This window comes from Rhodococcus artemisiae (genome assembly GCF_036327795.1).
Taxonomy (GTDB): domain Bacteria; phylum Actinomycetota; class Actinomycetes; order Mycobacteriales; family Mycobacteriaceae; genus Rhodococcus; species Rhodococcus artemisiae.
In genome coordinates, this window is record NZ_JAUTXY010000002.1 from 630,524 (window position 1) to 681,333 (window position 50,810).

The 50,810-nt window shown below is 64.5% G+C and carries 51 protein-coding genes and 1 pseudogene (1 of these 52 cut by a window edge); 29 read left to right on the top strand and 23 right to left on the bottom strand.

From position 1 onward, the window contains the following. The 9 genes from Q7514_RS07305 to Q7514_RS07345 form a co-directional block, all read right to left on the bottom strand. A protein-coding gene (locus Q7514_RS07305; RefSeq protein ID WP_330132578.1) for an intradiol ring-cleavage dioxygenase crosses the window boundary here: on the bottom strand, nt 1-113 show its start. It extends 853 nt beyond the left edge of the window; only the first 113 of its 966 coding nucleotides appear in the window; its start codon is at nt 111-113; its stop codon lies off the left edge, out of view. A 144-nt stretch (nt 114-257) separates the two neighbouring features. Further along, entirely contained in the window at nt 258-692 is a 435-nt protein-coding gene (locus Q7514_RS07310) for a RidA family protein (protein WP_330132579.1), read from the bottom strand. After that, nucleotides 682-2,271: a gamma-glutamyltransferase family protein gene (locus Q7514_RS07315; protein WP_330132580.1), complete on the bottom strand. Its 1,590-nt coding sequence runs from the start codon at nt 2,269-2,271 to the stop codon at nt 682-684. The genes Q7514_RS07310 and Q7514_RS07315 overlap by 11 nt, the downstream gene beginning before the upstream one ends. Then, nucleotides 2,268-2,624, bottom strand: a complete 357-nt coding sequence (locus tag Q7514_RS07320; RefSeq protein WP_330132581.1) for a Rieske (2Fe-2S) protein — start codon at nt 2,622-2,624, stop codon at nt 2,268-2,270. Before Q7514_RS07320 ends, Q7514_RS07315 begins: the two co-directional genes overlap by 4 nt. Before the next feature lie 26 nt (nt 2,625-2,650). After that, nucleotides 2,651-4,087 (bottom strand): aldehyde dehydrogenase family protein, encoded by a 1,437-nt coding sequence (locus Q7514_RS07325; protein WP_330132582.1) that lies wholly within the window; start codon nt 4,085-4,087, stop codon nt 2,651-2,653. After that, complete coding sequence (locus Q7514_RS07330; RefSeq protein ID WP_330132583.1) at nt 4,084-5,310, bottom strand: NAD(P)/FAD-dependent oxidoreductase; 1,227 nt, start codon at nt 5,308-5,310, stop codon at nt 4,084-4,086. Before Q7514_RS07330 ends, Q7514_RS07325 begins: the two co-directional genes overlap by 4 nt. Continuing rightward, a complete protein-coding gene (locus tag Q7514_RS07335) occupies nt 5,307-5,654 on the bottom strand; it encodes a Rieske (2Fe-2S) protein (RefSeq protein ID WP_330132584.1) in 348 nt (115 codons plus the stop codon). Before Q7514_RS07335 ends, Q7514_RS07330 begins: the two co-directional genes overlap by 4 nt. A 69-nt stretch (nt 5,655-5,723) precedes the next feature. Then, nucleotides 5,724-6,443: a TenA family transcriptional regulator gene (locus Q7514_RS07340; protein WP_054720235.1), complete on the bottom strand. Its 720-nt coding sequence runs from the start codon at nt 6,441-6,443 to the stop codon at nt 5,724-5,726. Between the two features lie 253 nt (nt 6,444-6,696). Beyond that, nucleotides 6,697-7,146 carry a GlcG/HbpS family heme-binding protein gene (locus tag Q7514_RS07345; protein WP_330132585.1) on the bottom strand — a complete coding sequence of 150 codons (450 nt, stop codon included), beginning with the start codon at nt 7,144-7,146 and terminating at the stop codon, nt 6,697-6,699. 205 nt (nt 7,147-7,351) lie between these two features. Between Q7514_RS07345 and Q7514_RS07350 the strand changes: the two genes are divergently transcribed. Further along, nucleotides 7,352-9,007: a PucR family transcriptional regulator gene (locus Q7514_RS07350; protein ID WP_330132586.1), complete on the top strand. Its 1,656-nt coding sequence runs from the start codon at nt 7,352-7,354 to the stop codon at nt 9,005-9,007. Here Q7514_RS07350 and Q7514_RS07355 read toward each other — a convergent pair. Further along, nucleotides 8,994-10,415 (bottom strand): MFS transporter, encoded by a 1,422-nt coding sequence (locus tag Q7514_RS07355; protein ID WP_330132587.1) that lies wholly within the window; start codon nt 10,413-10,415, stop codon nt 8,994-8,996. The two genes, Q7514_RS07350 and Q7514_RS07355, sit on opposite strands and share 14 nt — an antisense overlap. Nucleotides 10,416-10,769: 354 nt before the next feature. Between Q7514_RS07355 and Q7514_RS07360 the strand changes: the two genes are divergently transcribed. Beyond that, a complete protein-coding gene (locus Q7514_RS07360; protein ID WP_330132588.1) occupies nt 10,770-12,350 on the top strand; it encodes a TRAP transporter large permease in 1,581 nt (526 codons plus the stop codon). Nucleotides 12,351-12,544: 194 nt separating this feature from the next. Here Q7514_RS07360 and Q7514_RS07365 read toward each other — a convergent pair whose 3' ends face one another. Beyond that, nucleotides 12,545-13,447 carry a LysR family transcriptional regulator gene (locus Q7514_RS07365; protein WP_330132589.1) on the bottom strand — a complete coding sequence of 301 codons (903 nt, stop codon included), beginning with the start codon at nt 13,445-13,447 and terminating at the stop codon, nt 12,545-12,547. Between the two features lie 84 nt (nt 13,448-13,531). On the opposite strand from Q7514_RS07365, the gene Q7514_RS07370 reads away from it, so the two are divergent. Beyond that, nucleotides 13,532-14,521 carry a bile acid:sodium symporter family protein gene (locus tag Q7514_RS07370; RefSeq protein ID WP_330132590.1) on the top strand — a complete coding sequence of 330 codons (990 nt, stop codon included), beginning with the start codon at nt 13,532-13,534 and terminating at the stop codon, nt 14,519-14,521. Here Q7514_RS07370 and Q7514_RS07375 read toward each other — a convergent pair. Then, on the bottom strand, nt 14,430-15,539 hold the full coding sequence (locus Q7514_RS07375) for an LLM class flavin-dependent oxidoreductase (RefSeq protein ID WP_330132591.1): 1,110 nt from the start codon (nt 15,537-15,539) through the stop codon (nt 14,430-14,432). The genes Q7514_RS07370 and Q7514_RS07375 overlap by 92 nt on opposite strands. Before the next feature lie 83 nt (nt 15,540-15,622). Then, nucleotides 15,623-16,744 (bottom strand): NDMA-dependent alcohol dehydrogenase, encoded by a 1,122-nt coding sequence (locus Q7514_RS07380; protein WP_330132592.1) that lies wholly within the window; start codon nt 16,742-16,744, stop codon nt 15,623-15,625. Between the two features lie 173 nt (nt 16,745-16,917). Between Q7514_RS07380 and Q7514_RS07385 the strand changes: the two genes are divergently transcribed. The 4 genes from Q7514_RS07385 to Q7514_RS07400 all read left to right on the top strand — a co-directional run bounded on the left by Q7514_RS07385 (nt 16,918) and on the right by Q7514_RS07400 (nt 20,359). Continuing rightward, nucleotides 16,918-17,718: a HugZ family pyridoxamine 5'-phosphate oxidase gene (locus tag Q7514_RS07385; RefSeq protein WP_330132593.1), complete on the top strand. Its 801-nt coding sequence runs from the start codon at nt 16,918-16,920 to the stop codon at nt 17,716-17,718. Between the two features lie 5 nt (nt 17,719-17,723). Then, on the top strand, nt 17,724-18,125 hold the full coding sequence (locus tag Q7514_RS07390; RefSeq protein ID WP_330132594.1) for a TIGR03668 family PPOX class F420-dependent oxidoreductase: 402 nt from the start codon (nt 17,724-17,726) through the stop codon (nt 18,123-18,125). Between the two features lie 80 nt (nt 18,126-18,205). After that, entirely contained in the window at nt 18,206-19,282 is a 1,077-nt protein-coding gene (locus Q7514_RS07395) for a Gfo/Idh/MocA family protein (protein WP_330132595.1), read from the top strand. 63 nt (nt 19,283-19,345) lie between these two features. Further along, nucleotides 19,346-20,359 carry a hypothetical protein gene (locus Q7514_RS07400; protein WP_330132596.1) on the top strand — a complete coding sequence of 338 codons (1,014 nt, stop codon included), beginning with the start codon at nt 19,346-19,348 and terminating at the stop codon, nt 20,357-20,359. An 83-nt stretch (nt 20,360-20,442) separates the two neighbouring features. On the opposite strand, the gene Q7514_RS07405 is transcribed toward Q7514_RS07400, so the two are convergent. Next, a complete protein-coding gene (locus Q7514_RS07405; RefSeq protein WP_330132597.1) occupies nt 20,443-21,009 on the bottom strand; it encodes a dihydrofolate reductase family protein in 567 nt (188 codons plus the stop codon). A gap of 136 nt (nt 21,010-21,145) precedes the next feature. Here Q7514_RS07405 and Q7514_RS07410 point away from each other — a divergent pair, with 136 nt between their 5' ends. The 4 genes from Q7514_RS07410 (at nt 21,146) to Q7514_RS07425 (ending at nt 25,500) form a co-directional block, all read left to right on the top strand. Then, on the top strand, nt 21,146-22,033 hold the full coding sequence (locus Q7514_RS07410; RefSeq protein WP_330132598.1) for an alpha/beta fold hydrolase: 888 nt from the start codon (nt 21,146-21,148) through the stop codon (nt 22,031-22,033). A 143-nt stretch (nt 22,034-22,176) separates the two neighbouring features. Continuing rightward, on the top strand, nt 22,177-22,875 hold the full coding sequence (locus tag Q7514_RS07415; protein ID WP_330132599.1) for a hypothetical protein: 699 nt from the start codon (nt 22,177-22,179) through the stop codon (nt 22,873-22,875). 40 nt (nt 22,876-22,915) lie between these two features. After that, nucleotides 22,916-24,844, top strand: a complete 1,929-nt coding sequence (locus Q7514_RS07420) for a sensor histidine kinase (protein ID WP_330132600.1) — start codon at nt 22,916-22,918, stop codon at nt 24,842-24,844. Beyond that, nucleotides 24,841-25,500, top strand: coding sequence for a response regulator transcription factor (locus Q7514_RS07425; RefSeq protein WP_330132601.1), 660 nt, complete (start codon nt 24,841-24,843; stop codon nt 25,498-25,500). The genes Q7514_RS07420 and Q7514_RS07425 overlap by 4 nt, the downstream gene beginning before the upstream one ends. A 47-nt stretch (nt 25,501-25,547) precedes the next feature. On the opposite strand, the gene Q7514_RS07430 is transcribed toward Q7514_RS07425, so the two are convergent. Both Q7514_RS07430 and Q7514_RS07435 read right to left on the bottom strand, forming a co-directional pair. Then, complete coding sequence (locus tag Q7514_RS07430; RefSeq protein WP_330132602.1) at nt 25,548-26,330, bottom strand: carboxymuconolactone decarboxylase family protein; 783 nt, start codon at nt 26,328-26,330, stop codon at nt 25,548-25,550. A 41-nt stretch (nt 26,331-26,371) separates the two neighbouring features. After that, nucleotides 26,372-27,406: a zinc-dependent alcohol dehydrogenase gene (locus Q7514_RS07435; protein WP_330132603.1), complete on the bottom strand. Its 1,035-nt coding sequence runs from the start codon at nt 27,404-27,406 to the stop codon at nt 26,372-26,374. 148 nt (nt 27,407-27,554) lie between these two features. Between Q7514_RS07435 and Q7514_RS07440 the strand changes: the two genes are divergently transcribed. Both Q7514_RS07440 and Q7514_RS07445 read left to right on the top strand, forming a co-directional pair. Then, a complete protein-coding gene (locus Q7514_RS07440; RefSeq protein WP_330132604.1) occupies nt 27,555-28,235 on the top strand; it encodes a TetR/AcrR family transcriptional regulator in 681 nt (226 codons plus the stop codon). Nucleotides 28,236-28,311: 76 nt separating this feature from the next. Next, nucleotides 28,312-28,455, top strand: coding sequence for a hypothetical protein (locus Q7514_RS07445; RefSeq protein ID WP_330132605.1), 144 nt, complete (start codon nt 28,312-28,314; stop codon nt 28,453-28,455). 210 nt (nt 28,456-28,665) lie between these two features. Here Q7514_RS07445 and Q7514_RS07450 read toward each other — a convergent pair whose 3' ends face one another. Further along, a complete protein-coding gene (locus tag Q7514_RS07450; RefSeq protein ID WP_330132606.1) occupies nt 28,666-29,634 on the bottom strand; it encodes a zinc-dependent alcohol dehydrogenase family protein in 969 nt (322 codons plus the stop codon). 105 nt (nt 29,635-29,739) lie between these two features. Here Q7514_RS07450 and Q7514_RS07455 point away from each other — a divergent pair, with 105 nt between their 5' ends. Together Q7514_RS07455 and Q7514_RS07460 are read left to right on the top strand one after the other, a co-directional pair. Next, nucleotides 29,740-30,096, top strand: coding sequence for a winged helix-turn-helix transcriptional regulator (locus Q7514_RS07455; RefSeq protein ID WP_330132607.1), 357 nt, complete (start codon nt 29,740-29,742; stop codon nt 30,094-30,096). Between the two features lie 349 nt (nt 30,097-30,445). Next, on the top strand, nt 30,446-31,402 hold the full coding sequence (locus tag Q7514_RS07460; RefSeq protein WP_330132608.1) for a ScbA/BarX family gamma-butyrolactone biosynthesis protein: 957 nt from the start codon (nt 30,446-30,448) through the stop codon (nt 31,400-31,402). Between the two features lie 7 nt (nt 31,403-31,409). Here the strand turns inward: Q7514_RS07460 and Q7514_RS07465 are convergent, their stop codons facing one another. Further along, nucleotides 31,410-32,066, bottom strand: a complete 657-nt coding sequence (locus Q7514_RS07465) for a ScbR family autoregulator-binding transcription factor (RefSeq protein ID WP_330132609.1) — start codon at nt 32,064-32,066, stop codon at nt 31,410-31,412. Between the two features lie 134 nt (nt 32,067-32,200). On the opposite strand from Q7514_RS07465, the gene Q7514_RS07470 reads away from it, so the two are divergent. Continuing rightward, nucleotides 32,201-33,067: an NAD-dependent epimerase/dehydratase family protein gene (locus Q7514_RS07470; protein ID WP_330132610.1), complete on the top strand. Its 867-nt coding sequence runs from the start codon at nt 32,201-32,203 to the stop codon at nt 33,065-33,067. A 555-nt stretch (nt 33,068-33,622) separates the two neighbouring features. Here the strand turns inward: Q7514_RS07470 and Q7514_RS07475 are convergent. Further along, on the bottom strand, nt 33,623-34,813 hold the full coding sequence (locus Q7514_RS07475; protein WP_330132611.1) for a TerC family protein: 1,191 nt from the start codon (nt 34,811-34,813) through the stop codon (nt 33,623-33,625). 436 nt (nt 34,814-35,249) lie between these two features. Next, complete coding sequence (locus Q7514_RS07480; RefSeq protein ID WP_330132612.1) at nt 35,250-35,849, bottom strand: CGNR zinc finger domain-containing protein; 600 nt, start codon at nt 35,847-35,849, stop codon at nt 35,250-35,252. 102 nt (nt 35,850-35,951) lie between these two features. On the opposite strand from Q7514_RS07480, the gene Q7514_RS07485 reads away from it, so the two are divergent. Continuing rightward, nucleotides 35,952-37,124, top strand: a complete 1,173-nt coding sequence (locus Q7514_RS07485) for an epoxide hydrolase family protein (protein ID WP_330132613.1) — start codon at nt 35,952-35,954, stop codon at nt 37,122-37,124. A 264-nt stretch (nt 37,125-37,388) separates the two neighbouring features. Here Q7514_RS07485 and Q7514_RS07490 read toward each other — a convergent pair whose 3' ends face one another. Further along, the gene (locus Q7514_RS07490) at nt 37,389-38,390 is read right to left on the bottom strand and encodes an AraC family transcriptional regulator (protein ID WP_330132614.1); all 1,002 of its coding nucleotides are present in this window, start codon (nt 38,388-38,390) and stop codon (nt 37,389-37,391) included. Between the two features lie 121 nt (nt 38,391-38,511). On the opposite strand from Q7514_RS07490, the gene Q7514_RS07495 reads away from it, so the two are divergent. From Q7514_RS07495 to Q7514_RS07505, 3 genes are all read left to right on the top strand, one after another. Further along, a complete protein-coding gene (locus Q7514_RS07495) occupies nt 38,512-39,972 on the top strand; it encodes an aldehyde dehydrogenase (RefSeq protein ID WP_330132615.1) in 1,461 nt (486 codons plus the stop codon). A 77-nt stretch (nt 39,973-40,049) separates the two neighbouring features. After that, nucleotides 40,050-40,862 (top strand): maleylpyruvate isomerase N-terminal domain-containing protein, encoded by an 813-nt coding sequence (locus tag Q7514_RS07500; RefSeq protein WP_330132616.1) that lies wholly within the window; start codon nt 40,050-40,052, stop codon nt 40,860-40,862. A 52-nt stretch (nt 40,863-40,914) separates the two neighbouring features. Continuing rightward, nucleotides 40,915-41,751 carry an SDR family oxidoreductase gene (locus Q7514_RS07505; RefSeq protein WP_330132617.1) on the top strand — a complete coding sequence of 279 codons (837 nt, stop codon included), beginning with the start codon at nt 40,915-40,917 and terminating at the stop codon, nt 41,749-41,751. Nucleotides 41,752-41,782: 31 nt separating this feature from the next. On the opposite strand, the gene Q7514_RS07510 is transcribed toward Q7514_RS07505, so the two are convergent. Then, nucleotides 41,783-42,241: a VOC family protein gene (locus tag Q7514_RS07510; RefSeq protein ID WP_330132618.1), complete on the bottom strand. Its 459-nt coding sequence runs from the start codon at nt 42,239-42,241 to the stop codon at nt 41,783-41,785. 107 nt (nt 42,242-42,348) lie between these two features. Here Q7514_RS07510 and Q7514_RS07515 point away from each other — a divergent pair, with 107 nt between their 5' ends. Further along, a complete protein-coding gene (locus Q7514_RS07515; protein ID WP_330132619.1) occupies nt 42,349-43,302 on the top strand; it encodes a helix-turn-helix transcriptional regulator in 954 nt (317 codons plus the stop codon). A 49-nt stretch (nt 43,303-43,351) separates the two neighbouring features. Next, nucleotides 43,352-43,924, top strand: coding sequence for a YdeI/OmpD-associated family protein (locus Q7514_RS07520; RefSeq protein ID WP_330132620.1), 573 nt, complete (start codon nt 43,352-43,354; stop codon nt 43,922-43,924). Between the two features lie 35 nt (nt 43,925-43,959). Here the strand turns inward: Q7514_RS07520 and Q7514_RS07525 are convergent, their stop codons facing one another. Further along, nucleotides 43,960-44,727: a TetR/AcrR family transcriptional regulator gene (locus Q7514_RS07525; protein ID WP_330132621.1), complete on the bottom strand. Its 768-nt coding sequence runs from the start codon at nt 44,725-44,727 to the stop codon at nt 43,960-43,962. A 200-nt stretch (nt 44,728-44,927) separates the two neighbouring features. Between Q7514_RS07525 and Q7514_RS07530 the strand changes: the two genes are divergently transcribed. The 7 genes and pseudogenes from Q7514_RS07530 to Q7514_RS07560 all read left to right on the top strand — a co-directional run. Next, nucleotides 44,928-46,142 carry a CaiB/BaiF CoA transferase family protein gene (locus Q7514_RS07530; RefSeq protein ID WP_330132622.1) on the top strand — a complete coding sequence of 405 codons (1,215 nt, stop codon included), beginning with the start codon at nt 44,928-44,930 and terminating at the stop codon, nt 46,140-46,142. Between the two features lie 64 nt (nt 46,143-46,206). Beyond that, a complete protein-coding gene (locus tag Q7514_RS07535) occupies nt 46,207-47,031 on the top strand; it encodes an SDR family oxidoreductase (protein WP_330132623.1) in 825 nt (274 codons plus the stop codon). Nucleotides 47,032-47,113: 82 nt separating this feature from the next. Beyond that, nucleotides 47,114-47,566, top strand: coding sequence for a pyridoxamine 5'-phosphate oxidase family protein (locus Q7514_RS07540; protein WP_330132624.1), 453 nt, complete (start codon nt 47,114-47,116; stop codon nt 47,564-47,566). 44 nt (nt 47,567-47,610) lie between these two features. Then, nucleotides 47,611-48,903: an amidohydrolase family protein gene (locus tag Q7514_RS07545; protein ID WP_330132625.1), complete on the top strand. Its 1,293-nt coding sequence runs from the start codon at nt 47,611-47,613 to the stop codon at nt 48,901-48,903. A gap of 66 nt (nt 48,904-48,969) precedes the next feature. Next, entirely contained in the window at nt 48,970-49,371 is a 402-nt protein-coding gene (locus Q7514_RS07550; RefSeq protein ID WP_330132626.1) for an ArsR/SmtB family transcription factor, read from the top strand. A 35-nt stretch (nt 49,372-49,406) separates the two neighbouring features. Further along, complete coding sequence (gene arsB / locus Q7514_RS07555) at nt 49,407-50,447, top strand: ACR3 family arsenite efflux transporter (protein ID WP_408016052.1); 1,041 nt, start codon at nt 49,407-49,409, stop codon at nt 50,445-50,447. 9 nt (nt 50,448-50,456) lie between these two features. Continuing rightward, a pseudogene (locus tag Q7514_RS07560) lies at nt 50,457-50,687 on the top strand (hypothetical protein); the annotation flags it as partial. Between the last annotated feature and the right edge of the window lie 123 nt (nt 50,688-50,810).

Below are 50,810 nucleotides of genomic sequence, written 5' to 3' on the forward strand. Positions count from 1 at the left end.
GCGATATCGAAGCCTGCACCCTGATCGACGACGTCCTCTGTGGGGCGGTCGAGTAGGCGGCCTTGGTATGCGGGTCCGACCGGTGTATCGGTGGGTTCGGGAGCGCGGCTCATGTTGTCTCCTCCGTGCGTCGCTCAGTGGTTCAGTGATAACCACAGTCCCAGCCGACGCAGGGGGAACCCTGTGCCGTCGCTGGGTGTTTGCTGTGAACGATGCGGAGCGGAGAAGTGGGGGCGGGTGGCTGTCGGGGGCAGGAGTTACGGGCCGGGCACCAGTACCGCGGTCAACGCAACTTCCACCGGTGCCCCACCTGGGAGTGTGTACACCCCGATTGCACTGCGCGCGGGTAGGTCGTCCGGGCCGAGTTCCGAGGCAATCATCTCGGACGCTCCATCCGCCACTGCCGACAACGCAGTGAAATCAGCGCTTGCTGCCACGTACACGACCATCTCGACCGGGCGAAAGCGGTGACCGGCAGGCACCACCGACCGAACCGCTGCCAGTGCATTGCGTGCACCCAGAGCCGCGGCTGCTCGAGCCTGGGCCACAGTCACCTCAGCGCCGACACTCCCGGTGACGGTGAGTACGCCGTCGACGCGGGGCGTCATCCCCGCTGTGCGGACGGTATCGCCGGCGAGTACCGCAGTGACGTAACGTCCTTGCGGTACAGGGGTTTCGAGCTCACTCGACACCGAGCACCACCCCTTCCTGTCGAGGATCGCTCCCACCGCTCATCACGCCCTGCGTCGTAGACACGACTTGCGCACTGCCCTCGGCGCCGAAGGCGTCGAGCACGTTGACCTGGTGGCCCATGTCCGACAGCGATCGCAGTACCTCACGGTCGACGCGTCCTTCGATACGCAGCTCGGGGGTATCGCCGAGTGTGTTTGCATCGGATCCGGGATACACCGTGAACCGAGGCGCCTCCACCGCCTCCTGCGGATCGAGTCCGTGGTCCAGGAGATGGGACAGGAGTTGCATGTTCCACTGCACCTGGCCGTCACCACCGGGGGTGTTGCCGACATGCATGAGTTCGCCGTCGCTGCCGGTGACGATCCAGGCGTTGAGTGTGTGCAGGGGTTTGCGTCGCGGCGACACCTCGTTGGGGTGGCCGTCGATCAGGTATGCCCCCCGACCGAGACGGTTGTTGAGCACCACACCGGTTCCGGGCACCGTGAACTTCGCGCCGAACGTGAACGCGAGGGAATGGATGAAGGAGACGGCTCGGCCCTCGGCGTCGACGGCGACGAAGGACGTTGTGTCTCCGCCGGACACGGCGAATGCACCCGCAGGCTCCCGGGCCTCGAGCCGAGTCCGTCCGTCGGCGATGTTCATTGCGGACAGCGCTTGTTCGAAACCGTCATTGCCCGAACCACACCACCGCAATCGATCTTCGAACGACAGAGCCGCGGCACGTGCCATGCGGTCGATCGCCGGAGCGCTCAGCCACGGTATCGCGCCGAGCTCTCCGTCACACAACGCGGCCTGCTGCAACACCATCCATCCCGGTGTCGGCAGCGGAGTCTGGTGTACGGTCGCTCCCGCGTAACTCCCGGTCAGTGCGGACTCGACGGGAACCGAAGCACCCGCGACCCATTCGTCGCCTGTGAACGGCGCGCCGGAATCCTGCAACGCCGCGACACAGTGCTCGGCAATTGCCCCGCCATAGAACGAAGAAGGATCCGATGCGAGAGCACGAATGGTGCGCGCCAGGTCGACTTGCGGAAGCCGATCACCCACGCTCGGAACGGCACCCGTCGGTGTGTACACCGAGGCGAGCCCGGCGTCGGAGCGGATGGCGTGGAGTGCCGCCTGCACGTCGGCGCGTGTCTTCGCGGAACACGGCAGTCCGCGTTCGGCGATACGCGCGGCAGGCTCCCACAGATCCGCCAGCGGCATGCTCGCCCCGCGCTCGTGTAGTGCCGCGAGTGCGGCGGGCGCGCCCGGCACGGCGACGGCGAGAGCGCCGTCCAGCGGGATCGCAGAGAGTCCCCGGTCCCGGTAGAAGTCCGGAGTACCACCGTCGGGTCCGTAGCCGCTGCCGTTGACTGTCCAGACCGAATCGTCCGGGTCGCGCACCACGGCGAATGCGTCGCCGCCGATCCCGCATTGTCCGGGCAGTGTCAGCCAGGTGACCGCCGCCATGGCGAGCGCCGCGTCGACCGCGTTACCACCGTCGGCCAGTACTCGCGCTCCTGCCTGGCTCGAGAGTGGGTGACTCGACGCCACCATTCCGCCGGTCGCAAGAGTGGCGGGACGTCGCGCGCTCATGCCGTCCTCATCCTGCGCCGGCGCGGGCCTTCCGGGGGCTCGCTCGGGTCGATGCCGACGAAGATCTCGCCGTCGTGCTCCTCACACGGGTAGGTCTTGATCGGCTCGGTCGCAGGCGGACAGATCGGCTCGCCGGTTTCGAGGTCGAAAGCGCTGCCATGGCAGGAACATCCGATACCATCCTGTACGAGCTTGCCGGACGACAACAGGCAGTCGAGGTGGGAACAGTAGTTGGACGTCGCATACGCTTTGCCGTCCAGCCGTGAGATCGCGAATTCGTAGTCGTCGGCGTAGAACCGGCGAACGATGCCTTCGGTCACCTGCCCGGAACGGGCCACTCGCTTGAACTCCATGGTCTTCCTCCAGGTAGGTGAAGCTGTCATGCCTCGGGCGACAGGTACACGGTCTTCTCGGATTGGTAGAACTGCATGAGGGTCGGTCCGGCCTGTTCCTTGAACGTCTGGGTGCTCGACTGCTTGTAGCCGCCGAACGGCGCGTTCATGGCCATCCCGGTGGTGGGCTGGTTGACCTTGACGAGACCGGTCCGGGAACCAGCGATGAACCGATGGGCGTCCGACAGGTTCTTCGTCACGATCGAGGCACTGAGCCCGAATGCGGTGTCGTTCGCGAGGACAAGGGCGTCGTCGAACGACGTGGCGCGCTGGAATGCGAGTACGGGACCGAAGATCTCGTCCGTCAGCAGTCGCGTACCGGGGGTGGTGTGGGCGAAGACCGTGGGCCGCACGAACAGTCCACCGATGCGCTCCCCACCGCACACGAGTCGCGCACCGTCGTCGACACCGATTGCGACGTACTCGAGATACTTGTCGAGTTGAGCCTCGGAGGCGAGTGGGCCCATGGATACGCCCTGGTCCGAGCCCGGCCCGACTGTGAGTGCTTCGGTCCGCGCGACCACTCTGTCGAGCAGCGCATCGTGGATCTCGTCGACCGCGATGACGCGGCTGGTGCCCGTGCAGGCTTGTCCGGACAAGCCGAACGCGCCCTTGACGATGAGCGCCGCGGCGGCGTCGATGTCGGCATCGGCGAGTACGACGACGGGATTCTTTCCGCCCATCTCCAACTGCACGCGGCGTTCGGGGCCGATGCCGCGGTGGATTGCCCTGCCGACCTCGGTGGAGCCGGTGAATGTCACTGCCGCAACGCGTTCGTCGCCGACCACGGCGGCACCGGCCTTGCCGTCGCCCTGGACGAGCGCGATCGCACCTGGAGGCAATCCTCCGGCGAGCAATGCTTCGACGAGGCGTTGGCCCATGAGCGGGGTGATTTCGGACGGCTTGAACAGCACCGTATTTCCGGCCGCAAGCGCGGGCCCGAGCTTGCGGGACGGAATGTTCAGCGGGAAGTTCCACGGAGTGATCGCACCGACGATCCCGATGGGCTCGCGCACCGTGTACACCGTGGTGGGACCACCGCCGGGGTAGACCGTGCCCGTCGCACGGTGGGCCTCGCCGGCGTAGAAGCGGAGGTTCATCGGCGTGCGGCTCACCTCCATCGACGCTTCGGCGTGGGTCTTGCCCTCTTCGCGGATCAGCTCCTCGACGAGTGTGTCCGCGTGCGCCGCGAGGTGATCGGCGGCGGCCTCGAGGATGGCGGCGCGCCGTTCCGGTGGTGTGGCCGCCCACGCGGGGGCAGCCTTGTCGAGGGCATCGACGGCGTTCTGCACGTCGATGGCATCCGAATCGGGGAATGTTCCGATCAGATCGGTATCATCTGCGGGATTACGTCGTGCGAAGACCCTTCCTGAGTTGGCCGGTACCCAGTTGCTGTCGATGAAGTTCGACCCGGTGATCGTCATGCCTGCTCCAACTCCTCGTACATTTCCCACAGATCGGCGTCTTCGTCGGCGAGTAGTGCAGCATCGACACGCTTCCCGACCAGTTCGCGGGCGGCCATGATGTCTTCGCCTCGATCCATCGCGAATGCGGCGGTGAGTGTCTCGCCCGCAAGATAGAAGACGGAGAACTCGCCGGTGTCGATGTCGCCGCGCACAACGAAGTCTGTTGCACCGGAGGCTGTACCCGCGAATTGGATGTTCGTGTCGTATTGATCGGACCAGAACCAGTGCGGGTCGTCGGAGAGGGTGTCGCGTCCGACGAGCGCGTTCGCCACCACACCCGCCTGCCGGTTGGCATTGTCGAAATGCTCGACGCGGATGTGCCTGCCCACGCGCGGTGAGTATCGACTGGCGACGTCGCCCGCGGCATACACGTGGGGCACCGAGGTACGACCGACTGCGTCGACCACGATCCCGCCGTCGACGGCCAATCCGCTTGCCGCGGCGACCTCGACGTTCGGGACGATGCCGATCCCGACCACCACGGCGTCCGCTTCGACGACGTCTCCGGTCGTTGTCGTGATCCGGACTCCGCGATCGGAGGTGTCGACCGCGGTGACGCCCGTGCCGGTGCGTAGATCGACGCCGCCGCGGCGATGCAGATCCGCGCAGTAGCCGCCGACCTGCCGGCCGAGGACGTTGCCGAGCAGGTGCTCGGCTTGCTCGATCACCGTGACGTTCACCCCGAGGGAACGGGCGGTCGCGGCAATCTCGAGCCCGATGAATCCGCCGCCGACGATGGCGAGTGAAGAGTCGGGGGTGAGCCGCGCGGCGAGCGCCTGCGCGTCGTCGAGGGTGCGAAGGTAATGGACCAGGTCGGTGCGAGTGCCCTTTGCAGGGACAGCGCGTGGGCGGCCGCCGGTCGCGAGGACGACGGCATCGGCGGCGACGCTTCCACCATCGAATTCGACGGTGCCTGTGGCGGTGTCGACTCGTCGGACCGCGACACCCGTACGGATGTCGACGTCGTTGGTCTCGAGCCACTTCGGAGTCAGGAGCGATAGGGAGTCCACCCCTTCACGTCCTGCGAGAAACTCCTTCGAGAGCGGCGGGCGCTGGTACGGTGCGTGTAGTTCGTCGCCGAGCAGGACGATCCTGCCGTCGAACCCGCGGCGGCGGAGGGTACGGGCGGCGACTGCGGCGACCTGGCCGGCGCCGACCGTGACAACGGTGCGGATTGTCATGAAGCACACTCTCTTCCGGACACCTCGCGCGGTGTGGGATCGATGTGGACGGTGTCGCCGTCGACGTGGACGGCGTACGTCGGCTGGCAGAGGTCCTGGTCTTCCTCGTACCCGGTGTCGAGGTCGAACCGCCATTGATGGCCCGGGCAGATGACACGGCCGTGCAGCAGCGTGCCCTTTGCGAGGGAACGGTCCTGGTGGACGCACAGATCGGCGAAGGCGTAGATTCGGTCGTTCGCGTGGAACAGCGCGATCGCCACGCCGTCTACTTCCACGCGTAGCTTGCGGCGCCGAGTCACCTCTTTGACGGTGGCGACAGCGACCCACGTCTGTGGGGTGGACATGATTACTCCTTCGCTCGTGTGCTGCGGGGGCGGGAGCCCGGTCGTGCTCCCGCCCCACGCTCGTCGGGGTCAGGCCGACGCCAGCTCCAGGTCGGGCGCGACGTAGCTGTCGTACAGACCCTTGGTGTACGAGAAGCGCATCTCTGCACCCCACCGCACGAGCTGCAGGCAACGTTGCTGCAGCGCAGGAGTATCGGCGCAGTCGAGCACGATCTGATAGCCGCGCTCGCCGTGGACGACGTCGGAGGTGATGTGCAGATCGAAGAACTCGATCTCGTCCTCGGTGAACCCGTACACCTCGCGAAGCGGGATGATCTGCTTCTTGTAGATGCTCGGCACCTGGGATTCGAGACCGACGACGAGTGCGGCAGTGGCGACCACGAAATGTTCGCGCTGGGAGACCGCGTAGCACCAGGCCTGAAGGCCGCGGGTGACGGCATTCATGTTGTTCGGGTCTTCGATGCGTTCCTTGGTGGTGCCGCAGGCCTCGGCGAACTTGATGAGGAGATCGGTGTGCCGGATGTCGGCGAGTTCCTCCTCGTACATGTTCTGGAGGGTGAAGTCCTTGGCGTCGGTGTAGTGGTCGGGGGTGTTGGAGTAGATGTTGGCGAGGTAGTCGGCGAACGGGCCGACGTAGTGGTAGTGGTTTTCGGCCCACCGGGCGAAGTGGTGCTTCTCGAGCTTGCCTTCGGCCCACGCCTTGCTGAACGATGCGTCCTTGGCCTCGCGGCCCTTGATTGCGTTTTCGAGTGCGGCGCGGAACTCGTCGCGTCCGAGCAGTTCGGTCATGAGATGTACCTTTCACGTTGATCGTGCGGGCGATGCCGGGCTTGGGTACGTCCGCGGGCGTTGCGGTCCGAAAAGTGCCTGATGGCAGGTTGTTTCGGTGTCATCGAGCCTAGGGTTCGGGTGTGGCCTGCTGCCACGGTCACAATGACCGGAGAATGCGGCCCGCCAGGGTCGATGTGCACGAGTCAGTGGTGTGCACGAGTCAGTGGTGTGCAGGAGTCAGGGGTGTGCAGGAATCAGTGGTGTGCAGGAGTCAGGGGGCGGGTGCCGAGACGAGCGCCTCGAACTCGGCGAGCATTGCGGCGCCGACCGCCTTGTCCTGTTCACCGTTCCCGCCGCTGATGCCCACGGCGCCGACGATCTGGCCGTCGTGGACGAGGGGGAATCCGCCGACGAAAACAGCGAACTTGCCGGGCAGCATGTGGCTGATTCCGAAGGCCTCGTTGCCTGGGAGTGCGGGCCCGTTGGGTGGTTCGTTGAACAGGTGGGTGGCGCGCTCGTGGCCCGCAGCGGTGTAGGCCTTGGCGATGGCGATATCGACGCCGGTCAGTCGTGCTCCGGGAATCCGGTGCAGTGCAATGACATTTGCGCTCTCATCGCAGACGCACAGTGTCTGCTTGACGCCGAGTTCCTCGGCCTTGGCGCGCCCGGCGGCGAGCAGGGGGAGTGCGTCGTCGAGGTCGATCCGATGAATTCGATGCATTGGTTCCCACTTTCGAAGTCGGGGGCTGTGGGCTCATTTCTAACAGTGCGACGACTCGACAGGGATGGACAAAGTAACTCTGCTTATCGATCTACTATGGACATAGTGCACATTCGTGAGGGGCTTATGGCTCTGGTATCTGATGTAGGAAGTACATGACGTTCCGCTTTCGTGTGGCGTCGCCGTCCGAGGGAAGCAGGTTGCTGTGGAACCGAGTCCGCGCCTGACCGTCCGTGGTCTTCTCGACGAACACCTCATGGAAGGTGCTCGGGTCGCGCCCGACAACGCTGATCTCGACCGTGCCCTCACGTGGGTGCTGCCACTCGGCGAGGTCGTGGGCCGCTACGACGATCTGTCCGGCGTCGCCGTATACACCCGACCGGAGGCGCTCGCTGCCAACGCGCAGGCCGTATCGGCGATCGCTGCCCGTGGCGCCGCAGCGCTCATCGTCGACGGCGCAGCGCCGACGTCCGACGCCGCATGGCCCCCGGGCCTACCCGTGATCGAACTCGACCTCCCGGTCGGATTCGCTGCGCTCAACAGGCTTCTCGCAGAACGGTCACTGACACAGGAAGTGCACGTGATGCGCTATTCCGCACTTGTGCACTCCACTCTCGCCGGCCTCCTGCATCGAGGTGCCGGCCTTGCGCTGTTGATCAAGGAGGTGTCGTCGCTCGCGCAGCATCCCGCGCTCGTGCTCGACGCCCGCGGCCAGGTCGTAGCACATCACGGCATAGATCGGGCGGTCGTCGACGAGATTACGGAGCACCTCCAGGGTCCCCTCGCCGCCGCGCCGACGGCGAGCCGGCAGCAGCATCACGACACCCGCGTCGTGGAGCAGACCGCCGGAGGGGTGCGCTGGACGTGCACTGCCGGCGCGATCCGCCTCGGCAAGAGGTTCGAAGGGTGGGTGGTGATTCTCGCCCCAGGCCCCGCACCTGGCCCGCACGATCTCGCTCAGCACGCGGTGGTGACCGAGCAGGCATCCGCGATCATCGGTTCCGAGATGCTGCGCCAGAGCAGCGTGGACGAGGCCGAGGAACGCGCGCGCGGTGATTTCGTCCAGGCGCTCGTCCACGGCAGCTTCTCCAGTCGCCACGATATGCAGGCCCGCGCCGAGTATCACGACATCGACCTCACCTCGACATTCGCCGTGTTCGTCGCGCCCGGGTACAGCGGGAATCCCTCCGCGCCGGGCGGTGAGGGTCCGGGTGGATTGCTGCGACTCGCCCGGTACGCGGCCAGCGTTCTGCCGCACCCCTCCGTCCGGTCGTATGTCACCGTGATCGGTGACGCACTTGTGGTGGTGCGGTCACTCCGATATCGCGATGCCCCCGACATCGAAGCGGAGATCGACGAATTCGCGGAGGCCGTGTCGGCGGACCTGTCGCGGCGTCGAGGCCGGCCGGTACCTGTCGCACACGGAGTGCCCGCCGTCGGCGCCGATCAGATCCGCGAGAGTTACCGCCAGGCCCGGGTGGCGCTCGGGATCGGGCAGCGGATGGACATGTCGGGCTCGGTGTCGTACCACGACCTGCGCGGATACGGTGTCCTCGAGCTCGTCGCCGACACCGACCGCAGCCGACGTTTCGTCGACGACGTGCTCGGCACCCTCCGGCCGGGAACCGACCTCCACGACACGCTCGTCGCGTATCTCGGCGCCGGCGGCAACGTCAACGCTGCCGCACGCGAACTCAACGTGCACCGCAACACGATGCTCTCGAAGCTCGACCGGATCTCGCGGGCGATGTCGATGGACGTACGGGTGCCGGAGAATCAATTCACTGCCTGGCTCGCCATCCGGCTCGAATTGCTCGATCGACTGCATACCTCGGTGGATCGCGAGATCAACTACCGCTGAGCGTGTCTGCGTCGGTGCCGCCCGCCGGTGGCGATACTGCAGCGTCTTCGGGATCGCGTCCGAGGAATGAAGCTCCGAGCCCGATGCACACGACGGCCACGCATGCGACGAAGACGACTCCCACCGACCACGCGGAGAGCGCGATCGTCACCCATGCCGCGCCCACCGCGGAGCCTCCGAAGCGGATGAGATTGAAGACGCCGAGGCCGGTGCCCTGTGCACCGGCGGGGGAGCGCGTCGATCCGGCCGCGGCCGGTGTCTGCACTGCGGCGATGCCCGCTCCGGTCGCCGCGAGAACACACGCGACAAGCCACAGGTTCGGTTCGTCGTTCGACAGAACGACCGCGAGCGCACCCTGAGTCACCACCAGGACGGCCAGACCGAACCGCAGCACACGTCGCCCGCCGATCCGATCCGTTGTCCGGCCCACCAGCGGTGCGAGAGCCGCCATGACCGCCGGGAGTGCGAACAGGACCATGCCCGCAGTCGCGGTGGATTCACCCGTCGCCGTCAATCTGAGAGGTACGGCAAGCAGGGCAGTGCCGAGACAGAACATCTGCGCGAACGCGGCGACCGCGCTCCGAGCGAATCGAGTCTCGACGAGCAGTCGCACATCGACGAACGGCACAGGGGTGCGCAGACAGTGCGCGACGAACCATCCGAGGACGCAGGCGGATGCCGCCAGCACCACCGGAGGAACAGCCGGCGCGACACCGGACTGACCGAACATGCTCAAGCCCAACACGATTCCCGCAGAACCAACCGTGAGTGTCGTAGCTCCGAGCACGTCGAGTCGAATGGGCCGACCAGGGAACGCCGGTATCCATCGCAGTGTTCCGGCGAATCCGATCAGCGCAATCGGGATCAGAGGGACGAATACCCACCGCCAACCCCAACTACCGGCCACGAACCCACCGAGCGACGGTCCGATCGCCTGCCCGATCCCGTTGACGGTCGCCCACGCGCCCACGGCACGCGCACGGCGTTGCGAGTCGAACAGCCACGCGATCAGTCCCATCACCGCGGGAGCGAACGCTGCGGCCGAGAGTCCACCGAGTGCGCGCCAGGCGATGAGCACTTCGAGGGTGGGGGCCGTGGCTGCACCTGCCGCACACACCGCGGTACCGAGGAGTGCACCGCAGTACACCCGCCTGCGCCCGAAGCGATCGCCGATGTACCCCGCGAGCGGCATCGCCGCCGCGAAAGTGAGGAGGAATGCGACGGCGAGCAGCGCGCCGTCTTCCAGCGACGCGTCGAAATCCGAGAGGATCCGGACAAGCGGAACGTTGATGATGTTGTTGCTCAGCGTTCCGACGAGCGTGCCGGCGAGAAGCGCGGACAGCGCCAGGGGGGTGCCGGTGCCGGACGCGTCCGGAGACGCGGCAGGCACGTGTGTGGAGGTGGTCATCGAGCTCCTGAGCCAGTCGAACTGCACGGCGCTGTGCGAGCCGTCGGTCCACTTTCTCACCGCACATCGAGCGCGTGCATCAGTGTCGCGGGGGCAAAGAGCACATCCTCAGGCGGCCGGATGTGGGCACTGTGCACAGTGCGCGGTGGAAAACCCTGGCCGCGCGTGTGTCGACACATGTTCGTAGCAATTTGTCACATACACGCGACCCGATGACACGAAATCGCAAAAGTGGAACACACTGCACACGTAACGTCCTGGCCACTGTGCATGGTTCTCGTTGACCAAGCACGGAGGAACGCGGAAAGTTCCACCAACAGCCCTCCGCTCCGCTCTCCTGTTGAAGGACATGCCTTGGACGTACAACTCACCGCCGCCCACTGGGTCTACCTGGTCGGCATACTCGTCATCCTGGCCACCATGGCGCTACGGAAGAACATCGTCGTTCCCGCCGTCATCGCAACGTTCCTGACCGCATTGGTCTTCTCCGGAAGCATCGTCACCGGACTGTCCGCCATCTTCAACGCCAGTCTGGTGGCGGCGAAGGAACTGTTCAACATCTTCCTCATCATCGCGATGGTCACCGCGATGCTCGGCGCGCTACGCCAGCTCGGCGCCGACCGGATGATGGTCGCGCCGTTCCGCCGCGTCATGCGAGCCGGAACCAGCAGTTTCCTGGTTCTCGCTGCCGTCACCTACGTGATCTCGCTGTTCTTCTGGCCGACTCCCGCTGTCCCGTTGGTCGGCGCGGTACTCATCCCCGTCGCGATCCGGGCAGGGCTGTCGCCGCTGTCGGTGGGCATGGTCATCGCGATCTGCGGCCAGGGAATGGCGTTGTCGTCGGACTACATCATCAAGGTTGCACCGGGCATCTCCGCGTCCGCGGCGGGTGTCGACCCCGATGCGGTGGCGGACAAAGCACTCGTGTTGTCGCTCATCGTCGGTGGCACCGCCCTTGTGCTCACGTACCTCATGCAGAAGAAGACCTGGCGTACGCCGTCTCCCGAGCTGCTCATCGAATGGGAAGCCGAGGCCGATCGGGGAATCGGCGAATCACGTTCCGGGGGTGATGATTCTTCGGGTGGGGGTGGAGGATCGAAGCCGGTGCCGACGGGTCCGGCCGGCGGGCCCACCGGTGGCGGTACGTCGGCAACCGCGGCGACCGCTGTGCTTGCCCCTGCGGCGAGCCCGTTCCCGGGTGAGGTTGCCGAGGCGGAGAAGGAACGTCGGGGCACCGCAAAGGCTTTCGCGATGCTTGTCCCTCTCGCGTACCTCGCGTTCATCGTCTATCTGATGCTGGGAAAGTTCACCGAGGTCGTGCCGCCACTGCAGGGTGGCGACGCCGCGGCGATCGTGGGTGGCATTGCGGCACTGGTCTTGTTCGCTGCTGCGGCATCGACCGATGGGGGCGGCTTCCTCGAGACGACTTCGGACCACCTCGTCGACGGACTGGTGTTCGCGTTCAAGGCCATGGGTGTTGTGCTGCCCATCGCCGGGTTCTTCTTCATCGGCAATGCCGACTTCGCCGGTGCGATTCTCGGTGTTCCCGACAGTGGCGCTGCACCTGCGATCCTGTTCGACCTGGTCACCGCAGTGCAGACACACCTGCCACAGAACGCGTTCATCACATCGTTCGGGATCCTGCTCATCGGCCTCGTCGCAGGGTTGGACGGCTCCGGATTCAGTGGCCTGCCGCTCACGGGTGCGTTGTCGGGTGCGCTCGGTCCCGCGGTAGACGTCGACCCGGCGACGCTCGCCGCGATCGGACAGATGGGCAACATCTGGTCGGGCGGCGGTGTGATCATCGCGTGGTCGTCGCTCGTCGCGGTCGCGGGGTTCGCTCGCGTGCCTGTCCTCGATCTCGCCCGGAAGTGTTTCATCCCGGTGATTTCCGGACTCGTCCTGTCGACGATCTTCGCGGTGCTCGTGTTCTAGGGGCTACCACCGACCTCCGGGGAGGAACGGAAGAAGCAGCACCGTGTTTTCGGCACGGTGCTGCTTCGCTTCTGCTGGTCCGTGAGGAGTCGCCACATTCGACATTTGCGGTCGCATTCATGAACCATCCTTCGGCGCAGTCCGTGCCGGCGATCCTAGAATCGCCGACAATTCCTACACATCCGGGAATTCCCTCAGGTCAACCCTGAAACACGATTGTCGCCGGCAGTTGCTCGAGGGAACTGGCCGAGCCGATCCACGTTCGCCAAGATCACCGCGCGCAGTTCGCGCTCCGGCTCGCTCAGTACGCTTCGCCGCGAGACGAGGACGAATTCGAGCTCGCCGGCATCCGGCAGGCGACGACCACCCGTCAGTACCTGTTCGAGTCCGGACGGCGGAAGCCGGCGGGCATGGAGAACCACGCCGAGTCCGGCCAGGGCGGCGGCACGTAGACCGTTCAAACTGTCCGCAACGCAAGTGATACGAGCGCCGAGCCCTTCGCGTTGTAGTACGTCGAGTGCGATTTCACGGGTCAGGGACGGCGGGGGATAGGTCACCAGCGGCACCGGACCGGTCGGTTCGAGTACGAAGTCCGGGGCGGCGAGAAACACCAGTCGATCACGGAAGATCAACTCGCCGTGTCGTTCCCCGGGCCGGCGTTTGCCGAACATCAGATCGAGTTCGCCGTCGTCGAGTTTCCGATGGAGATCTTCGCTCAGGGCGACGGTGAGTTCGAAATCGATTCGGGGGTGACTGCGCCGGAACTCGGCGAGTATCAAAGGCAGGTCGTGCAGAACCAGGTCTTCCGAGGCTCCGAATCGGAGCCGGCCACTGACTCCCGATTCCTCGAAGTACCGCTGTGCGGTCTCGTGCCGGTCGAGGATCTCGCGAGCGAACCCGACCATGACGCTGCCATCTGCCGTCAGCTCGACCGAGTGGGTGTCCCGGAGGAACAGCCGGCGACCGACTGCCTGTTCGAGCTTGGCGACGTGCTGACTGACCGTCGATTGACGGAGGTCGAGTCGCCGAGCGGCGGCACTGAAATTCCGATCGCGTTCGACAGCGAGGAAAGTTCGCAGGTGGATGGGATCGAACATCCTCGCATTCAATCACGTTTCGTGATGACTGTAACCATGGTGATCGACTTCCGCGGATGCAGGCCGGTGGATTAACGTCGAACCATGCTCACGAAGGTCCCCCTGCTGAACCGGCTCGACCCCTTCCTGGTCGGCATCCTCGTCACGGTCGGCGTAGCCGCGCTGCTACCCGCCGACGGCGTGGTCCTGAGCGGATTCAGCTGGGCGTCCAAGATCGCGATCGGACTGCTCTTCTTCCTCTACGGCGCGAAACTGTCGACGAGGGAGGCCGTCGACGGGCTCAAGCATTGGCGTTTGCACGTGACCATCCTCGTCACGACGTTCGTCGTCTTCCCCGTTCTGGGTATCGCTGCGAAACTGCTCGTACCGTGGTTCCTCAACGACCCGCTCTACCTCGGAGTGTTGTATCTCTGCGTGCTCCCGTCGACAGTGCAGTCGGCGATCGCACTCGTGTCGGTTGCGCGCGGAAACATCCCGGGGGCGATCGTGAGTGCCTCCGCGTCGAGCCTGCTCGGGATCGTGCTCACGCCGTTGTTGGTCGCGGCCCTGATGACCTCTCAGGGCGTGACCATGAGCGCGGGGGCGGTGATCGATATCGTGGTCATGCTGCTCGTTCCGTTCGTGGCGGGGCAGGTGGCTCGCCGCTGGATCGGTGCGTGGATCAAGGAGCACAGCAGTCCTCTCAAGATCGTCGACCGAGGCTCGATCATGCTCGTCGTGTACGTCGCGTTCAGTCGCGGTATGAACGAGGGAATCTGGTCGAGCATCTCGATCCCTCGATTGCTCGCCCTCGTGGTGACGTGCTGCGTGCTCCTCGCGATCGTTCTTGCCTTGACCTGGTACATGGCGCCTCGACTCGGATTCGACGCCGAAGACCGCGCGACGATCCTGTTCTGCGGGTCGACAAAGTCGCTCGCGACCGGTCTGCCGATGGCGACGGTGCTGTTCGCGGGCCAGCCGATCGGACTGATCGTGTTGCCACTCATGCTGTTCCACCAGCTCCAGTTGCTTGTCTGCGCTGCGATTGCCGGTCGGCTGGCCAAGCCTGCTCCCGAGGTCCCGGCCGCGGTGTGACGGAGGGTGCCGGGCGGGCTGTGGCGAAGCGGCGAAGCTCGCCTGCGACATCCGGCCCGCTGGGGGTGTAGATGATCTCGCCGTACCCCCTGCCGGCGATCTTCTGCAGCTGACGACCTACTTCTTTCGCGTCGGCAACAATGGTCTTGACGTCGTCGTATGCGGGATTGCTGCCCTGGGCTCCGGTTGCCTCTGCGGTGGCCTGTTCGAGTACCTGTCGATCGCGATCAGTGAGGTGGGTGGCGTGGCCCTCGTAGATCCAGAGATGCCTTTCGCTTTCCGGTCCGAGATCCTCGAGCGACTTCCGCCAGCTCGCACCGCCCGGTATCGAGTCGACGGCGTCGGCGCCGCCCCATGCGTAAGCGCTGTGCCAATCGACAGCCTTCCATGGTCCGATCGCCTCACGGACACGTTCGGAATCCGGATCCTCTCCCTCCGAAAGAACCGTGCCGGAAACGAGGATCGAGGCGGGAAGCCCGGTGTTGGGAGGTCCGATCACTCCGTCGGCGACCTCTGCAGCGAGGGATGTTCCCTTTGGGCCGAATGCACTCAGCCACAGTGGCACCTCGACGGGGCGGTCGGCAGTGAGCTCGTCGAAGTGCATCATCCGAACCGCTTTGTTGTCGACAGTTGCAGTTCCCCCGGCGAGCAGCGTGCGAAGTGCGGTGAGGTAATCGCCGAGCGCCGTGATGGTCATGGGTCGCTGCCCGACCGCGAGGCGGGCGGTGAAGCCGGTGCCGAAGCAGGGGCGGAACCGATTTCCGGACACTCGGGCCACGGTGGCGATCGCCGATGCCATCGCCATCACTGACCGTTGCTGGGGGATGAGAACTGCTGTACCGAGGCTGATTCGGTTGGTGCGCTCCGCGGCGAGTGCGAGGTGCACGAAGGGATCTTCCCAAAGTGGGGCCGAATCGAAAATCCACACGCGTGCGTAGCCGAGTGATTCGGCCAGCACTGCCAGGCCCGCGAAATCCGGTCCTGGAGGCAGGCCACACGACAGTTCGAACTCGTCCACGATTCTTCAACTCCCTAGGTGCATCACAACGACCTTCTCGTCGCGGGGGCGCGGTTGTGTAAAACGGTGATGGGGCAATAGTTTCAGTGGTCGTACACCACCAGTCCGCGAATGTTCTTGCCCTCGCGGAGGTCCGCTACGGCTTGGTTGATGTCTTCGAGCTTGTACGTCGTGGTGACGAGTTCGTCGAGCTCGAGGGAGCCGCGCATGTAGAGGTCGAGCAGAAGTGGGATGTCGTTTCGGGGTGCGCAGGACCCGAACAGTGCTCCCTGCAGTCGTTTTCCTGACATCGTCAAGGTGAGGAGATCAAGACTTATCTCCGTCTGGAGTGCTGGTGCAGCCGACGTGCAGACGATGACTCCGCCCTTGCGGACCAGTGCCTGCATTCCCTGGATGAGTTTGCCGTCGCCGACGCCCACGGTGATGATCGAGCGGTCGGCGAGCCGGCCATTCGTGATGCTCTCGACGAGGTCGAGTGCCTCTTGCGCGTTCGCGGCGGTGTGAGTGGCGCCGAAGTCGTATGCCTTCTCCCGTTTGAATTCAACAGGGTCGACGGCAACGATCTGCGAGGCACCTGCAAACTTCGCGCCCTGGACCGCATTCATGCCGACACCACCGACACCGAAGACGACCACCGTGTCGCCGATCTGTGTCTCTGCCGCGTAAACCGCCGATCCCCATCCGGTCGGGACACCACAGCCGACAAGTGCAGCCTTGTCGAGCGGAATGGCCTTGTCGATCTTGATGACAGAATCGACAGGTGCCACGACGTATGGGCTGAAGGTGCCCAGGAAGCACATGGCGCCTACGCCTTTCCCGCGGGCGTGGATCCGGTGGGTGCCGTCGAGTGTGACTCCGCCGAGCACTCCGGCGCCCAGATCGCAGAGGTTCTGGTCGCCCGCCACACAGGGAATGCATTTGCCGCAGGCGGGGAGGAATGAGAAGACGACGTGGTCCCCGACCTCCAGATCGGTCACTCCGGGGCCGACCTGTTCGATCACGCCGGCACCTTCGTGGCCGCCGAGTATGGGAGCCCAGTCGATCGGGATATCACCGGTGTCGACGTGGTCGTCCGAATGGCAGATGCCAGTTGCGGCCAAGCGGACCAGGACCTCACGTTCCTGGGGATCGTCCAGTTCGATCTCTTCGACGGTCCATCCGGAGTTCGTGCCGGGCTCCCACAGGAGCGCCCCTTCGGTCTTCATGTGCACTCCTTGATCGAGAGTTGCGATACTGACTTTTCTAACATTGCAATGATTGGAAGTACAGGGGAACGGCAGGGGACGCTGGATCCCTCGCCCGGAGGGCCGGGTCGGCCTGGGATGCGGCGGAGCTCATCTCGCGACAGTGCGGAATACCTACGGGTACCGTCTCGTGAATGACCAACTTGGACCACGGAGACCCAGGCGACGCTCCCACTGTGCCGCCGCCGTTGACGGAGATCGTGAACGCAACCCGGCCCTCTGCTGCCGAGGAAGCGCGGACGGTCGCGGAGTCGACGAACATGGGCACTCTCGCAACCCTCACCAAGGAGGGCGATCCTTGGGCGTCGTTCGTGACGTATGGGCTGGTCGGAGGCTCGCCGGTGCTGTGCGTGTCGCACATGGCCGAGCACGGGCGCAATCTGGCCCGCGATCCCCGCGCGAGCATCGCGGTCGTGGCTCCAGGCCCGCAGTCCGACCCGCTGGCCAGTACCCGCATTACTCTCGCCGGATATGTCGAGCGTCCTGAGGGTGACGAGGTCGCCGCCGCGCGCGAGGCGCATCTGGCCGCTGTCCCCGCGGCACGCATCTACATCGACTTCAGCGATTTCTCGCTCTGGGTGCTTCGGGTTCAGCGCGTGCGCTGGGTCGGCGGGTACGGGCGGATGGATTCGGCCACGGCCGAGGCCTACGCCGAAGCGTTGCCGGATCCGGTCGCCCCGTCGGCCGGTCGCGCGATCGCCCATCTCAACGACGACCACGCCGACGCACTGCTGGCGATGGCCCAGAAGCTGGGCGGGTTCCCGGACGCCACGGAGGCCGCGTGTGTCGGAGCCGACCGGTACGGCCTCGATCTGGACGTCACCACGCCGCGCGGTCGAGCCATGACGCGCGCCGGGTACCTGTCGCCGCTCAATTCTGCCGACGAGTTACGCGCGGCCACAGTTGCTTTGGCTCGCGCGGCGCACTCGTCGTAGCCAGGATGAATGTCCGCCGGCTCGTCGCGGAGGCTCGCGTGGCCAGGCTCGCCACAGCTGACGGGTCGGGCGTGCCACATCTGGTACCTATCGTGTTCGCGCTCGACGGCGATGCGATCCACACCTGCGTCGACGACAAGCCGAAGACGACCCGACGGTTGCGACGGTTGGCCGACATCGCCGAGAATCCGCGGGTGAGTGTGCTCGTCGATCACTACGACGATGACTGGACGCAGCTGTGGTGGGTTCGCGTCGACGGTGTCGCCACTGTTCACAACGCGGACACGGATGCCGGCGCGACCGGACTCGACGCGCTGACTCGCAAGTACGCGCAGTATCAGGTGCAGCGTCCGACGGGGCCGGTGATCACCATCGACCGGCTGAGCTGGCGATCGTGGTCGGCGTGAGCCACGACGACGGCCACCGATCCAGCGCAGCGCCGCGGCGGGGGATCGGGGGAGCTCCACTCGGTCGGTATACCGGTCGCATGCGTGTCGGAATCGTGGGTTTGTCGCGGGGTCTGTACATGGCCGAATTGGCACACCGGATCGGGATCGAGGTGATCGCACTCTGTGATCGTGACTCCGAACGTATGGGCGCTGCACACGCGGAATTTCCGGAGGCCCGGGCGACAACGGACTGGTCCGAATTGCTCGATGTGGGCCTCGACGGCGTCATATTGGCGAATGATTTCGACGCACACGCGGCATTGGCCATCGCGTTTCTGGACCACGGGATTCATGTGTTGTCGGAGACGGCGGCCTGTGCGTCGGAGGAAGAGGGGCGGCGGCTCATCGCTGCGGCCGAGCGGTCCACGGCAACCTATTCGTTCGCGGAGAACTACGTCTTCCATCCCCACACCCGGATTCTTCGGAAGTCGGTGGATTCTGGCGAGTTGGGCGCAATCACGTTGGTGGAAGCCGACTATCTGCACAGTCTGTCTCCCGAAGACACGGCAGCCCTCATCGGCGATCCAGCACACTGGCGTGGCCGCATACCGCCGACCGTTTACTGCACGCACACCGTCTCACCGCTGCTCGACCTCACGGGAGCGTGGCCGGTGGAGGCCAGCGCCTTCCCCGTCGGTCCGGGCGACAACCGCCCCGCCGCCGTTGTTCTGACGATCAGGCTCTCCGACGGCACGCTGGCCCTGACTCGTCACGGTTTCCTCGCCGGAGAAACGGGAAGCCATTGGAGCTGGGTGTCTGTGCGCGGTTCCCACGGTCTGGCCGAATCCGACCGCGCCACAGGCGAAGATGCCTGGTCGGTGCGAGTGCGCCTGGAAGGCTGGGCGCAGGCGGACGGGCAGACACGCGAGGAAATCCGCGTACCGGGCCCCTACCTCGTGAACAACGAACCGATCGACCGCATGGCCGAGGGCACTGTCATGGTGCTCGAAGGATTCCGTGCCACCGTGGAACACGGCGCGCCCCCGCTGATCCCGGTGCGTCCCGCCGTCGCAGCATCACTGGTGGGTGTGGCGGGTGCGGAATCGCTCCTGACGGGTTCCGGACCCGTTCGAGTTCCGGATGTGTCCGTCCAGGCTCCGTGTTTCAGGAGGTGAGGAACTTCCACCGAACTGACCCACGAAAATCCACGCCGCTGCGAAGATACGAAGGTCTCGGAAATGAACGACCCGATCGCATTGCCGATCCTGTTGATCGGCTACGGGCCCGTCGCGCAGCAGTACGCTGCCACTGTCCGCGCACGACATGACGAATTCAGGTTTCGGTACGGGGTGGAACCGCGTGTCGTCGCGATTCGGGGGCGGACCCGGCAGGTTCTGCTGCCGGACGGGAAAGCTCCGCCCGCCCGAGGTGCGTGGACTGCACGCACGCCATTGGCCGAGCTGTTGACGCTGGCCTCGCCCCTCGTCGTCGCGCAGGCGGTTCCCTCCCATCCGGCTGGGGCGGCAGAGGCGTTGAGTGACGGTCTCACAGCACTGTCCCACGGCGCTCATCTGGTGACAGCAACGAAGTCACCTCTGATGACCGGATGGTCGCGACTGCGCGACACGGCACTCGAACATGGTCGCGGGGTCCGTGTGTCTGGTGCAACCGGTGCGGCGCTGCCTGCCGGCGACATCGCACGCGCCGGCTTGCGCGGTTTCGACGTCCGTACCATCCGTGGGTGTGTGAACGGCACTGCAGGGTTCGTGCTCGATCAGCTCGGCGACGGTGTCACTCTCTCCGATGCCATCGCGATGGCCCAGAGTCGAGGCATCGCTGAGGCAGATCCGTCGGCGGATCTTTCCGGAGCCGACGCAGCAACGAAGCTGTGCCTGCTGGCCGGTCTGCATTGGGGATGGGACGTCGGCGCGTGCACCGTCGAAGCAGAGCCGATCACCGTCGACACCGCGGCTCGTGCCGTGCGTGTGAACGAACGCGGTGCGGTTCTGCGGCACGTCGGATCCGCGAGCCTCGATGATCCGGGCCGTGTCGTCGTGGCACTGCGCGAGTTCTCACGATCAGAGCCGCCCTTCGGAGTCTTGATCGGCCCGGAGAAGGCGGTCACGTTCGGGTGCGGCGACGCGGGCGACATCACTGTCTCCGGTGGCCGTTCGAGCCCGCTCGGCGCAGCGTTGTCCATGGTCAAGGACACATTGTCGCTGGTGATCGACCCTTCGCCCGGACTCGGTTGAGTGCTACGCCGCCGTTCCCTCGTCAGCACCGATGGCGACGCAGCCGGTCCTCCGGTTCCACGGACCGAGCATGTGGCCTGCACTCAGCGCTTCGTCTCGTATCTGGTCAGGACCACGCCGTCGGGGAATGTCTGCGTCTCCAGCAGGTTCAGGTCCACCCAGCTGTCCAGCGTGGTGAAGAACGGCGTTCCGCCGCCCACGAGGATCGGATAGGTGGCGATCACATACTCGTCGATCAACCCGGCCCGCATGGCTGCACCGGCGAGCGTCGCGCCGCCGATGGTCATGGGGCCGCCATCCTCGGCCGCGAGTCGGGTGATCTCGGCAATCGCGTCGCCGTTGACCAGGCGGGTGTTCCAGTCGACCTTGTCGATCGTCGAGGAGAACACCACCTTCGGTGTCTCCCGCCAGTTCCGTGCGAACTCGATCTCCGCTTGGGTGGCGTCGGGCTGCTGGTCACCGGTCGGCCAGTAGGAACTCATCGTCTCCCACAGCTTGCGCCCGTACAGCGTCAGGCTGCTCGCCCGCTCGAGGTCGAGCCACCACTGGAACAGCTCGTCGCTCGGCGGCCCGCCCCAGCTGATGTCGTCGCCGGCCGCGCTGACGTAGCCATCCAAGCTCAGATTCATGCCGTAGGTAAGTTTCCGCATGGTGCCGCCCTTCCGTGAGTGGGTCTCGGTCGTATAGACCGGCGCGCCGCGGGAAAATCATCTCGAGTGAACACCGGATGGGGAACAGCCGATTCTGAACCTGGACTCCTACGCGGCTCTCGCGTAGAGAAGCGGTATGGATTCGCACATCGCCGACGAGTTCGCCCTGCTGCCGGAAAACGCCGCCGAATTGGGGCTCGAGCTTCCTTCCCGGCCCTCTGCGCGGCGGGTACGCACCGATCACGACGAGGGGCACGTCAGCGCGATCAAGTGGGGAGACGAATCGCCGCGAGCCGTCTTCCTCCACGGCGGAGCGCAGAACGCGCATACCTGGGATTCGGTGGTTCTTGCGCTCGGCGTGCCCGCGCTGGCCGTGGATCTTCCCGGTCACGGCCACTCGTCGTGGCGCGATGACGGCGACTACAGCCCGTGGCCGAACGCCGACGCCGTCGCCGCTGCCGTCCGAGAGTGGGCATCGGAGGCGGATGTTGTGGTCGGGATGTCGCTCGGCGGATTGACCGCGATCAGGCTTGCCGCCGTCGCGCCCGAACTGGTGCGCCGCATGGTGCTCGTCGACGTCACCCCGGCCTCGATCCAGCGGCATCAGGCCATGACGCAGGACCAGCGCGGCACCGTCGCGCTCGCCTCCGGCCCGGCCGTGTTCGACACCTTCGACGAGATCGTCGCGCTCACGACGGCGGCGGCACCGCACCGAAGCGCGTCGTCGATCCGTCGCGGTGTCATCCACAACACTCGGAAACGCGCCGACGGCCGCTGGGAATGGCGCTACGACCGGATGCGGGTGCTGCGCGACTTCACGCTGTTGTGGGACGAGCTCGACCGAATCGACGTGCCCGTGACTCTGGTGCGTGGTGGCGCGTCGGCGTTCGTCACCGAGGAGGACGTCGACGAAGCGCGACGACGTGTCGCGGATCTGAAAGTGCATGTGGTGCCAGGGTCCGGACACTCGGTGCAAAGCGATGCGCCACTGGAACTTACAGAGACACTTCGAGCGTCGCTCTGACTCTTTTTGTTGGCATCGGATCTTGCGGAAGGTGATCATCCCGGCGAGACAGGACGGCTGCCCCTACCCCTCGGGACTCCGGATACAGCAGTGTGTCCGCAGGGTTCGGAGACGGAGCAGGATCGAGAATCGAAGGGGCAACAATGAACACTCCGCGTATCAGGGAACAAACACCACCGGTCAAGTTGCCGCCCGGGCAAACCGTGCCGAGTGCGTTGTGGGCGTGGACGGGTGCTGTCGCCGGGTTCGCCGGGATGGTGGGGATCCAGGCCAGCATGGCGATGGGTGCTGCCTATGACGAGGACAATGCCGGCAACGCCGTCGCTATCACCGCCGCGTTCGCCGAGCAACGTACCGCGATGCTCGCGATGCACCTGAGTCTCACCGTCTCGACGCTCCTCCTCCTGATCTTCGCAGCCGGTCTGTACCGGCAGTTGCGAGCGTCGCTACCGGAGTTCAGTATTCTGCCGAGCGTCGCCGCGCTCGGCCTGGTACTCACCTCGGCGGGGACCCTGCTCGGGACGGGCCTCGACACCGAGTTGCTGTTCGGTCTGTCCGACACCGACAAGATGGTGCCGGAGGTCGCGGTGTTCGCCTCGCACTGGATGGGCACGATTCCCTGGCTCTGGGTGGGGGCGGGTCTGAGCGGACTTGTGGTTGCGGTTGCCGCACTGCGTCACCGCGCGGTGCCCCGGTGGCTGGGATGGACGAGTCTCGTGCTCGGCGGCCTGACGACCCTGTTCGGAATCTCACCGCTCCAGTACATGGCAGGGTTCGTCGGTCCGGTATGGGTCCTGGTGGCGGGCATCGGTTTCGCGCTCTCTGCTCGAGGAAACCGATAGCGCGACGCCCGGTGGTCCGCGGGTGCATACTCACTCCACGATGAACGACGCCTCGACCACCGAGAAAGCAGCGGGCACCGGAGCGCCGGTGCCCGCCGCCATCGTTGCCGTCACCTCGTGGCTGCTCGCTGCCGCAGCCGTCGTCGTGTTCGTCGCTGCACGTCCCGGCCTCGATTCGAACCAGCTCTTCTTCCTCGTCGACGTTGTGGGCGCGGCTGTCTACGGGACCGTTGCGGGGGTCGTCCTCGCACGCCGGGTGCACCCGGTGCCGATCTTGCTCGGTGTCGCCTCGATCGGTGTAGGTACCGCTGCCCTGTCCTACAGCTGGACCGAGTTGGCGTCAGTCCGGCCGGAACTCCCACTGGGATTCATCGCGCCTCTCCAGAACACCGCGTGGATACCGGGCACTCTCGCGCTGTTCCTGGTGGTGCCGTGGCTCATTCGCGACCAGGCCACCGACACCGTCACCAGGATCGGGGTAGTGACCGGAACCGCCGTCACGATGTGGTTCTTCTGGGCACGTACCTACACCGAAATCCAGGACATCTGGTTTGTCGGCCCCGTCGTCGCCGCAGGATTCGCGACCGCGGGGCACGTCGCGTGGCGGTGGCGCCGGGGTCCGGTGGACGAGCGTGCAGGAATGGGGTGGCTCGCGCTCGGCAGCGCGCTGATGGCCGCCGCGTACATTCCGCTCGCGGTGCCAGGTGTGCCCTGGATGCTCACGCCCCTACTGCATCTCGCGACCCAGGCGTTCTACCCGGTGGCGATCCTCGCGGTGGTGCTGCGTCAACGACTGTGGGGGCTCGATCTCGCGGTGAGCCGTGCGGCGCTCGCGGGTAGCCTCGCCGCCGTTCTCGCTGCCGGGTATGTGGTGGTGGCCGTCGCGGTGTCGCTGATACTGCCGACGGACAATTCCGTCGTCGCACAGGCCGTGGCGGCAACGGCCGTGGCGCTTGCCGTGCAGCCCGTCCGCTCGTCGTTGACCCACCGAGTGCATCGCCTGGTCTACGGTGACGGCGCCGATCCCGCCCGCGCCGTGCGGATCCTGGGTCGGCACTTCGCGGGCGCCGAGTCCCCCGAGGTTCTGCTCGGTGAACTCGCCGCCGGTATCGGAGCCGCGCTGCGCCTCGAATCCGTGGCGGTGCGCCGTGGGAATGAAGTGATCGCTCGCTGGGGCGAACCCTCGGGGCCTGTCGAGGAGGTGCCGTTGCGCGACGGCGCACTCGCTGTCACTGCGCCACCCGGCGAAACGCTCGGCACCCGCAGTCGCGGGGCGCTCTCCGAACTGGCATCGGTGATCGAAGCCGGTCTGGTGGTGCTGCGGTCGGCCGAAGAACTCGAGACTGCGCGTCGACGCCTGACGGACGCGCGCCTCGAGGAACGTCGCACCATCCGCCGTGAACTGCACGATGGGCTCGGTCCTTCCCTCGCGGGTGTCCGACTGGGTTTGCAGGGTGCCCGGAACCTGATCGACACCGATTCCGCTGCCGCCGGTGATCTCGTCGACGAATTGTTGCGTGAGCTCGACCGGCAGGTCGATGGAGTGCGTGAATTGTCGCGCGACCTGCTCCCGCCGGTACTCGACGAACTCGGACTCACCCCTGCACTGAGCGAGCTCGCCGCGAATCACGCGCGAGGTGGGTTCCACGTCGAGCTCGATGCCGACATTCCAGCGGACATGGCGGAACCCCTCGCTGTCGCCGCGTACGGAATCGCGTCCGAAGCGATCCTCAATGCACGCCGTCACTCCGGCGCGGGAGGGTGCCGAGTGCGGATCGCCGGCGACGGGAATGTTCTCGCCCTCGACATCTTCGATGAGGGAACAGGACTCGGGTCGGACACGCGCGCCGGAGTGGGAACGCAGAGTATGCGTGAGCGGGCCAGGGGGGCCGGTGGCACGCTCCGGATCGACAGCGGCGAGTATCGCGGCACTGTCGTGCGGGCCCGGCTACCCTGGTGCGGGCGATGAACAACAGCGAGAGGATCCGAGTCGCTGTCGTCGACGACCATCCGGTCTTCCGGCTGGGCATGGCGGCATTGCTCGGCACACTCGACAGCATCGACGTCGTATGTGAGGCCAGCTCTGTCCGAGAGGCCCTCGATGTGGTCACCGCCGACGTCGACGTCGTGCTCATGGACATCGAACTGGGCGACGGGTCCGGCATCGACGCGACCCGCAGCATCGTCGAGAAGTTCCCCGAGACTCGTATTCTCGTCGTGACGATGCACGAGGACGAGGACACGCTCGTCGCCTCGATACGCGCGGGGGCTCGGGGATATCTGGTCAAGGGCGCCGACCCGTCGGGTGTCGAGAGGGCGATCCGCGCGGTCGCGGACGGCGAGATGATTGTGGGCGCAGCAGTTGCGGCGAAGGCACTCGGCGCTATGGCCGCGTCGCGAGTCCTGGCTCCGACGGTGTTCCCGCAACTGACCGGCAGGGAACGCGAGATCCTCGATCTGGTGGCGAGGGGACTCGACAACGCGACGATCTCCCGTCGTCTCGTGCTCACCCAGAAGACCGTGCGGAACCACGTGTCGAACATCTTCGGGAAGATCGGTGCAGCGGATCGCGCGAGTGCAATCGTGCGGGCGCGGGAAGCGGGGCTGGGCAGAGAAGGCTTCTGAAGTGCCCTGGGTATCGGACTCACCCCGCGGGCGCTCAGGACGGTCGGTTACTTCTGTGCCAGTTGTGCTGCGGGCTTTTCTGCCCACGCTGTTTCGACAATTTCGCTCAGTGCTTCGCCCTTCGCGAATCCGTAGTAGGCAGAGAATTGGACGACGATCTCGTCCATTTCGACCTTGGTGATGTCACCGGAGTGGAGTGCGGCTCCGACGTGGCTTCTCATGGGAGTGATGGCGTCGTTGAAAGACACGCAGGCGACCGTGATGATTCGACGCTCGCGACGGGTCAGGCCGGGGCGCTGCCAGACGTGTCCGAAGACGAAGTTGAGGATGCCCGCGTGCCGATACGGCGTGTTGTGCGGGGGTGCCGGAATGAGGTTGACGTCAGCGAACTCCTGCGCGCCGGCCTCGAAGCGCTCGTCCCATTCGGATGAGCCGAGAGTGTTGTGCGACAACGTGGGCCAGGGGGCGGGTTCCTCTCCGCGGTCGCGGTGGATCTGTGTCCATTGCCGCATGACGGCGCCTTCCAGATGTGAGGCCTTCGGCCACCCGCTGTACACGGCGAAATGGAGAACGAATTCGAGCATTTCTTCCAGTTGGATGTCGCCACTTTCGAGTGCGGCGCGCACATATGCCTCGATGGGGCCGGGCGCGTCTGCGCCGGCGACGCAGGCCAAGGCAACCCACCGCCGGTCTTTGCGGCTCAATCCGGGCCGCGACCACACCTCGCCGAAAACGAAGTCGCGTGAAACTTGTTGGAAGGGCGTGCTGATCTCGGTGGGTTCACGGTGCAGCACGGCACGGAAGGTCTCGTCGGCGTTGTTGTTGCTCATGGTCGAGTTCCTGTCGTTCTGGATGGAGTGGCGCCTGATGTTCAGGAGAGGTTCAGTGCGACGCGGATCGAATCGCGTTGAGAGGTGCGTTCGGCCAACAGTGAGAAAGCGTCGGCGAACCCGTCGAGGGAGAAGCTGTCGCCCAAGAGGTCGGCGGTGGGGATCTTCCCAGCGTTGATGAGGTCGACTGCTCGCTCTGTGTCGAGGCCTGCGCCTGGGTGCAGGGTGATTCTTCTGGTGGGAATCCAGTCCGGATGGAATCCCACCAGCGGCCCGTCCTTCATTCCCGCCACAACCACATGACCGCCTTTGCGTACAAGGTCCATGGCGAGGTTGACCGTCACCGAGCTCCCCGAGGCGGCATCGATGACGACATCGGCCATCTGCCCGTTGGTGATCTCACGAACGCGATCGACGGCATCGTCGTTCTCGACGTCGATCGTGTGGTCTGCACCGACCCGCAGCGCATGGTCGAGGCGAAAGTGGTCCCGCGCGGTCCCCGTCACGACAATTGTCGAGGCACCGGCAGCGCGTGCGGCCACGATGGTGGCCATACCCATGTGGCCAGGACCCTCGACGACGACGATATCGCTTTGTCGAACCGGTGCCACCCACGTTACGGCGCAGCTCAGCGGTTCGAAGAACGTCAGTTCGTCGGCGGGACGATCTTCACGCAGCCGGTAGACCTTCGAGCCCGGCAGCAACTCGAGATGCTCGGCGAACCCGCCGTACAGCCCTGATCCTTCGTGTATCGAGAAGTCGTGGCCGTAGATCCGGTTGCCCTCGGGTGTGATCAGCAGTTCGCGCACAGCGACCCGGTCGCCCTCGTCGACACCCCATTCGGCGGCGGTAGCCGGCCGAATCTTGTCGATACGGCCCACGATCTCGTGGCCGGGGACGGACGGGAAGGCACCTCCCCAGGAGGTGTGGATGTTGCCACGAAAATGATCGACATCGCTGTGGCACAGTCCTGTTGCTTCGACCCGCAGCACTGCGCCGTCGGTGGGCGGGTCGGGCTCCGCGAATTCGCGCTCTTCCCACGTCTTATCGCCGGAGAAAACGATGGCTCGGCTCATTGCTACACCTCTCGGGTGGTGCACTTGCGGGTCTGATCACACGCTCGAACGCGCCTTGGTGGCGATCTATGAAGCGCTCGATCTCGCTCAGTAGACTGAATAATAAGTCCTAAGACTTAGGTTGTCGAGAGATGGTTACATTTGATGCATGTCAGAACAGCGGGGACACCCCATCGCTCTGTCGCCGAAGCAGCAGTTGGTGCTCACGGCTGAGCGCCTTTACGCTCTCCACGGACTTGACGGAGTCCCCCTTCGCCACATCGGTGTCGCTGCCGGCATGGCGAACAAATCTGCAGTGCAGTACCACTTCGGCAGCAAAGAGAATCTGATCCAGGCCATCCTGATCAACCGGATCGACGGCCTGACGCATCGTCGTGAGCTCCTCGAGGCACGGTTGTCGGACGGCAACCTGCGACAGATCCTCGAAGCGCACCACCTCCCGCTGATCGAGCTCGCAGAAGATGAGGATTGCTACTACCTGCCGTTCCTGGAACTCCTCCTGCGGGAAAGTCACCCGATGGACGATCTGACCGAACGTCACCGTGAGTCCAAGCGCAGTTATTACGCCCAGTTGGATCTGCTCCTCGACCACATACCGCAACCTCTTCGCGACATGCGGATGCATCAGGCATCGGCGGTGTGCGTGCACATCTCCGCCGACCGGCATCGGATGCGCATGCACGGGGTTACTGTGGCCCCGTACGTCCTGCACGTGAGCCAACTCCTGGACCTTCTCGTCAGTATCCTGACGACGCGTCCTTCGGAGGAAACGCTCGCGGCTCTCGAAAGCTCACCCCGGGAGGCACCGGTCTTCCGAGAGCTTCCCTGAGCTCGAGGAGTCGACCGGTGCCGAGGGCGCCTGCAACGCGAGCCCCTGCGGCCGCCGCGTCGGTATAGTCTTGGCTATGGGCAAATTCAAGGATGCTGTCAATGGGATTCTGAAGCGCCGGAAACGGAATCCGGACCCCGAGCCCAAGCAACTCGATCGATGGGCCAACGAGGGCGGGGCGCTTCCGCCGACACCGCGCGGGGATTCGGAATCCCGCTGAGTCGACATCGCGGCTTTCGAACGAACGTGTATTCCGATCTCATTCGTTCAACCTTCCGTGTGGGTGTATGAAACTCGTTGAGTGCAAGGTGCTTTACGACGCGATGTGATCGCGTGTCAACTCTTCACGACTGCCTTCGCATATGCCTTCCTTGTCGACCTCGACCTGGGGCCGCGCCCGACTGCGAGCTCCCGAGATCGGTATCGCTGATCACACGGTTACGACGATCTTTCCGATCTGATCGCCGGTTTCGAGGTGGCGGTGTGCTCGGGCGATATCGTCGAGGGTGAAGACCGAGTCGATCGTGGGTTGCAGTGTGCCGCTTCGTGCTCCGGCGGAAAGGAATGCCGCGATACGCCTGGTCGTGTCGGGGTCGAGAAGCAGTTCGAATCCCACGTAGCGGTGGATGGTCAGAGGGCCGGTCATCGGGAACGGCGCAGGGCGCGGATCGAGCCAGCCGACGGCGACCAGCGTGCCACCCGGCCGGGCGGTCTGTGCAAGGTCGGACAACCCCGGGCCCATGACGGAGTCCAGGATGATGTCCGCACCGACGCTGCCGGTGAGACGCCGGACCGATTCCTGAAGGTCGTCCTCGTCGGTCACGATGACGGCGGATGCTCCCGCCGCGAGCAGTGCATCCCTCTTCGTCGCCCGGCGAGTGATGGCAATCGGTACGGCCCCGATCTGATTGGCTACCTGAATCGCTGCGAGTCCGACTCCACTGGAGGCGGCGGTGATCAGGACATGGTCGGCGGGTCGCATATGTGCCTTCTCGATGAGGGCACCGTAGGCGGTGGACCCCGCGACCCAGAGCGCGGCAGAGTGGACGGCATCGAGGCTGTCCGGCCGGGCAATGACAGCGTGTGCGGGCACAGTGGTGTAGTCGGCGTAAGTACCATTCAGGTCCGAAGCCGGGAGTGCGGTGACGATCACCGCATCACCGACGCGAAACTCTTCGACGCCCTCTCCGACAGCGTCGATGGTGCCGGTGCCCTCGCAGCCGATGCGGGCGTGTGGCAGGTGGATTGGCCTCGGGTACGTGCCCTCCCTCATCATCTGGTCGAGTCGATTGAGGCCGATGGCTTCCATCTTGATCCGCACTTCACCCGCAGCAGGTTCGTCGACGATCCGCAGGACGTCCGGGTCGCCGGTTCGATCGAAAATGACAACTCGTGGCATGGGTCAGCTCCAATGAATGCGATGTATGTCGACAGCGGCCGGTCCGTGTGAACCGACGTGAACAACGCTACGAAGCTGCTGGTTACCTCTTGGTACCTTCGAATCATGGACCCATCGGTTTCGGATGCGCGGCTCGTCGACTGCCCGGCCCGGTTGGCTGTCGAAATCATCGCGGACAAGTGGTCGGTGCTCGTGATTTTCGCGCTGAGTGAGCGGCCCCGGCGGCACGGCGAGCTGATCGCGATGATCGGGGGTGTCTCGCGCAAAGTACTCACTCAGACACTGCGAAAACTGCAGGGTTACGGTCTCGTGTACCGAGCCGAGACAACGTCGCAAGTGGAGTACCGGCTGTCCGAGCTCGGCTCCACGCTGATAGACCCGATCGAGATGCTGAACCGGTGGGGGCGGGAATACAGCGAATCGGTGGCCGATTTCCAAGAGGGGCGCACGACCTCGATGTGAGCTGTCGATCGTCAGGTGCCCGAAGTATCTCGCGCAGGGAATCGGCGAGAGAGGCTGGACTCGGCGACCACGAGAGTGACTTCGACGTGGTCGAGGGTGGCAGTCTTCTTGCGTAGAACCCTGGTGAGTTGAGCGTTGGTGAAGTCGTCGATGCTGCGCGAGCCCTCACATGCATGACCGGCCGAGGCGGCGCGCCGTGCACCGCCCCGCCGCGCCCTGCGGTGGCACTCCGGAAGAGAAGACAATTCCGTCCTCGGCGCACCCGCAGGCGCTGGTCGTCTTCCGTGTATCAAATCCGTACTGTGGGGTCGATACATGCTGTATGGGAGTAACAAGCGGTTCGTCCGGTATGTCTACCAGCGTGGAGGCTGATCTTTCGGTGTTGTCGTTCGAGTCGACCGTGCCGCGTCGGTATGTCCACCGCCAGTCCGTATCGGAAGTCTTCCTCACCGATTGCGTCACCGATTCGGAACCTGATCGGTTCGTTCTGGGTGCGCAGTGGCCACGTGCTCACGCCTTCTACCGCGGGCAGGCCGGCCGGTACGACCCGATGCTCCTCGCAGAGACTCTACGTCAATGCGTGATCTACTTGGCGCACACTCACTATCGGGTCTCGCTCCGGCAGCATTTCGTAATGCAGACGATCGAAATCGATGCTGAGCTGGATCGGCTCGGGATCGGTGCGGGTGCCGCCGAGGTCGCCGTCACTGTTGTGGTGTCGGACGTGCGGCGGCGTGGCTCGCAGGTCACGGGCCTCAACGCGGCCTTGACCTTCGAGGTCGCCGGCCGCCGAGTCGGATCAGGCTACGGCCGGGCTGCGGTGCTCACCGCTGTCGAGTACGAGACCGCTCGATGGGGTGTGGCCGGGCCGAGGGCGATCGGATCCGTGCAGGATGGTGTGCCTCTCGATGCAGCTGCGGTAGGGGTGCCCGGCAGCGGGGATGTTGTTATCGGAGCGACGGCACGACGGGGACGATGGCAGGTGCTGCCGGATCTGTCCCACCCGGTGCTGTTCGATCATCCGTCCGATCATCTGCCGGGCATGCTCATGCTCGAGGCTGCCCGTCAGGCGTCGCGAGCGGAATTCGGACTTCCGGATGTGGATATGGTGTCGATGAGCGTGCAGTTTCACCGGTTCGTGGAACTCGACTGTCGAGCCGAGATGGTTGTCTCGGACATCGATGGCGAGCCTGGGCGCGTACACGTCGTACTCGAGCAGTATGGAGCGTCGATGGCCTCAGCGACTCTGTTGTTGGAGTCCGCAACCGGTGCACGTCCGATGCCCAGGGCCCGGCACGGTGCATAGGGTTATGTCAGGCCAGCGCTGGATCGCGGATCCAGCGGGCGAGTCGGATCCTGTCGCTGTCGGGCCGGCGGTCGGGTGTCACGATGCCCGGCAACAGAAATTGCCACATCTGATCGATTCGCTGTTCGAGATCGGCCCGTCGATCGAGCACATTCGAGACTGTCTGTACCCCGGTGAACGCGGAGATCACGAACCGGGCCAGCACCGGTGGTTCGATCGTGGGGAGAAGGTCTCCCTCCGCGATTGCCGTCTCGACGAGATGTCGGCAGGCTTCGATCCAGTCCTGATACGGCCCCGGCTTGCCCGGTGTGGTGCCCGCGCTGAATTCGAGAGTCAGCCGGATGCCCGCCCGGACGATCGGATCCTCGACGATCTGTCGGCCCATTTCGTGGCAGAGCATGACGATCTGCTCGAGCGCCGAGGCATCGGTGGTGGCGATGGCTTCCACTGCGGCGATGGAAATGGTGTGTTGCCGATCCACTACCGCTTGTGCGAGGTCGTCCTTCGACTTGAAGTGGAAGTACAGGGCGCCTTTGGTGAGTCCGCTGCTCGCTTCGACGATCTCTCCGAGGCTGGCACGCTCGAACCCCAGTCGATCGAATGTCGCCGCTGCTGCGCTGACGATCTGCTGCCGGGTTGCTACTGCGCGGGCTTGCTTTGCCACACCGCGTGTCCCTTTCTCGATGATGTCCCGATAGGAGAGTTGTGACGAACCCTGACAATCGGCCTCCCCCGAAGCGCACCGTACCAGTCTGCCTGACCGAGACCGCAGGCCATACATCGAGGTCGGCCTCGACCATGCGCGTCGCGATTGTGGGCGCGAGCGGCTTCCTCGGTGGGGCCGTGCTGGACGCGCTGCTGAACCTGGGCGTCACGTGTACGGCGGTATCGCGCCGTCCGCCTACGGGGCCGTCGATGCGGGCCGTGGCTGCGGACCTGCTCGATCCCGCGGCCCTGACCGCCGCTCTTGCCGGTGTGGACGCGATAGTGCACGCCGCCTCGTACACCGGCTCCGACGACGCCCGGTGCGAGCAGATCAACGTCCTCGGTACCCGGAACCTGCTGGCGGCTGCCGCTGGGCACGGCATCGACCACGTTCTCTACCTCAGCACTATCGGTGTCTACGGTCCCGGCCCACACCGGAACATCGTAGAGGGAGAACTTGCACCGAACCCGGTCACTGCGCTGAGTGCGAGTCGCCTCGCCGCCGAGAATCTCGTGCGCGAGCACGGCGGGCTCGTGTTACGTCCCGGATTCGTCCACGGCCCGCGGGACCGGTGGTTCTTGCCCGGGCTTGCTCACATCGTGTCCACCCTCGGCGCCTGGATCGACGACGGTGCTGCACGGCAGTCGGTGATCTCGCATCGTGACGTCGGGCGGCTCACCGCAGTGCTTGCGGCGCGTGCCCTCCCCGATGAGTTGCGTGCAAGCATGCTTCATCTCGCCGACCCGACTCCGGTCAGCGTCCACGACCTCGTCCTCACCGCTGCGTCGCAGGGGTTGCTCACGGCGCCGACCACCTCGATCGGCTACGAAGAGGCGCTGAAACGAGGTCGAGAGCGTGGACTCTCGGAACGTCACGTCGACCTGGTCGGGCACGATCATCATTACGCCAGCACCCGCATCTGGGCGCATGCTGCGTTGGACGTCAGTAGCCGGTCGTAGCCCCGGCGACCGTCCCCGGCCGTTCCGGTGACAACGACCGTTGTCTGCTACGGCTCACACGGGAGGGTGTTTGCTCTGCCGCGAATGGGGTAACCTCTAGCCACCGAGCAATACCGGTCGATTGGTATCGTTTGCCGGGGAGGGCATCGATGCGTTGGGAAATGCCGTATTCGAGCGCATCGACGGGTTTGGGGGTGGACGGCAGAGAGACCAGTGATGGTGAGGCTTCTTCGGGGGGTCCTCACCATCACTGGCCTGATGGGTTCCGTCGGCGTGCGGCGCCGACGGAACCGATTGCCCGCGCACAGGGGGGGAGGCGCGGGCCGGGCCCCCGGTGGGGGGAGCACGGGGGCCAAGAACACCCTATGGGAAATCTCGACCTCGTGGGGAACCAGGATGTCGTATGCCTGCAGTGCGGTGTCTCGAAAGTGACGGGGGTGTCTTGGTGATGCCCGTGTGCCGATCGTTCTGGTCGCGGGTTTCGGAGATCACCCCGGTTTTCTCATGCCCGCTCGATCACGTCGTGGTTGATGCGTCGGCCCGCCCGACCCACACTCAACGGTTGTTCAGGAACGCATCGTGGTCGGCATGGGCGCGTCGGATGAGGTCCACCAGCCCGGCCTCCTCCCGAGCTTCCTGCCGGTACTTCGGTGCGAGCTTCTTCACCTGTTCCTCTTTGGTTATCAACTTGGCGTAGATGCGCTCGCGCTCTTCCTTGCTCGACGTGTAGTCCAGGTCGGCGTAGTTGGTGGCGTGACGTCTCGCGCCGGCGATGGCGGACTGCGCCTTACCTCGCTCACTGGTCAGCGAGGCGATGACGGTGACAACGAGCACGGCGAGGATGACGGCCAGCGATGTCCCTGTCTCGATTTCCACCACGTGCACCGGCTCGCCATGGTTGACGAACGGCAGATTGTTCTCATGGAGCGCGTGCAGGATCAGTTTCACGCCGATGAAACCGAGGATGGCGGCGAGTCCGAATGACAGATAGATGAGGCGGTCGAGCAGCCCGTCGAGGAGGAAGTACAGCTGACGAAGACCCATCAGCGAGAAGGCGGTGGCCGTGAACACGATGAACACGTTCTGGGTCAATCCGAAGATCGCGGGGATGGAGTCGAGTGCGAACAACAGGTCGGTGCCGCCGATGGCGACCATGACGAGCAACATCGGTGTCAGGGCCCGCTTGCCGTTTTCGATGGTGAACAGCTTGTCGCCGTCGTAATGCTCGCTGGTGTGGAGGAACCGCTTGGCGATTCGGATGATGAAATTGTCTGCCGAATGCGACTCCTCGGTTTCGGGCCGCAGCATGTTTCCGGCGGTGACAAGAAGGATCAGACCGAATATGTAGAAGACCCAGGCGAACGAATTGATCAGTGTCGCACCGAGAAAGATGAACGCGGTTCGGGCGAAGAGTGAGAACACGATGCCGAACAGAAGCACCTTCTGCTGGTCTTCCCGTGGCACCCGGAAACTCGACATGATGATCAGGAAGACGAAGAGGTTGTCCACCGACAACGCCTTCTCCGTCACGTAACCCGCGAAGTACTCCGATCCCATGGAAGTGCCACCGACGATGAATACCACGACGCCGAAGAGGATGGCCAGGCCCACGTAGATGGACGACCAGATCGCCGATTCCTTCAATGTGGGCGTATGGGCCTTGCGGACGTGAGCGAAGTAGTCGAAGGCGAGCAGGCCGACGATCACTGCGATGGTCAACCCCCAGGCAAGGGGAGTTACGTGCATTGTTCGCCTTCGGTCGAATGGACGGGTAGTTCGTCAGCCTAATGGCCGCTGGGGGCGTGATCCTGCGATTCGCGATGTAGACACCACGAATTCGAGTATCTGTGCAATTCGCGGAGTGCCGGTCGAGTCGGGCGAGCTCCAGCGCGCGCGGGTAGCGCCGGACCGGTGACTGCTCCAGACGAAGACGGGGCCGCCCGACCCGCGCTGTTCGTTCGAATCGCCGTCGTGTTCGCAAGCGTGACCGCCATCTGGATGCTCCTCAGCTCCGGTGTGTCCGCAATCCTCGGCGACGACTACTCGCGCGGCGCGCACGTGGTCCGGGCGATCGGAGCAACGGTCTTGACGGGGGTTAGCGCCATTCGCTTTCGCGTTTGTGGTCGTCACTGCGCTGCGCCGTAGCGGCCGCGGCGGCTGTCCTCACGCTCGGCACTACGCTTCACGCTGAATTGCTCGGAGGTGAATTCCCACGAGCACCTGTGTTCTTGCGCTGGTTGGCTTTGAAACGTGCCTTCTTCTGACGATTCCCGCATGTGTTCATGTCGCACCATTTGCGGCTGCGACTCTGGCTGGTGTCGAAGAAGGCGGCTCGGCAGGTCGGCGATGCGCACAAGGCCAGTCTTCCGTCTCGCTCGCCCGCGATGATGCTGATCGCGTCGGCTGCGATCACGCCCAACGCATCTTCTACGCGGGACGCTGAGCTGAGTCGCCATCGTCGAGTGTGCTCGAGTGTCAGGATGGCCGACGCCCGACCCTCAATGCTGCAGTCGTTGATGACGTGGACAGCAGACTCAGGGAGAGCGTCTTGGAGTGCGGTCGCTGTCGCGGCGGCGTGAATCGATTCCCTCAGCGCCCACGCGAGTTCGAGCTGTGCGGTGGTGCAGTAGTCCACGGTGAGGCCGTTCACTGCCAGCCAGTCGATGAGTCGCTGCGGCGTGGGGATGCGCTCGACAGCGTCGCCGCGACGCTCCGTCAGAGTCGCCGCGAAGCTGGTTGCCAGCACATTGCCGAGGCGAAAGTCGGGGAACTCGGCAGGCATGGAACCACCTTAGCAGGTTGCGTTCGGTCGCCAGCAGGGGTAGAACCGTCTTAGATGGTTCTCAGGAGTCGTAGCCGGTGCCGCGACGTTCAAGGAGGTCTGATGTCCCGTCCGAACAGTGACGTGCACGCATTCGAAGCTCACGCAACCGACGCCGACCTCGACGATCTTCGAGCGCGACTGGCGGCGGCGCGGCTACCGGAGGCCGAGACGGTCTATCGCGCCGCACCCGACCCTCGCCGATGGGAACAGGGCGTTCCCCTGGCCGACCTCGTCGACGTCGTGAACTACTGGCGCACCGGATACGACTGGCGGTCGTTCGAAGAGCGCCTCAACCGTATCGGCCAGTTCCGCACGACAATCGAGGATCTGGGAATCCACTTCCTACACCGCCGATCCGCGCGACCGGATGCCACTCCGCTGATCTTGACGCACGGGTGGCCGGGCAGCATTGCCGAGTTCATCGACGTAGTAGACGAGTTGGCGGACCCGAAGGCTGACGACGCGGCGGCGTTCCACGTCGTGGTGCCGTCGCTGCCGGGGTTCGGTTACAGCGACAAGCCGGCCACCATCGGGTGGGGAACCGAAAAGATCGCTGCCGCATGGGTGGAACTGATGCGAAGGCTCGGCTACAGCCGGTTCGTAGCCCACGGCGGAGACTGGGGAGGCAATATCACCACCGTCCTCGGCGGCAGGTATCCCGCCAACCTTTTCGGTATTCACACCACTTTCGCGGAAGCGCCGCCCGGGCTGACAACGGATGGGCTGACAGCGGTCGAGCGTCGGTGGACCGAGGAAACCCGCGATTTCTGGCGCCACCGTGCGGCATACGCGAAGCAGCAGGCAACCCGACCGCAGACCATCGGTTACTCGCTCGTCGACTCACCGGTCGGGCTTCTTGCCTGGATCCTCGACAAGTTCGCAGAGTGGACAGACACCGAAGACAGTCCGTTCGAGGCGATCTCCATGGACAGAATCCTCGACGACGTCACCTTGTACTGGCTCACGCGAACCGGCGCGTCGGCCGCTCGCATCTACTACGAAAGCCACAACTCGCTGGACCCGGATCTTCGGGTCGACGTCCCGTCGGCAATCACTATGTATCCCCGCGACATCGAAAAGAGTCCGCGCCCCTGGGCGCAGGAGCGGTACCGGCGGATCGTCCGATGGCAGTCTCCCGAAACCGGGGGACATTTCCCGTCGCTGGAGGTTCCCGAGTACTTCGTCAAGGATCTGCAAGAAGGTCTCGCGGCTGTGCTTGCCGCTGGTCGGTGAATGTGGACCGGTCTGTTCGCGGCCGAAGGCATGCGGACGGTCTCGGCGTCGACGAACTATAGCGACCGTCGAGCTTGCCTGGTCGGGATTCGTTCGATGAATCGAGAGATGATGAAGACTCGTTTGGTTGCTGCCGGTTTCGCCGCTGCGCTGACCATGCTCGTTGCCCCCACAGTCGCGTCGGCAGGCGGATGACATCGAGCGGTGAGTTCTGGTTCGCAGGTGGCGCCGTAGCAGACCCGCAATGACGCCATCAGGAGGCGGCTACGGCGTGGTGGTCAACTCCCGCCGCTTGGTCAGCGGGGTCACCGAGAACCAGCGGCGGCAGCTTCGGGTGAGTGTGCTCTGTTCCGAGTAGCCGAGTTGCTGGGCGATCGTTGCCAACGGCACGGAACGGTTCGCCAGCAAACGGAGGGCCGTGTCGCGGCGGGCGTGGTCGACGAGAGTCTCGAAGATCATATCCGACTCTGCGAGTCGCCGTTGGAGCGCGCGCGGATGCATCATCATCAGTTCGGCTACTCTCTCGAGCTGTGCTGCCCCGGCCGGCAATGCGCGCATGACTACAGAGGACACCACGTCGGTGAACGACGTGTCTCGGTCGCGGCCCGCCATGAATCGAATGGCGAGGTCATGCGCCAGCGGATCGATACTGGGAAGCCGTCGCTGTAGGAGCCCCCGCGGGAAGAGCAGCAGATTTGCGGGCGCATCGAACTCCACGGGGCAATCGAAATAAGTTGCGTATACCTCGGTGGGGGAGATCGCAGGGTGCGCGAACACGACGCGGGTCGGTCGGAAGTCTTCTCCTCCGAGCATCTTGAACGTGGACAAGGTAACGCCGAGTGCGAGTTCGGTGATGTGATCGCGGCAGGGTAGGCGCCGCGGCAGAGTCCGGAACTCGTAGGCGACGTGGGTGTCGTTTACTTTCAGATGTGTAGTCATGGCCGGGCTGTAGACATGGGTGAAGTTGGTGATCTCGCGGAGAGCATCTCCGAGTGTCTCTGCGTTTCGGGCCACGATCGCGAGCGGCCCGAGGATATCGGGATTCTGACGTGCAGCAAGGCGGAGGGCGAAATCCGGCGTCGCGAACTCGCGTGCGCACAGGCCGAGTAGCGCTGCCAATGAGCTGAACGGGACGAATTGGTCGTCCTTACCGACGACTGTCGGGTCGATACCGATACGCGCGAACACATCGACAGGGTCGCCGTTCAGTTCGCTGATGAGCTCGGGGGCCTGCGTGAGCGACGATGCGCTGATCAGATCGGCCATGTGTCGAAATGTAAAAACATTGTCGTGAGATGTCAATCTTTTACCGAGCGTTCAGTGTGACGATAGGCACATCCGGTTACGGATCCCGCCGTACACAACTCGGTTTCGACGAGGAGATCTGATGACTACCAACACTTTCGATCCTGTCCGCACGTCATTGTTCATCGGAGGTAAGTGGAGGAACCCGTCGACCACGGCCACGATCCCAGTGATCTCGCCGCTGACAGAGCAACAGATCGGCAGCGTTCCCGAAGCCTCCACCGTCGATGTCGACGACGCCGTGACCGCAGCAAGCGATGCATTCCGCAGTTCGCAGTGGCGAGCGCTGAGCAACGCCGACCGCGCCGGGTGTCTCCGCCGGTTCGCCGACGCACTCGAGGCCCGGGCCGAGGAGCGCTCCGCCGCCGTCACGCGTGAGAACGGGATGCCCATCGAACTCGCACGGTTCGCCGAGGGTGCAGCCCCTGTCCAACTGCTCCGCTATTACGCGGACCTCACCGAAGCTACATCTTCCGAAGAGCGCCGGACCAGTCAACCGATGCCGGGTACGACACTGGTCCGCAGAGAACCGATCGGTGTCGTTGCTGCTATCGCCCCGTGGAACTTCCCCGCCATTCTCTCGATGTTCAAGATCGCCCCGGCCCTGGCCGCCGGATGCACAGTTGTGCTCAAACCGTCGCCGGAAACCACCCTGGACTCCTACATCCTCGCGGAAGCCGCCGTCGAGGCCGGTCTGCCCCCGGGCGTGCTCAACATCGTCAACGGCGGCACCGACATCGGCCAGTATCTGGTGGCTCACCCCGGAATCGACAAGGTTGCCTTCACCGGATCGACAGCCGCTGGTCGACACATCGGTCGGGTGTGCGGCGAGATGATCCGCCCGGTCACTCTCGAGCTCGGTGGCAAGTCGGCCGCAATCGTTCTCGACGATGCCGACATCGATCGGACCGTGACGGGTCTGGCGACCGCGTCGCTGCTCAACGCCGGGCAGACCTGCTACATGTCGACACGGATCTTGGTGCCGGAGAACAAGTACTCGACCTACCTCGAAGCAATCACGGCCATGGCATCCGGCCTTCCGATCGGTGATCCACTCGATCCGAATACCTTTGTCGGGCCGCTCGTCAGCGACCGCCAACGTCGGCGCGTGCTTTCCCTCATCGACCAGGGCCGCGCCGAGGGTGGCACCATCACCACCGGTGGAGGTCGCCCCGACGGTATCGACCAGGGGTTCTTCGTATCGCCGACAGTGTTCGGCGATGTCGACAACGCCAGCACCATAGCCCGTGAAGAGGTATTCGGCCCCGTTGTCACTGTCCTGACCTATGACTCGGTCGACGATGCAATCGCGCTGGCGAACGACTCTGCCTACGGGCTCGGCGGCACTGTATGGACCAGTGACGACGAGCGCGGGCTCGACGTCGCGCGCCGCGTGGACACCGGCTCATTCGGGGTGAACACGTTCAACCTCGACTGGGGCTCGCCGTTCGGCGGTGTCAAGGCAAGCGGCATCGGCCGAGAGCTCGGACCCGAAGGCCTTGCCGCGTATCAGCGAACGAAGTCGATCTTCTTGACCTCCTGATTCGGCGCCAGACTGCCGAGTTTCCCCCGGCTCACCCCTCCTCTGCTCTGTCTACTTCTGTCGAAAGGCAGGTTCACATGTCCGAATCCGGCGTGGCCGCCGCTCGCGCGCTGTCCCACCTCACCGTCGAGATGCTTCCGAAACTGTCAGCGGACGACTGGTCCGCCGACAGCGCCTGTCACGGATGGCGCGTCCACGATGTCATCAGCCACATGGGGTTCTTTTTCAACTTCATCGCCGATCCGCATCTCGTCCTCCCCGAGAATCCCAGCGGCATGAGTGAACGACTCAACGACGCCGCAGTGCGCGAACGTGCCGACTGGTCGACCACGAAAGTGATCGACTACTACCAGGAACAGTCGACCGCGGGGTTGGCCACCCTCGAAGCTCTGCAGAGCGAGGAGATGCGAGATGTGCCAGTGGAGATGCTCGACCTCGGTACATACCGGATGGCACAGCTCAGCGATGCCGTCGCATTCGATCATCTCGTCCACCTGACCTCGGATCTCCTCGCTCCGTGTGGGCCTCTGGCCGGCGAAGATTCCCTCGGCGACGCATTCGACGCTGCGAATGCGATCGATCCTGCGATCGACTGGATGATCGCGGGCCTACCGCAGATGTGCGGTGGGGGCATCTCTTCGGTACTGGAACGTCCCGTCGGTCTCGAGTTGGTCGGATCGACCGAGCGACGCTTCGTGATCGACCTCGACCCGGACAACAAGTCGGTCATCGTCGCCGAGACCGACGACCTTCCCGATGACGTTGCGACCTCCGACGCACGCGCCTTCCTGCGCTGGGGCACTACCCGTTCGGCCTGGCGTTCAGTGGTCGGCATCTCTGGTGAACGCGGTCATCTCGCCGCTGTCCTGGATGCCGTCGACATCGTGTGATTTCTGCTCATCTCATTTTTCCCTACGCGAACACATCATTCGAGGAGTCATTGTGTCTCAGCACCTTCAAGACAAGGTTGTCATGGTCACCGGCGCCGGTAGCGGCTTCGGCAAGCTCATCTCCGAGAAGTGCGCTGCCGGCGGCGCGAAAGTCGTCGGCATCGACATCAACGGCGACGCCCTCAACGAAGTCTTCGACGGCATCCGCGCGAACGGCCACGAGGGCAGCTACCAGGTTGCCGACGTCACCGACTACGACCAAGTTGCCGCAGCCGTCCGCCACGCCGTCGACACCTACGGAGCGGTCGATGTACTCGTCAACAACGCCGGCGTCATGCCGCTGGCCTACTTTGCCGACCATGAACGGGCATTGACCAAGTGGCACAAGGCAATCGACATCAACATCAAAGGCGTCGTCAACGGTATCTCCGCGGTCTACGACCAGATGATCTCTCGAGGGCGTGGACAGGTCGTGAACATCTCATCGATCTACGGCAACGCCGGGATCGCAGGCTCGGGTGTCTACAGCGCGACCAAGGCCGCGGTCACGGCGTTGTCCGATTCGTTGCGTATCGAGTCCAAGGGGAAGATCAAAGTGACGACCGTCAAGCCGACCGGGATCACCGGCACGAATCTCGCGAGCTGGATTGTCAACGAGTCCGCTATCTTCGGTCTCGTCGGGCAACGCGCTGAGCAATACGCCGCACACGTTGCAGACCTGACCGATGGCACGTTGGCGCCCGAGTTGTCCGACATCGATTCGGTCAAGTACTGGCTCATTACCCCCGACGATCTCGCGAACGCCGTAGTGCATGTCATCGACCAGCCGTGGGGTATCAGTCTGTCCGATGTCACCGTGCGTGCCAGCGGCGAAGACTACTTGTACTGAACAACCGTGTGCTCGCTCGAATTCTGTGGATTCAAGGAGCTTCCACGTCGAGCACCCACGTGACACCGAAGCGGTCGGTGAGCATGCCGAAGCCGGGGCTCCAGGCAGACTCGGCGAGCTGCTCGACGATGTCGGCGCCGTTCGACAGTGCGTCCCAGTACTTCCTGATCTCGTCGAGAGTCTCTCCGCGGACCGACTGGAAGAACGCCCGGTCCGTGAAGGTGACGCCGTTCTCGCGGCTGGTGGTGCCGGCGGTGGCGGTGATGTCGGCGTCGTCCCGTCCTGGGATGTCGTACGCCATGAGGCGGAAGCCGTCTTCGTTCGCGACCTGACCGAATACCACCTTGTCGGCGCCGGGGAGATCTTTCGGCATGCCGACGTCGCCATAGGTGGAGACGAACACGTGCCCGCCGAAGACTGATCGGTAGAAGTCGAGTGCCTGCCGGGCGGTTCCTCGAAAGTTGAGGTGAGTGGTGGTCTTGATACCCATGTTTTGTCCTTCCGGTCGCGGTTTCCGAGCGGCGGCGAACTGCCGCGAGCACAGGATCACGTGGGTACAGGACGGGGAAGGTCCTCTATTCGGAGCAGACTCGTTTCATGGTTGGAAGTTCATCTCGGATGCTGGCGCTGCTGTCGTTGCTGCAGACGAGGCGCACTTGGCCCGGGCATCTGTTGGCCGAGAGGCTGGGGGTGACGCCTCGCACGGTGCGGCGAGACGTCGACCGATTGCGCGATCTGGGATACGACGTCGACTCGACGAAGGGGCCGGACGGCGGTTACCGGCTCGTTGCCGGATCGGAGCTCCCTCCCCTGTTGTTCGACGATGAACAGGCCGTGGCGATCGCCGTCGCGCTGCAGGGCGCGCCTTCCAGTGGCATCGATCTCGGCGATGCTGCGACTCGAGCATTGGCGACGGTCCGCCAGGTCATGCCGTCGCGGCTCCGCCACAGGCTGGATGGCATCCGTTTCACCGGTTCCGAGTCGCCGTCCCAGGTGGACCCGAAGATTCTGGAGACCGTGAGTGCTGCGGTTCGAGATCGGCGCATTCTGCGTTTCGACTACGGCGATACAGAGGGGCCGCCGCGTCGTGTCGAACCGCACGCAGTCGTCGCGAGAAGGGGCCATTGGTATCTCATCGGCTGGGATCTCGATCGAGACGACTGGCGGATTCTCCGCCTGGACCGCCTTGTTCCTCGGATACCCGGCGGCGGCCCGTTCACTCCCCGCCCCCTTCCTGCACCGGATGCGCGCTCGTTCCTCGAGGCGCGGTCGAAGGGCTCGGAGGCGGGGGATCAGTGGCCGTGCACTGGCGAAGTCGTCATCGACCTACCGGCGACCGAAGTCGTCCGATGGGTCAGCGATGGTGTGGTGGAAGAGATCGGCGAACGGTCGTGTCGGATCGTTGTCGGGTCATGGTCGTGGACGGGGCTTCTCGCGTTCGTCTTGCGTTTCGATGCCCCATTCACTGTCGTCGGCCCCGAGCCACTGCGGTCCGCTGCCGGTGTGCTCGCAACGCGGCTCGACGCGGCGTCGGTGGCGCTTCCGAAATGATGCTGGAATGAGGTCGGTAACTGACCGCAATGGGTGGGAGGGTGCTCTTATGAAAGAGCAGAGTCTGCGGGCACAATTGATCGTCCCCGATGTGGCCGCGTGGCGAGCGTGGCTGGATGAGAACGAAGGCTCGTCCGACGGGGTGCGGTTGGTCCTGGCAAAGAAGGGCACCACAGAACCGACGACGCTGTCCTATGCCGAGGCGTTGAAGGAAGCTCTCTGCAGCGGCTGGATCGACGGACGCCGCAATGCGTTGGATGACTCCACCTTTCAGCAACTCTTCACTCCGCGTCGAGCCCGTTCGATCTGGTCGCGACGAAACGTCGACTTCGTTGCCGATCTGATCGCGTCGGGGAGAATGCGAGCCCGTGGACTTTCCGAGGTGGAACGAGCGAAAGCCGACGGTCGCTGGGAGCGGGCATACCCCGGTCCGGCGGCGGCGGAGGTGCCCGCCGACCTCGTAGCAGCACTGGAGCGATCCCCGATTGCATCGATGAGGTTCGCCGAATTGGATCGCGGTCGGCGCTACATGATCATCCACCAGATCATCACCGCACCCAGCGCTTCGAGCCGCGCCAGTCGCATCGTCAAGTTCATTGCCCGAGTTGAGCAGGACGAATGAGTTGTCCGGCGTTTCTCTGCGCAGCCGCCATGCGCCTATTCGGGGATACGGCAGGCGATGCCGTCGAGGAAGATCTCGATTCCATGGGAGAAGACGTCATCAGCGGTGGCCGCGAGATACTCGTGACCGGCGACCCGGAAGGCGCCGAAGTGTTCGAGGTCAAGGCCTTCGAGCAGGAGCGTGAAACCGTCGGATCTGCTGGCGCCGTGCGCGCCTCGTCCGACGTCGCTCCGTTGGATACTCGCCGCGCCCGCGACGAACTGGATCATGCTGCTGGTGGCATACGCGGCATACGAGGCTTCGAGCCCGGCATCGAGCAGTAGTCGGAGAGCGGAATCGATGACGCGCAGGGTGTTGGGTCCGTACCCCCCGAAGTTCCGGCCCGCCGACGACGGTAGCGGTTGGGAAACCATCACGCGTCTCATCTCCTGCATCAATGCTTCGAGATCGGCGCGCCAGCCGTGTCCAGTGGACACGATGCGGATTTCTCCCATGACGTGATCTGCGATGAGCGCGATCAACTCGTCGCGACTGGCGATGTATCGATACAGGGATGCACTTCGAGTGTCGAGACGTGCTGCAACCTCACGCACAGTGAGCGCCTCGACGCCGTCCTCACGCAGTACATCCAGGGCGGCGTCGACGATGCGTTCGGTGGACAGCCCTCCGGGGCGTGGCCGGCGTCGACTCTCGGTCGATGCCCTCTCGGCCCACCACAGGGCCGACCCCGGCTCCGCTTCGTCGCCGCTCCTGACCGGGACGGACGTGCCGCCGTGAGGCCGTCGATCCCTCAGCGCGCTCACTTCCCGACCATCCTCCGAGCGACCCTCCCGAACATCGCTACTCGGCATCTCAATCCACCTCCGCACCTTCGGCGCCCACCCCTTGACAGTATGCGATCAATGATCGCATACTTCGAAATCATAAAATGCGATCGTTGATCGCATCTCTTCGCGGTCTGCGCGGCCGTCGAGAATGCAGGCCACGAACAGGAGGGGTTCCCGTGACCAGAGTCATGCAGGGTGTGAGGATTCTCGAAGTTGCCGAACATACCTTTGTGCCTGCTGCATCCGCACTGCTCGCCGATTGGGGCGCAGATGTGATCAAGGTCGAGCACGTTGCGCGGGGAGACGCCATGCGGGGTCTTGCGTCGTCCGGAATCGCGGTAGTGCCTGATGACGTGCATGTACTGTTCGAACACTCGAACCGTGGAAAGCGCAGCATCGGACTGGATCTCACATCCGAGATCGGGCACGAAATCCTCTGTCGGCTCGCCGCGACCGCGGACGTCTTCCTCACCAACAAACTGCCGAGCGTCCGCGCCAAGTTGAAGATCGACGTCGCCGATATCCGGAAGCACAATCCGCAGATCATCTACGTCCGGGGGACCGGACAAGGAGAACGCGGACCGGACGCGGACCGTGGCGCGTACGACTCCCTCGCATTCTGGGCACGCGCAGGCGTCGCTGCCGGGGTGATGCGGCCCGAATACGGCGAAGTCCCGGTGCCGCCGGCACCCGGATTCGGCGACTCGATCGGCGGCATGACGATAGCCGGCGGGATCTCGAGTGCTTTGTTCCACCGCGAGCGCACAGGTGAGGCCACCACCGTCGACGTTTCGCTGATGGGCACAGCGATGTGGTCGATGGGGCAGGCATTGGCGCTGTCGCTGCAGCTGAACACGCCCTGGACCCCGCCTCCTGCCGGAACCCGGTCGAATCCTCTGACGGGCCAATACGCCACCCGGGACGGACGATGGCTCTCGTTCACCTGCCTGCAGGCTGGTCGATACTGGTCATCGATGTGCAAGGTGATCGGCCGTCCGGAGATGGCCGACGATCCGCGCTTCATCGACCATGGCGCTCTGATGGCGCACTGTGGTGAGGCGATCGCTATCCTGCGCGATGCGTTCGCCGAGCGATCACTGGCCGAGTGGCGGGAGCGACTTGCCGATTTCACCGGCCAATGGTGTGTCGTTCAGGACACATTGGAGGCCGTTGCCGATCCCCAGACCGACGCCAACGGATATATCCAGCAGTGTGCGACGTCCGAGGGAGTCCCGTTCCGGCTGGCGGCTGCACCCGTGCAGTTCGACGAATGCGCATCGGCCCCTCGTCGTGCCCCGGAGTTCAACGAGCACTGCGAGGACGTCCTCGGCGAGCTCGGCTTCAGCGTGGACGACATGCTCGATCTCAAGATCCGGGGCGTAGTGACATGAACCGGGCACTGTTCCGGCAGGCCCGGTGCTCCGCACCCTCGCGTAGAACACAGGAGAGGAAACCATGACATTGTTCGATGCCTTCCGTTTCGATGGCAAGAGAGTTCTCGTGGTCGGCGGTGCCAGTGGTATGGGCGCCGCTGCAGCAGAACTCGCGCTCAGTGCGGGGGCGGAGGTCATCGTGGCCGACTGTGCGCCGATCGCCACCCCCGGCGTGAAGGCAGTACCGCTGGACCTGACCGACATCGCTTCCATCGAGGCCGGGATCGCACAGATCGGCGGCCACGTCGATGTGGTGCTCGCTGCGGCGGGCGTCGCGAACGGCACGCCACACCTCGAACGCGTCAATTTCCTCGGGCATCGTCTCGTCATCGAACGCCTGCTGGACTCCGACATGCTCCGCAGCGGCTCCGCGATATGTTTCATCTCTTCCGCCGCAGGACTGGGCTGGGAATCGAACCTCCCAGCGCTGCAGGAGTTCCTGTCGATCGATGACTACACCGAGGCGTCCGCGTGGGCAGTAGCACACGACAAAGCCGAATACATGTTCAGCAAACAGGCGGTGTGCGCCTATGTAGCATCACAGGCGTTCCCCTTACGCAAGAAGGGGATCCGCATCAACGCGATCTGTCCTGGCCCCACCGACACTCCGCTTGCCCGGGCGAATGCGGAGACGTGGCTCGGTTTCGGATCCGACTACCGCGCGGAGGCCGGAATCGACCCCGCCGCCCCGATCGAACAGGCCTACCCACTGCTGTTCCTGTGCAGCGACGCAGCGTCGGCGATCAGCGGTATCACTCTGACCGCAGACTCGGGCTACTTCAGTTCGGGCTTGTCCGGTTCCTACCCCGCTGCGACGCCCACAGTCGGCTTTTTCATGGGCCGATGACGTCGTCGACCTGTCGCTCTCGAGAGCTGATCGACCAAAGCCGCTCACGAACAGACATATCCGTTCACATGAAAGGTAACCCGTGCAGCAACAGCGCCGAGGACGCAGAATTGCCATGCTCCCGGAGGAGGTCGACGCGTTTCTGAACGAAGAGCGCACATGCCGTGTGGCGACCTCCGGGCAGGCCGGCCCACACTTGAGCGCCTTGTGGTTCGTCTGGGACGGCTCGGCGCTCTGGCTCAATTCCGTGGTGAAGAGCCAGCGGTGGACCGATCTCGAGCGCAACCCTCAGGGTGCAGTCCTGATCGACGCAGGCCACGAGTTCAACGAACTGCGGGGAGTGGAGATCCGAGGCCGGTTCGACGTCGTCGGCGATGTGCCCCGCTCCGGGGCCCCCGATCCCGAATTGGCCGCACCGGAGCAACTGTTCGCCCGCAAGTACACCGGCCGTGACGAGATGCATTTCGACGGTCGTCATGCGTGGCTACGGCTTACCCCGCAGAAGATCACGAGCTGGGACTTCCGGAAGATGTGACCGCGCACCACTGTTCCAGGACCCCATACAGGATAGGAGCTTCCGTGAATGTGGACGACATGATCCTGGTGAGCATCGATGACCACGTGGTCGAGCCTCCCGAGATGTTCGACGCCCACCTGCCCGCAAAGTGGGCCGAGTATGCGCCCCGCATCGTCACTGACGACCACGGAGTGGACCGGTGGCTGTATCGCGGCCGTCAGGTCGGTGTCACCGGGTTGAACGCTGTCGTGTCCTGGCCTCCCGAGGAATGGGATCACGATCCCGCGGGATATGCCGAGATGCGCCCGGGCGTATACGACATTCACGCACGGGTGAAGGACATGAACGTCAACGGAATCCTGGCCTCGATGTGCTTTCCGACGTTCACCGGTTTCAGCGCCGGGCATCTGAGCCATTTCCGAGACGACATCACCGTCCGAGTGATCCAGGCGTACAACGACTGGCACATCGATGAATGGGCGGCCACCTACCCGGGGCGTTTCATTCCCCTCGCAATCCTGCCGCTCTGGGACCCGGAACTCGCGGTCGCCGAGATCGAACGGGTCGTTGCGAAGGGGTGCCACTCCGTGACGATGGCCGAACAACCCCACGTCGCGGGATTGCCCAGCTATCACGACATCGAGTTCTGGAGTCCGGTGTTCCAGGCTCTGTCCGACAACGATGTGGTGATGAACCTGCACATCGGTCAGGGGTTCGGGGCCTTGAGCCTCGCCGAGGACGCCCCGATCGACAACTTGATGGTGTTGGCGCCGAGCATCTCGATGATCGCCATCCAAGATCTTCTGTGGGGGCCCGCACTGCGCAAATTCCCGAAGCTGAAAGTGGCGTTGTCCGAGGGCGGTGTCGGCTGGATTCCGTTCTTTCTCGACCGCTCCGACCGCCACTACACGAATCAACGGTGGCTGCGCCGCGATTTCGGCCGCAAGATGCCCAGCGACGTGTTCCGCGAGCATGTCATCGCCTGCTACGTCACCGACAAGACCTCACTGAAGCTTCGGCATGAGATCGGCATCGACAACATCGCCTGGGAATGCGATTATCCGCACGCCGATTCGTTGTGGCCGGACGCACCGGAATTCGTTCTCCGAGAGCTCGAGTCGGCAGGAGCCGACGACTCGGACATCGACAAGATCACGTGGCAGAACGCATGCAGATTTCTCAACTGGGACCCGTTCGCCGTGGTTCCCGAAGCCGACGCCACTGTCGGCGCCCTACGCGCTCGAGCGCAGGACGTCGACACCTCGATCCGGTCGAGAAAGGAATGGGCGGCGTTGTACGAGAGGGAGCCCAGGCGTCGGCCGAGCACCGCAGCGGGCGCGTCACCGCAGGCCTGACCTCATTCGAGCCCCTTCGGGCAAGTGCGGATTGACGAATGAATAGACAAGAGTCAATATAGACAGATGTCGAATCAGAGTCCGAGCGGGGACGCGCCGTGCTGCCCGCCCCTGTCGCGCGGGCCCCTCACGTCGGATCGGGCCACCGATCTGGCCCGCATGTTCAAGGCCCTCGGTGATCCGGTACGGCTGCGCATGTTGAGTCTGATTGCCAGCCACGAGGGTGGGGAAAGCTGTGTGTGCGACATCAGCCCCGCCTTCGACCTGTCGCAGCCCACCGTCTCGCACCACCTCAAGGTGCTGCGTGAAGCCGGATTGCTCGACTGTGAGCGCCGGGGCACCTGGGTGTACTACCGGGTGATCCCCGCAGCTCTCGAACAGCTCTCGGCAGTGCTCGCCACCGAATCCGGGGTCCTGCCCGCATCGGCCTGCACTCCGACTGCCGCACTCTCGGAAGCCCTCTCGTGACCGCCACGACCGAACACCGGTCGGTCGCCGGGAAGATGTCGGTGCTCGACCGGTTCCTTGCCGTGTGGATCGGCATCGCGATGGTCGTTGGTCTCCTGCTCGGCCGCATGATTCCCGGACTCGGCGACGCGTTGAGCGTCATCGAGATCGACAGCATCTCGCTGCCCATCGCACTGGGTCTGTTGATCATGATGTATCCGGTGCTGGCGAAGGTGCGCTACGACCGCCTCGACACCGTCACGGGCGATCGTAAGCTGCTGATCTCCTCGCTGGTCCTGAATTGGGTTCTCGGCCCGGCGCTGATGTTCGCCCTCGCGTGGCTGCTGCTGCCCGACCTGCCCGAATACCGCACGGGTCTGATCATCGTCGGCCTTGCCCGCTGCATCGCGATGGTCGTCATCTGGAACGACCTCGCGTGTGGTGACCGCGAAGCCGCCGCTGTGCTGGTTGCGATCAACTCCGTCTTCCAGGTGATCATGTTCGCGGTACTCGGCTGGTTCTACCTGTCGATCCTGCCCGGCCGGCTCGGACTCGAGCAGGCGACTCTCGATGTCTCGCCGTGGCAGATCGCCAAGTCGGTTCTCATCTTCCTCGGTATCCCTCTGCTCGCCGGCTTCCTGACCCGTCACTTCGGCGAAAAAGCCAAGGGCCGTGCATGGTACGAGGAGACGTTCCTGCCCAGGATCGGACCATGGGCACTGTACGGGCTGTTGTTCACCATCGTGATCCTGTTCGCGCTCCAAGGTGAGCAGATCACCTCGCAGCCGTGGGACGTCGTACGGATCGCGCTGCCGCTGCTTGCATATTTCGTCCTCATGTGGGGCGGCGGTTTCGTGTTCGGGGCGGCAATCGGACTCGGATACGAGCGCACCACCACCTTGGCGTTCACCGCCGCGGGCAACAACTTCGAACTGGCCATCGCCGTGGCAATCGGCACTTTCGGGGTCGCATCCGGGCAGGCGCTGGCCGGTGTCGTCGGCCCACTCATCGAGGTGCCCGTCCTTGTCGCGCTGATCTACGTCTCGCTTGCACTACGCAAACGTTTCACCCGCTCGCCCGACGCTGTTGCGTCGTGAGGGTGGGGACTCGACGCCGTGCAGGCCTCCGACGTGGTGATCACCATGGGTTGCGGAGATTCGTGCCAAGTGTTCCCGGGTAAGTCCTACCGGGATTGGGTGCTCGAAGACCCGGCCGGCCGAGACGGCGATTCTGTGCGGTCGATCCGCGATGAGATCCAGGCCGAGGTCGAAGCCCTGATCGCCGATCCGGTCCCCGACCACGCGCCGACAAGCGCGACGGTCACGCGTCCGGTCTAGGCAGTGTTTCAAAAGTGATCTTGAACCGCGTTCCCGCCGGAAGGGGTGTCGCAGTCGTTGAGTGAGTGAGGTCTCCGGTATCTGGGTTTAGCGACCAAGCAAAACCTGAAGATCTCGGAGACC

Coding starts and splice junctions, on each gene's coding strand:
- Q7514_RS07355 (WP_330132587.1), bottom strand. CDS start 10,415: ATGACCACCTCCACACACGTGCCTGCCGCGTCTCCGGACGCGTCCGGC.
- Q7514_RS07385 (WP_330132593.1), top strand. CDS start 16,918: ATGACCAACTTGGACCACGGAGACCCAGGCGACGCTCCCACTGTGCCG.
- Q7514_RS07460 (WP_330132608.1), top strand. CDS start 30,446: ATGTCTACCAGCGTGGAGGCTGATCTTTCGGTGTTGTCGTTCGAGTCG.
- Q7514_RS07340 (WP_054720235.1), bottom strand. CDS start 6,443: ATGACCGAACTGCTCGGACGCGACGAGTTCCGCGCCGCACTCGAAAAC.
- Q7514_RS07480 (WP_330132612.1), bottom strand. CDS start 35,849: ATGCCTGCCGAGTTCCCCGACTTTCGCCTCGGCAATGTGCTGGCAACC.
- Q7514_RS07380 (WP_330132592.1), bottom strand. CDS start 16,744: ATGAAGACCGAAGGGGCGCTCCTGTGGGAGCCCGGCACGAACTCCGGA.
- Q7514_RS07420 (WP_330132600.1), top strand. CDS start 22,916: ATGAACGACGCCTCGACCACCGAGAAAGCAGCGGGCACCGGAGCGCCG.
- Q7514_RS07475 (WP_330132611.1), bottom strand. CDS start 34,813: ATGCACGTAACTCCCCTTGCCTGGGGGTTGACCATCGCAGTGATCGTC.
- Q7514_RS07370 (WP_330132590.1), top strand. CDS start 13,532: ATGCTCACGAAGGTCCCCCTGCTGAACCGGCTCGACCCCTTCCTGGTC.
- Q7514_RS07490 (WP_330132614.1), bottom strand. CDS start 38,390: ATGGCCGATCTGATCAGCGCATCGTCGCTCACGCAGGCCCCCGAGCTC.
- Q7514_RS07495 (WP_330132615.1), top strand. CDS start 38,512: ATGACTACCAACACTTTCGATCCTGTCCGCACGTCATTGTTCATCGGA.
- Q7514_RS07500 (WP_330132616.1), top strand. CDS start 40,050: ATGTCCGAATCCGGCGTGGCCGCCGCTCGCGCGCTGTCCCACCTCACC.
- Q7514_RS07325 (WP_330132582.1), bottom strand. CDS start 4,087: ATGACGATCACCGGGTCGAACTTCATCGACAGCAACTGGGTACCGGCC.
- Q7514_RS07390 (WP_330132594.1), top strand. CDS start 17,724: ATGAATGTCCGCCGGCTCGTCGCGGAGGCTCGCGTGGCCAGGCTCGCC.
- Q7514_RS07365 (WP_330132589.1), bottom strand. CDS start 13,447: ATGTTCGATCCCATCCACCTGCGAACTTTCCTCGCTGTCGAACGCGAT.
- Q7514_RS07485 (WP_330132613.1), top strand. CDS start 35,952: ATGTCCCGTCCGAACAGTGACGTGCACGCATTCGAAGCTCACGCAACC.
- Q7514_RS07535 (WP_330132623.1), top strand. CDS start 46,207: ATGACATTGTTCGATGCCTTCCGTTTCGATGGCAAGAGAGTTCTCGTG.
- Q7514_RS07345 (WP_330132585.1), bottom strand. CDS start 7,146: ATGCATCGAATTCATCGGATCGACCTCGACGACGCACTCCCCCTGCTC.
- Q7514_RS07550 (WP_330132626.1), top strand. CDS start 48,970: ATGTCGAATCAGAGTCCGAGCGGGGACGCGCCGTGCTGCCCGCCCCTG.
- Q7514_RS07455 (WP_330132607.1), top strand. CDS start 29,740: ATGGACCCATCGGTTTCGGATGCGCGGCTCGTCGACTGCCCGGCCCGG.
- Q7514_RS07410 (WP_330132598.1), top strand. CDS start 21,146: ATGGATTCGCACATCGCCGACGAGTTCGCCCTGCTGCCGGAAAACGCC.
- Q7514_RS07400 (WP_330132596.1), top strand. CDS start 19,346: ATGAACGACCCGATCGCATTGCCGATCCTGTTGATCGGCTACGGGCCC.
- Q7514_RS07415 (WP_330132599.1), top strand. CDS start 22,177: ATGAACACTCCGCGTATCAGGGAACAAACACCACCGGTCAAGTTGCCG.
- arsB (WP_408016052.1), top strand. CDS start 49,407: ATGTCGGTGCTCGACCGGTTCCTTGCCGTGTGGATCGGCATCGCGATG.
- Q7514_RS07520 (WP_330132620.1), top strand. CDS start 43,352: ATGAAAGAGCAGAGTCTGCGGGCACAATTGATCGTCCCCGATGTGGCC.
- Q7514_RS07430 (WP_330132602.1), bottom strand. CDS start 26,330: ATGAGCAACAACAACGCCGACGAGACCTTCCGTGCCGTGCTGCACCGT.
- Q7514_RS07510 (WP_330132618.1), bottom strand. CDS start 42,241: ATGGGTATCAAGACCACCACTCACCTCAACTTTCGAGGAACCGCCCGG.
- Q7514_RS07405 (WP_330132597.1), bottom strand. CDS start 21,009: ATGCGGAAACTTACCTACGGCATGAATCTGAGCTTGGATGGCTACGTC.
- Q7514_RS07470 (WP_330132610.1), top strand. CDS start 32,201: ATGCGCGTCGCGATTGTGGGCGCGAGCGGCTTCCTCGGTGGGGCCGTG.
- Q7514_RS07435 (WP_330132603.1), bottom strand. CDS start 27,406: ATGAGCCGAGCCATCGTTTTCTCCGGCGATAAGACGTGGGAAGAGCGC.
- Q7514_RS07450 (WP_330132606.1), bottom strand. CDS start 29,634: ATGCCACGAGTTGTCATTTTCGATCGAACCGGCGACCCGGACGTCCTG.
- Q7514_RS07395 (WP_330132595.1), top strand. CDS start 18,206: ATGCGTGTCGGAATCGTGGGTTTGTCGCGGGGTCTGTACATGGCCGAA.
- Q7514_RS07335 (WP_330132584.1), bottom strand. CDS start 5,654: ATGTCCACCCCACAGACGTGGGTCGCTGTCGCCACCGTCAAAGAGGTG.
- Q7514_RS07320 (WP_330132581.1), bottom strand. CDS start 2,624: ATGGAGTTCAAGCGAGTGGCCCGTTCCGGGCAGGTGACCGAAGGCATC.
- Q7514_RS07330 (WP_330132583.1), bottom strand. CDS start 5,310: ATGACAATCCGCACCGTTGTCACGGTCGGCGCCGGCCAGGTCGCCGCA.
- Q7514_RS07445 (WP_330132605.1), top strand. CDS start 28,312: ATGGGCAAATTCAAGGATGCTGTCAATGGGATTCTGAAGCGCCGGAAA.
- Q7514_RS07515 (WP_330132619.1), top strand. CDS start 42,349: ATGGTTGGAAGTTCATCTCGGATGCTGGCGCTGCTGTCGTTGCTGCAG.
- Q7514_RS07315 (WP_330132580.1), bottom strand. CDS start 2,271: ATGAGCGCGCGACGTCCCGCCACTCTTGCGACCGGCGGAATGGTGGCG.
- Q7514_RS07440 (WP_330132604.1), top strand. CDS start 27,555: ATGTCAGAACAGCGGGGACACCCCATCGCTCTGTCGCCGAAGCAGCAG.
- Q7514_RS07425 (WP_330132601.1), top strand. CDS start 24,841: ATGAACAACAGCGAGAGGATCCGAGTCGCTGTCGTCGACGACCATCCG.